Raw genomic sequence first — 55,323 nt, forward strand, 5'->3', positions numbered from 1 at the left:
GGCCCCGGCCGCCGCCGACCGGCGTACCCGGCAGCTGGCGGATGGTGCACCGGCCGAGCAACTGCCGCAGCGCCAGCGGCAGTTCCGCCGCGTCCAGGGCGGTGCGGGCGGCCAGCCCCAGCACCCGGGTCGGCGCGTCCACCAGGTCGTGGGCGTCGGCCCGCTCGATCCAGGTGTCGGCACCGCCCGCCTGCGAGACCACCCGGGTGAGCTCGGAGGCCATGAGCTCACCCGGAGCCCGCAGCAGGAACTCGTCCACCGTGCCCTCGGCCAGCGGATGCGTCTGTAGGCTCAGGATGTCGACCCGCCGCCCGGCGAGCGCCGTGCACAGCGCGGCCAGCGACCCCGGTTCGTCCCTCACCGTCGTCCGCATCCGCCACAGCGCGCTCACGGCGGGCACGCCCTCCGGAGCCGACGACGACTCGGACGGCCCGGCCTGCTGCCCGTGCGGCAGTGGCCGGGCATCGGTATCACCGGCCGGCGGCGCATGACCGTGGCGGCGTGACCACCATGTCTGGAACACCGTGGCGACTCCGGCGAGGTTCTTCCGCCACTGCTGCACGGGACGGCCGTGCGCCTCTCGCGTCACATCAGACATTTCTCGACTCATGCAGCCACTGTGAAGGAAAGGTGTTGCGTGATCACGAACGCTTTGTGACTGATCGGTAAAGCGTGCTTATGCTCCTTTTGTTGATTTTTCTATTGCTGTGTCAGTGCGCTGTGCAGTCGACGGGCCTGTGTCACCAGGCGGGAGGAGCCGCGCCGGTCCGCCGTCTGCGCCAGATGGGGTATCTCGCCGCGCGCCCCGGACCGCTCGGCGCACTCCGCGGCCACCGCCAGCAACTCCCCGAGCCCGCGGGCCGACGCTCCCGTGCCGCCGGTCGCGAACTCCGCGAGCGGCACGGGCAGGGTGTGCCGCAGCATCTCCCAGATGGTGGCGTTGGCCCCCGTGGCCGCCGCGGTCCGCGCCGACTCCGCCAGCCGCGACGGCTTCACGGCCCCACGCCGGACCAACTGCCCGAGATCCGCGCCCAGGAGTGCCGAGTCGAGCTGCCCCCGCGCCGCCAGCGTCAGCAGCGCGTCCACGGCGGCGAGCCGGTCCTCCGGATGCCGGGCCCCGAGCCCGTACGCCACGCAGAGGTGCACGGCCTCGCCCGCCTCGCCGCCGGACTCGGCGAGGTGGGGAAGGACGGCGGCGGCGCCCCGGTCGTCGTCCACGGCGGTGGCGGACAGGTCCCACACGAGGCGGACGGCGACCAGCTCGCGCTGCTCGGGGAGCAGAGCCAGCCAGTGCTGTCGTATCTCGTCGCTCCAGTGGTAGCAGTACCGACGCTCGCCGAACACGCCGGACGGGCGGCCCAGCGGCCGGAACTCGGCGGGGAAGTCCTGCTGCAGATGCGGGAGTTCCCCGAACTCGACCAGGATGCGGGTCCCGGAGGTCCGCCGTTGGGACGTCGGCAGGGCCGGGGCCTCGGAGGTGAGCCACTGGGCCAGCCTTGTCGCTTCCGGGGTGCCGAGGGCCGTGGCACGCTCGGCGGCGGCCACGGCGGTGGCACGGTCACCGCGCCGTACCCGCAGCAGCGCCTGCGCGAAGTCGGTCGCCGCGATCCGTGCGCCCAGTTGCCGGTACGCGGTGAGGCGGTCCACCAGTTCGTCCGGCTCCAGGAGCCCTGTGCTCCAGGTGGGGGTCGACAGCAGGAACGGGAGCGGGTCCGTGCGCATCCGGTACGCCACTTCCCACACGCGGATGTCGAAGGCCCGGGCGAGGGCGCTGTGCAGACAGTCGCGGGCCGTGGTCCCGTGCTGGACATAGGCGTGGAGCGTCTCGGTGCGCACTCTGCCGCGCAGCGTCGCGAGGAGGAGGTCCAGGCCGTCCGCCGCGTTGAACACGCTGCGGTCGTACGGGCTGACCCCGAGGCGGTGCTCGGTGTCGACGCTGTCCCACCAGCGGATCGTCTGCACGGGCTCCAGGGCCTCCAGCAGAGCGTCGCGGTTGTGGTGGGCGTGGCGCACCAGGCCGTCCAGCGTCCGCTCGAACGCCGCCACACCGGGCTCGGAGGCGAGCGCCGCCCCCACCTCCTCGGCGACTTCGATCGCCGTTGCCGGCGCCGGGGCCAGGCGTGCCGGCCTGGGTGCGGGAGGCAGGACCTCCTGGTACGCGCCGGGCTCGGGGACGAGGGGCGCGGTGCCCAGCACCTCGGCCGCGCGTACCTGCAGCCCGGGGATCAACTGCTCTGCGGCGACAGCCAGTTCGGCCCGAGCCCCGGCATCGGTGAGCTTCTTGAGATGCCGCTCGACCAGCTTGAGCGCCCGCTCCTGCACCTCCGAGTCCTCGTGCCCGAAGGCCTGCGCCACCGCGGGCAGCAGCTCGTCGGCCGTGCTCGCATCCCGGGCGAGCACCTTGCCGAGCAGGACGAGCTGCGCGCGCACCAGCTTCTTCTCGGTGCGGAACAGCACCGCGGTCGACATGTCCTCCAGGTGGCGCGTCGTCAGTTCGCCGTCGAGGGCCAGGGCCGCCAGCACGGACTGGGCGTACGAGGCGACGGGGGAGACCGAGTCGGCGGCCAGGGCCAGCCAGTCGGGGATCCGCTCCCGCTGCTCGACCCTGGTGAGGTCGATCAGCTTCAACAGCCGTAGAAACACCCGGTTTTCCGTGGTGGTCCCACCCCGCAGCAGACGCGCCACACAGGCGTCGACCATCACCTTGCGTTCGAGGACGCCCTCGGAGGTGAGTCGGACCAGCGCCCCCGTCCAGCTGTCCGGTCCGTCGCCGTGGGGCCATTCGAGCAGGCTGCCGATGTCGTTGGTCTCGAAGAGCGCGGCCACCAGCTGCGGCAGATGCGGGTCCTGGCGCATACGGTCGAGCAGCGTGCCGCGCTGGTGGGTCCAGGTGATGTGCCCCACCCAGCCCCGCACATACGCGTCCGTGGCCGGCACCGGGCACCCCGACAGCCTGACCAGACCGGCCATCAGGTCGTACGGCACCCCGGACGTGGCCGGGCGCTGTGCGAGGCGGTCCGTCAGGTCGGCGAGCCACTCCGGGGCACGGTCGCCGAGGAGGCGCAGCAGGAGCGCGGGCGAGGTCTGCGACCAGCGCATGTCGGCCGCGGCGATCCAGGCGGCGACGGCCGCCGCGCCGGTCTGGCAGGCGACCCCGGCCACGAACAGGGGGGAGTAGGCGCGGCGCGCGTCCGCCTCCCAGGGAGCCGCCCGCAGCTCCTTGCGGAGTGCCTTCAACTCGGGGAACACAGAACGCCGTTCGGTGTCCGTCATCTCGTCGAGCAGGCCGACCACCTCGGGCGTCCGCCCCGCCCGTACCGCATCCATCAGCACGCTCATCGCACATCCCCGCCGACTCGAACCGTCTCCCGCTCCATCACGGCGCCCCGCCGCACCATCCGCACCGCCAGCGCGTGCTTGCACGGCCCGCGTCCGCCCCGGTACCTCGCCCACCAGAGGCAACTGCAACTGAGGACCCCCGCCTCGTCCCGCACCCGGTGCACATGACCGTCCTCGGCCGTCACCGTCCCGATCGCGCCGTCCAGGGCGACGGCGCCCGCGGCCACCAGGGCCCGGGCCGAGCGCAGCCTGGGGTTGTGGCGCTCCACACGCTCGGCGTCGTAGGGCAGTTCGCGGTGGAAGTAGGCCGCCTCCGCGGTGTCATACCCGACGCGCCCCGAGGTGCCCAGGCGGACCAGGGCCGCCCGGACCCGCTCCGCCGTGAGCCCGGAAGAGGCGGCGAGGTCGGCGATGTCGACGCGGGGCTCCCAGGCGAGGAGCACCGAGACGAGCTCCGCGTCCTCGGCGGCCTCGTCCGTGGCCAGCGCGTCGAGGACGCCTCCCTCACCGGAGAAGCCGCGCGAGGCGTCGGGCGAGAGGGTGAGCGTGAGCCGCATGCCCGGCAGGACGGCCTCCCAGGCGCTCGCCGTGGAGTCGGCGCCGGTGACCGCGGGGCCGTAGACCCGTAGGGCCGTGGCGTGACGCAGCACTCGCTGAAGGGAGATCAGCCGCTCCGGGCCGGGCAGGCACACCGCGCCCGGCACCGCCCGCGTGGTCGGGCGCAGGCCACGGCCCGCCGGCACCACCCACCGCGGACCGGGCTGCGCGCCCCGCCCACCCCCGCGGGGCAGGGCGCGCAGGAACCGTACGGCCTCGGCGGCGGGCAGTTCGGCCCGCAGGTCGAAGTCCGCCGCGATGACCTGGGACTCCGCGAACCCGCGCAGCCAGCGGTCGGGCAGTGGCACCTTCTTCTCCACGACCGGACCGTCGAGCGTGGTCACCGCCAACTCCTCCGGGCCGACCCGCAGATGGAGCGGGTCGTCCGAACCGATACGGGAGAGCGCCTCACGCAGCGGGTTGTTGACGTCGACGTTGGTCGTCCCGTGTCCCACCTCGTCGCCGTCCAGGCCCGCCGCCAGCACGTCCAGGCGGGCGTACACCCCGCCGCAGCCCGAGAAGGACTCGAAGCGCAGCCGGTCGCCGTTGCCCGTCACCACCGGGTCCAACGAGGCGCGCAGCTGGCGCTGGTAGTAGCGCGCGGCGGCCACGTCCGCCACCGCCAGCAGCCCTGCCGAGGCCACCTGAGGAGACGTCAGGAAGCCTGCGAAGAAACGGGGATGGTCCGCCACACCGGTGGGCGTCGCACCCCGCGAGGTCTCGAGTCCCAGGCGCCGCCCGCCCGCCGACGACTCCAGCACGGAGGGTCGGCGATAGGCCACGGCCTGCAAAGATCGCGTCATGGAAAAACCGTAGAGGCGACCACTGACAATCGGTCCTGACCTGTGAGAACACCGTACGGCCGGGCCGGTTCGGGGACACGGGACGGGGCCGCGCGCCGGGGGATGACGCCGGTGCGCGGCCCTGCTTCGAGGGTACGGGAGTTACTGGCCGACCCGGCCCGGCTGCAGTGTCCGCGTGAACAGCACCGTGCCGTCGTACTCGCGCAGACGGACGGTCAGCTCGCCGCTGTCGCCGTCGATGTCGACCTCGCCGAAGAACTGGTAGCCGTCGGCGGGCGACACGTTCGAGGCGGTCGGCGCCTTGACGAACACCCGGTCGGGGCCGAACGTGCCGTCGAGCGCGTTGGCGGGGAAGGCGCCGGCGTTGAGTGGGCCGGAGACGAACTCCCAGAACGGCTCGAAGTCCTTGAACGCGGCCCGCGACGGGTCGTAGTGCTGGGCCGAGGTGTGGTGGACGTCCGCCGTCAGCCACACCGTGCCGGTGATCCTCCGGTGCTTGATGAACCGGAGCAGCTCGGCGATCTGCAGCTCACGGCCGAGCGGCGCGCCCGGGTCGCCCTGGGCGACGGCCTCGAAGTCCGGCTTGCCCTCCACCGGGTCGGGCACGACCAGCCCGAGCGGCATGTCGTTGGCGATCACCTTCCACACCGCGCGGGACTTGGCGAGCTCACGCTTGAGCCACTCCAGCTGCTCGCGGCCGAGGATGCCCACCGGGTCCGTGGTCTGGTCGTCCGGGGAGTTGGGGTTGCGGTAGGTCCGCATGTCGAGCACGAACACGTCCAGCAGCGGACCGTGGTTGACGACGCGGTAGATCCGGCCGTCCGGGCGCCCGCTGATCGTGGAGATCGGGAAGTACTCCGAGAAGGCCTGCCGCGAGCGCACCGCCAGGTCGTCGAGCCTGGTGCCGGCCGGGTAGGGGGTGCCAGTACCGATGACCTCGCCCGGGTACCAGTTGTTGCGGACCTCGTGGTCGTCCCACTGGATGATGTTCGGTACCCGGGCGTTGAAGCGCCGCAGCGCCGCGTCGAGCAGGTTGTAGCGGAAGTTGCCCCGGTAGTCGTCGAGGGTGGTCGCGACGTGCGACTTCTCCTCGGTGGTGATGCTGCGGTAGACGCTGCCGTCGGGCAGCGTGGCGGTGGCGGAGATGGGGCCGTCGGCGTAGATGTTGTCGCCGCTGCACAGGAAGAAGTCGGGGTCGACCTTCGCCATGGCGTCGAAGATGCGGTAGCCGCCGATCGACTCGTTGATGCCCCAGCCCTGTCCCGCCAGGTCGCCGGACCACACGAACCTCACGTCCTTGCGCCGCTTCACGGGTGCGGTGCGGAAGGTGCCGCTCACCGGCTCGCCGGTACGACGAGGGTCGTCGGGATCGGCGAGCAGCACGCGGTAGTGGATCTGCTCGCCCGCGGGCAGCCCACGCAGCCGGGTCGTGCCGGTGAAGTCCGAGTCCGAGCCGAGCAGCGGACCGTGCCATCTGCGCGGGTTGCGGAACGACTCGGTCGCCGACGTCTCGACGATCATCCGGGCCGGACGGTCGGAACGCACCCACACCAGCCCGGAGTCGGGGGTCACGTCTCCCGCCTGCACACCCCAGCTCGCCTTGGGACGCCCGGAGAGAGCGAACGCCGGTGCGGCGCCGAGCGCGGTGGGCAGGGTCAGGGCCGCCGAAGCGGCGAGGGAGCCGCGCAGGACGCTGCGGCGGCCGGGGAACGGACGGTGTGACATCGATGCGCCTCCAGGGACGGGATCCGGCCAGTGTGCGATGCCACAACTACTGGTGCGCCGCAGCGCACACGGAAACCACAAGTGAACAACTGACCGCAGGGGCGGGGGGACCGGCGCGCGACACGGGCGACCCCGGAGGCGCACGGGATCAGCCATACGCCGATTCCCGTCCCCGACGCCCTGTGTTCACACGGCGGTTGCCTCGGCCATCAGCCGTACGCCGGACCTGATGCGCGTGGGCGACAGATGCGCGTACCCGAGGACCAGCCGCACCCCATCGCTCCCGACCTGCCCGGCGCGCGCGTGCGTGTACTCCGTCAGCGGGCGCACCGCCACACCGGCGGCGGCCACGCGCGCGAGGAAACGCTCCTCGGGACCGTAGAGGGGCGGGAGCTCGGCGATGACGTGCAGTCCCGCGGCGATCCCGGTCACCTCCGAACCGGGGAAGTGCACCTCCAGCGCCGCCACGAGCGTGTCCCGCCGCTCACGGTACGCGCGCTGGCAGCGGCGCAGTTGGCGGTCGTAGTCGCCGCGCTCCACGAAGCGGCCGAACAGTGCCTGGTCCAGGGCGGGATGGCCGAGATCCATGGTCCGTTTGCGCTCGACGACCTCCTCGGCCATCGACTCCGGCACAAGCAGCCAGCCGAGCCGGAGCCCCGGTGCGAGCGACTTGCTGACCGAGCCCGCATAGGCCACGTGTTCCGGGTCGAGCCCCTGGAGCGCGCCCACAGGAGCGCGGTCGTAGCGGAAGTCGCCGTCGTAGTCGTCCTCCAGGACGAGCCCGTCCACGGACCGCGCCCAGTCGAGCAGTTCGGCGCGACGGCGGGCCGAGTACGCGATGCCGGTGGGGAACTGATGGGACGGCGTGGTCACCACGGCCCGTACGCCCGACTGCCGCAGCGGGGCGAGGAGGAGTCCCTCGTCGTCCATGGGCACGGGCACCGTGGTGACGCCGGCCGAGGCGTACAAGGTGTCGTGCTGGGGGCTGCCGGGGTCCTCCACACCGATCGTGCGCACCCCGCGCGCGTGGAGCACGAATCCGAGCAGCGCCGTCGCCTGCGCCACCCCGGAGACGACGACGATCCGCTCCGGGTCCGCCACCACACCCCGCCGGCGCGTCAGCAGCTCCGCCAGCGCGGTACGCAGCCGGGGCAGTCCGCGCGGGTCGGGATAGCCGAGGTCCTGGTGGGGCAGCTCCGCCAGCACTCCGCGCTGTGCGGCGGCCCACGCGGTGCGCGGGAACAGCGACAGGTCCGGCGTCCCGGCCACGAAGTCGGCGGCGGTACCGGGGGAGCGCGGGGCGAGGTCACGCGCGCGGGGACGGGCGGCCCGCACGGAGCCGCCCACCCAGGTGCCGGCGCCCCGCCCGCTGCGCAGATACCCCTCCGCCGTCAACTGCTCGTACGCCTCGGTGATCAACCCTCGCGACACACCGAGGTCGGCCGCGAGATCCCGGCTCGACGGCAGCCTGGTGTCCGGTGCCAGCCGCCCCGACCGCACCGCCTCCCTCAGCGCCGCCTGCAACGAGCGACCACGCGTGCGTGCCGGCGCCGACACGGCGGGCAGGAGCAGCTCCCAGGCGGCGGAGGCCAGTTGCCGTTCCGGACGGGGCGGTGCCGACGCCCCGGCGGATCCTGCGGGCTCGTGGGGGCCGATCGCCGCGCCCGTCCCGGGCTCGTCGTCCGGGTGGCTCTCCGCCTCACCGGTCCGCACCCGCCCCTCCGGATTGGTCCCTGATGGCCTCATGGAAGTGGACCTTAAACCGGACCGGCCCACTGCCTAGCGTCGCCGCCATGAACGCCATCACTCGCGGAGCCCTTCTCGCCGCGCTCGCCGGTGTCCTCGTCGGAGGGTCCTTCACCGCGAACAGCGTGCTGGGCCATTACCCGTACGCCGGGGGCCAGTTCCTGCGCTACGGCCTCGCATGCCTTCTGCTTCTCCCGCTGGTCGGCACAGGAGCGGCGGCCCGGCTTCGGACGCTCGCGCCCCGTCAGTGGGCCCGCCTGGCCCTTCTCGCCGCCGTCGGCATGGTCGGCTTCAACCTGGCGGTGATCGCCGCCGAGCGCACCGCGGAACCAGCGGTGCCCGGCGTCTTCGTGGGCTGCGCGCCCGTGGTCGTGGCCGTCGTGGTCCCGCTGGTGGCGGGGCGCAGGCCCCGACGCACCGTCCTGTACGGGGCGTTCCTCGTCGCGGGCGGCGCCTTCACGGTCCAGGGATGGGGGCGTACGGACGGCACCGGGATCGCCTTCTCCGCATGCGCGCTGGTCGGCGAGGTCGGGTTCGCCGTGCTCGCCGTGCCCGTACTGCGCCCCCTGGGACCCCGGCTGCTGTCCGCCACGGTGTGCGGCATCGCGGCGGTCGAGTCGGCGGCCGCCGGTCCGCTCCTCGACGGCACGGCGTGGCTGCGGCGCCCCGACGGCACCGAGGCCGCCGCGCTGCTGTGGCAGGCGGCGGTCGTCACCGTCGTCGGATTCGTGTGCTGGTACATGGGCATGCAGCGGATCGGCGCCGAGCGCGCCACGCTCTTCTCCGGGCTCATCCCGGTCGCCGCCGCCTGCACCGCCCCGTTCGTCGGAACGGGCTCCTACGGGCCCGCGCAGGCCGTCGGAAGCGCCCTCGTGGGCGCCGGAGTCGCTCTCGGCTCCGGCGCGTTGAACCACGGGTCCGGTGCGTCAGCGGCTGCCGTCGAGGATGACGCGGGCGACCAGCGCCGGGTCGTCGTTCATCGGGCAGTGACCGCAGCCGGGCAGCCGCACCAGACGGGCCCGCGGGATGATCTGCTTGGCGCGCACTCCCTGGCGGCGCACGAGCAGCATGTCCCGGGTGCCCCAGGCCACCGTCACGGGGAGGCCGGGGATGTCGTCCCGGAACTGGACGGCGGCGCCCGCCCGGAGCGTCGCGTCGAACCCGGTGGCCTGCGCGAGGGCCAGCGTCTCGGCGACCACGGCGTCGGGTGAACGGCGGCCGGGGCGGGCGTAGATGGTGCTCGTCAGCATGGTGCGGCCGGCCGCCGAGCGCGAGAGCTGCTGCACCAGCGGCAGCGGGAGCCGCTGCGAGATCCGACGCATGGCGAGCAGGACGCCGAAGGCGTAGCGCCGCTCGGCCTCCGACCAGAACCCGGCCGGGGACAGGGCGGTGACGGACCGTACGAGCTTCTCCCGACCCAGCTCCAGGGCGAGCAGCCCGCCCAGGGAGTTGCCCGCCACATGCGGTCGGTCGAGCTCCAGTGCCTCGCAGAACGCCCCGAACACGGCCGTCGTCGTGGGCAGGTCGTACGCCAGTCCGTCGGGCAGCCCCGGGGACGCGCCGAAGCCGGGCAGGTCCACGGTGATCACGTCGCGCTCGGTCGCGAGGATGTCCACCACCGGGTCCCAGGCCTGCCGGTGGTGACCGATGCCGTGCAGCAGGAGCAGCGGCTCACCGCTGCCCACGCGCGCGTAGTCGACGGTCACGGGCTGTGGGCCGCGTGGAGAGGGGACCTTGAAGGAGACGGTGGCGGACATGGGGGTGCTCCTCGTTTGGGGCTCGCTGACGGACGCCGTGTAGACAGCTTGTCAGCAATTGCTACCGACGGGTAGCCCCTGTGTCCGGGACCTCGCGGCCGTACCGCTCTCAACGCGCCCTGCGCACCTCCAGGTTGAACTCCCCGTGCCCGAACTTCCGGAACAGGTCCAGCCATAGCGGCAGCGCCATCTCCACGCCGCGTGCCGAGCGGATGCCGCCCAGGTCGAGCACCCGGTGCGGCGGCCATCCGAACTCGCCGAGCAGGGCGGTGACCTGCTCCTTGGCCGCCGCGTCCTCCCCGCAGACGAAGATCTGGTGCTCGCCCGGCACCAGCGAGGGCTCCACCATCACCTTGCAGTTGACGGTGTTGAGGGACTTCACCACGCGCGCGTGCGGGAACGCCCGCTGGATCTGCTCGCCCACGCTGTCCGACTCGACGGGGTCGAGCCGCAGCTCCCCCTCCTCGAACGCGAGAGGGTTGGACACGTCGACGACGACCTTGCCGTCGAGATTCGCCGCCCCGGCCGCTTCCAGCGCGGCCAGCGCCACCCGCCCGCCCACGGCGACCACGACCACCTCGGCCGCTGCGGCCGCCTCCTCGAACGTGCCGGCCCGCGCGCCCGCTCCGGTGTCGCGCGCCCACTCCAGGGCGGCCGGATTGTCCTTGGTGCGGGAGCCCAGCGTCACCTCGTGGCCCAGTTCCGACAACTTCGTGCCGAGAGTGCGTCCGACGTCGCCCGTGCCCAGAACCGCGTACCGCATGGCCACCTCCGCCATTCCGCCCGCCGACCACCGGCGGTCCCCGGGTCATTCTGCTCTGGAACACGCGGATTTCTCCTAGACACGGCCGGACGTGTCGCGTGGGATGGGGCCGTGACGACCGACGCCCGGACCGATGTCTTCGAAGAGCACCGCCCCGTCCTGCTGGGCGTCGCCTACCGCATGCTCGGACGGGTGGCCGACGCGGAGGATGTGGTGCAGGAGGCCTGGCTGCGCTGGTCCGGCGCCGACCGCAGCGAGGTGCGCGAACCGCGCGGCTATCTGGTGCGCGTCACGACCCGCCTCGCCATCGACCGGTTGCGCCAGGTGAAGGCGCGCAACGAGGCCTACGTCGGCCCCTGGCTGCCCGAGCCGTACGCCACCGACTTCGGGGACGCCGTCCCGGACACCGCGGAGCGCGCCGTACTGGCCGACTCGGTCTCCCTGGCCGTCCTGGTCGTCCTGGAGTCGCTGTCACCGCTGGAGCGGGCCGTGTTCGTCCTCAGGGAGGCCTTCGGCTACCCCTACGCGGACATCGCCGCCATGCTCGACCGGGGCGAGCCGGCGGTACGGCAGCTCGCCGGGCGGGCCCGCAAGCACGTCGAGGAGCGGCGGCCGCGGTACGAGGTCGATCCGGGCCGGCGCCGTGAGCTGACCGAGCGCTTCCTCGCCGCCGCGGGGGAGGGCGACCTGGAGGGCCTGCTGGCGCTGCTGGCGCCGGACGTGCGGCTCGTGGGCGACAGCGGTGGCAAATCGCGGGCGCCGTTGCGGATACTCGAGAGCGCCGACAAGGTGGGCCGCTTTCTCGTCGGGGCCGCGCAGAAGGGCGTACCGGACCCGTCCTTCCGGTTCATGGAGCTCAACGGCGGCCCCGCCCTCGTCGTCCTGTCCGCCGGCAAGCCCGACAGCGTCTTCCAGCTGGACGTCTACGAGGGCCGTATCCAGGCGGTCTACATCATCCGCAACCCCGACAAGCTGCTGTCCCTGCCCGTCGCGTAGGACCTCTGTACGAACGCCCGGTCGAGGCGGTGCCGCAACCGCTCTCTGTCTTCCCTATGGGATCGCGGATTGGTCTTGACCAAGGGTTTGGGCCGCCCTATGGTCGCAGATAAGTGCAACAACCTTTAATAAACAAGGGCGCTAAAACGCCGCCGGACCACGGCGATTGCGGAGGACTAGGGTGGGGACCACGCAGCTGGAATCGGTGCCGGAACCGAAGTACTGGCACCTCAAGACCGTGCTCAGTGAGGCATTGGACTCCGAATTCTCCGTGGGCGAGATCCTGCCCAACGAGCGCGACCTCGCCGCACGCTTCGGCGTCGCCCGCGCCACGCTCCGCCAGGCGCTGGAGCAGCTCGAACTGGAAGGAAGGCTGCAGCGCCGCCGGGGCGTCGGTACGACCGTCGCGCCCCCGCGCGTGGGTGTCGCCGTCGGCGCCGAGCAGCACGCGTGGCCGGGGGCCGCCGACGACGTCTGGCAGGCCGTCGACTGCACGGTCGCCGTGCCGCCCGCGGCCGTCGCCGCAGCGCTGGAGTCCGGTCCGGACGAGGCCGTGTACACGGTGCGCCGTTCCCGGGTGTCCCACGGCCAGCCCGTCGCCGCCGAGCTGCTGTACATCTCGGCGTCGTCGGTGCCCGAGCTGTCCGCGATAGACGCCCCGTCGGGACCGGCACGCGCGCGTGCGGTGCTGCGCGAGCTGCAGCGGCTGGAGCTGGAGGGCCGGGAGAGCGCGGTCGAGCTGGGCTCGGCCCGTGCGGACGACGCCAAGGAACTGGACCGCCTGCCGGGCGCGCCCGTCCTCGTGGTCACCACCCGCTTCCTCGCCGAGGGCCGCATCGCGGCGCTGTCCGCCGCCACGTACCGCGCCGACACCTGCCGGCTGACCTTCGGCGATTCGGGTGGCGTGGAGATCCACGAGGACCCCGAGCGCCGGGCCTCCTGAGCCGTCACACCAGGACACACGGCCCGCGCCCCGGCACTCCTCCGGGGCGCGGGCCGTTGCACAGGCATGAGCTCAGGGGGTCAGCGCCGTGCCGTCATCGTGCCCTCCACGGCGAAGAGTTGCTCCTCCACATGGTCGAGGGCCAGGCGTAGGGCGCCCGTCGGCACCGCCGCCTCGCCCAGGAGGGAGAGGGCCACCTTCGGCGGGCGCAGGCAGTAGCGGGCCAGCTCGCGGCGCAAGGGATCCAGGACGCCGTCCAGGCCGGCCGCCCAGCCGCCGATGACGACGAGCTCCGGGTCGAGGGCCAGGACCAGGGCGGCGACGTCGTGGACCAGGCGCTGGATGAAGCGGTCGACGGCCGCGCGCGCCCGCTGGTCGCCCTCGCGGGCCTGCGCGAAGACCTCGGCTACGGCCTGCTCGTCGAGGGGGTGCAGCGGTTCGTCCGTGGTGGAGAGCAGGGTCTCGGGCGTCACCTCGCGGCCCAGCAGATGCAGGGCGCCGATCTCGCCGGCCGCGCCACCGTACCCGCGGTGCAGCTGCCCGCCGATCAGCGAACCGGCCCCGGGGCTCAGCCCGGCCAACACCATCACGACGTCGTCGGACTCGGTGGCCGCACCTTTCCAGTGCTCGGCGACCGCCGCCGCGTTCGCGTCGTTCTCGACCAGTACCGGGCACTTGAACGAACGGCTCAACCGCTCGCCGAGGCGCAGCCCCGTCCACTCCGGGAGCGCCGCACACAGCCGTACGGTGCCGTCGGCCTCGACGATCCCGGGCGAGGCCACGCCCACGGCGCGCAGCGAGTCGCGGGCGACGCCGGCCCGGCGCAGTAGTTCGGCCACCGCCGTGCGCAGCCGCTCCAGTCGCTCGTCCGCCGGGGCCGACTCGTCGACGTCCTTGGCGACCGCGCCGAGCACCCGGCCGTCGAGGTCGGCGAGGAGCGCGGCGACCCGATGGGATCCGATGTCCAGACCGAGCAGATGCCCGGCCTCGGCGCGGAACCTGAACCGCCGCGCGGGCCGCCCCTGCCGTCGTACGACACTCTCGTCGGCGGCCTTCTCGACGACGTAACCCGCCTCGATGAGTCCCTCGACGACGCCCTCGACGGTCGGCCGGGACAGCCCGGTCACCCGGGTGATCTCCGTCAGCGTCGCCGCGTCCGTGGCACGCAGCGCGTGCAGCACCACCGCGGAGTTGATCCGTCGCAGCAGCGAGGGGTCCCCGCCGGTCAGCCGCCCCAACGTCCGTCCTCCCAGCTCGTGCGCGTGTTGGGCGGATCGTACTCGGCGCGGCGGGCAGCGGCGAGTGCAGGGCCCGATCGGCCTACGGACCGGTCCACCGGTGACCGGTCAGCCCGGCGCCACGAACCCCGACTCGTAGGCGGCGATCACGGCCTGGGTGCGATCCCGCGCCCCCAACTTCGCGAGCACGGCGCTGACGTGCGACTTCACGGTCTCCGTACCGACGACCAGCCGCTCGGCGATCTCGGCGTTCGACAGCCCCCGCGCCATCAGCCGCAGCACCTCCGCCTCCCGCTCGGTCAGCCGCGCCCGCTCCATCGCGTCCCGAGCCGCCCGGTTCCCCTCGACCTCCCCGTACTCGGCGGCCAGCCGGCGCACGGACGCCGGGAACAGCAGCGACTCGCCCTCGGCGACCAGCCGCACCGCGTGCACGATCTCGGCCGGCCGGGCCCTCTTCAGCAGGAACCCGTCGGCCCCGGCCCGTAGCGCCTCGTAGACGTACTCGTCGTTCTCGAACGTCGTCACCACGAGGATCTTGGGCGGCTGGTCGACCGTGCGCAGCACCGCGCGTGTGGCCTCGATGCCGTCCAGCAGCGGCATCCGTACGTCCATGGCGACCACGTCGGGCCGCAGCCGCCGCACCAGGGGGATCACCGCCGCCCCGTCGGCGGCCTCCCCGACCACCTCGATGTCGGGTTGCGCCTCCAGCACGGCACGCAGTCCGGCGCGTACGAGGGGCTCGTCGTCGACGAGGAGAACGGTCACCGGCATCCGGCCAGCGTAGATCAACTCACCGGCAGTTCCACCCGCACCTGCCACTCGCCCTCGTCGGGCCCCGTGTGCGCCCGGCCGCCCAGCAGGGCCGCCCGCTCACGTATCCCGCGCAGCCCGCTGCCCCGGCCGGGCTCCGGTATGCCGACGGTCAGCGGATTGCGCACCTCCAGCGTGAGCGCGCCCTTCAACACGGCGATGCGCACGCGCACCGGGACGGCTCCCGCATGCCGCAGCACATTGGTCAGGGCCTCCTGGAGGATGCGATAGCCCTCGCGGGAGACCGGACCGGGGACCGACTCCAGCGGACCGGAGACATCCGAGTCGACCTTCGCCCCCGACGCGCGGGCGGACTCCAGCAGACGGTCGGCGTCGGCGAGGGTCGGACGACTGCTCATGGGGCGCTCCGACTCGCGCAGGATGCCGAGCACCCGCTCCAGGTCCTCCAGGGCGGCCCGGCCTGTCTCCTCGATGGCGGCCAGGGCCCGGTCGGTGAAGGCGGCGTCGCCGATCACGCGGGCGGCGCCCGCCTGTACCACGGCCACGGTCAGGGCGTGTCCGATGGAGTCGTGCAGTTCGCGGGCGATGCGCGTGCGCTCCAGGAGTTGCTCCGTGCGCTCCTCCAGAGCGGCCAGGCGGTCGGCGGGGGAGGGGCCGAGGAGACGGTGGGCGCACCGGTCGATCAGCCCGCCCGAGCCGACCACGACCGCGGCCAGCAGGATCAACGGCAGCGGCGCGAGGGCCCAGTACCACCAGTGGTGGCCCGGAACCGGGATCCACGAGCCGTCGCCCTGCTCACCGCCCCGGGACATCGTGACCAAGTCGAGGGCCGTGATGGGCAGTTGGGCGCTGAGTATCGCGACCGGATAGCCGAGAAACAGACGAGCTTGCAGCCACAGGACGGTCCGGCCCCGGTCGGACCAGGTCGCCGAGGGAGCGGTGACGATCTCCGAGCCGTCGCCGTCCCCCCGTTCGTCCACGAGCAGCAGCCTGGCCTGCAGCCCCTCCACGGTCCGCATCGCCGGCAGCAGCCCGGCGCAGGCCAGCACCACGGCCGCAGTCGCCTGCGTCCACCACGCCTCGTCGATGAAGATCCACAGGGTCGGCCACACCACGGCGATGCACAGATGCAGCCACCGTGTGTACGTCACCGCCCGTCCCAACAGGCGCAGCATCCCGACCATTTCGTCATCGTGCCAGCTGCCACCGACAACGGGCCTCCCCCGCACGGGGGAGCCGATCTCCACCCGCGGGGGAGGCCCCCGCCCGCCGGCACCGGTCACGCTGCTGCCATGACCAGCATCGACGTCCACAACCTCACCAAGGAGTACGGCGGTCGGCGAGCCGTGGACCACCTCGGCTTCAGCGTCCGCCCCGGCCGCGTCACCGGCTTCCTCGGCCCCAACGGCGCCGGAAAGTCCACCACCATGCGGCTCGTGCTCGGCCTCGACCGACCCACCTCCGGCTCTGCCACCATCGGCGGCCGCTCGTACGCCGGCCTCCGCGAACCCCTGCGCCACGTCGGCGCCCTGCTCGACACCCATACCGCGCACGGCTCCCGCACCGGACGCGACCACCTGCGCGCGCTCGCGCTGAGCAACCGCATCCCCGAACGCCGGGTGGACGAGGTCCTGGAGGAGACCGGGATCGCCGCGGCCGCCCGGCGCCGGGTGAAGACGTACTCCCTCGGTATGCGCCAACGACTGGGCATCGCCGCCGCCCTGCTCGGCGACCCCGAGGTGGTCATGCTCGACGAGCCCTCCAACGGCCTCGACCCCGAAGGCATCATCTGGATCCGCGCGTTGCTGCGCCGACTCGCAGGCGAGGGGCGCACGGTGCTGGTCTCCAGCCACCTCATGAACGAGACCGCCTCCTTCGCCGACCACCTCGTCGTCCTCGGCCGCGGACGGCTGCTGGCCGACACCCCGATGCGGGAGTTCATCGACACGCGGGTGCGGCCACGCGTGCGCGTACGGACGACCGACGCGACGGCGCTCAAGGAGCTGCTCGCGCGGCACGGTCACGACCCCGTGCAGCACGACGAGGGGCACTGGACGGTGGACCACGCGCGCGTGGACGACCTCGGACGCCTCCTCTCCGCCGCCGGTATCCCGATCCTCGAACTCGCCTTGGAGGAGGGCACGTTGGAGCAGGCCTACCTCGATCTCACCGGCTCGGAAGCCGAGTTCACCGCACCGCATCAGGAGGTCTGACCATGGAATTCACGCCCGTACTGCGCTCGGAGTGGCTCAAGGTCCGTACCCTGCGGTCGCTTGTCGGGGGCCTGGTCGCCGTGCTGCTCGCGACCACCCTGTTCTCCGCGCTGGCCGGCGCCGACAGCGACGGCGCCGACTTCGATCCGCTGTTCTCCGCCTTCTTCGGCGTGAGCTTCGGGCAGATCGCGGCGATCGCCTTCGGTACGACGGCCGTGTCGGCCGAGTTCCGGGGCGGCGCCCTGCGCGCGACGCTGGCCGCGGTGCCGTGGAGGGGGCGATGGTTCGCGGCCAAGGCGGTTGCCGTCGCGGCACCTGTGCTGGTCGTGGGGCTGGTGACGGGAGGTGTGAGCCTGGCGGTGGGAAAGGCGGTTCTGGGTGCGAAGGCGGACGGGCTGACCTGGGGCGAGCAGCTGCGGGGGGTCGTCGGCTGCGGGATCTATCTGACGCTGATGGCCCTGCTGGCCGCCGGACTGACCGCCGTGCTGCGCAGCGGAGTCGCCACGCTCGGCATCCTCATCCCCTTCCTGCTCATCGTCTCCTTCGTCATCGGCGACATGTCGAACACCGCCGCGGACGTCCTGCCGGACCGGGCGGGCCAGGTGGTGTTCCACGAGACGTGGGAGGGGGCGTTGGGACCGTGGACGGGGCTCGCGGTGACGGCGCTGTGGGCGGGGGTCGCGCTGGTGGCGGGGGCGTGGAGCGTGCGGCGGCGGGACGCGTGACACCTCACCCATTGTCAGTGGCAGCCGCTTTACTGGACCACATGGACATCGCACAGCACATCGCCCTCATCGACGAGCTGTGCCTCCGCCCCTTTCCGGCGGAGCACGGTCACCACCTCGCGGTGTTAGAGAGCAGCCACGGCCTTCGAGGCGGCGACAGCGCGGAGCGAGCGGTGGCGGTGGACCAGTACAGGAACGTGCGGGACGCCATCTTCGAGTCCTTGGCACCGCGCTGGGGAGAGACGGACCCCTGGACCTGCAGACGGTCCTGCTGCGCACGGAACGGGAGGAGATACCCGAGCCGTGGGCTTCCCTCAGCGCCCGCGCCGACCTGGCCTACCTCTGGGAGGTCGTCGGGACGGGCCGCTGGGTCGCCGTGGCCGTCGCCGACCGGGACGAGACGGACGAGGTCCAACTCGTCGCCGTCGTCACCGAGACGGACCCGCCCTGACGGGCTAGACCCCCTCCGCCGTCACCCTCAACCGCCCGAACTCCTCCGCCATCGTCTGCGCCGTCCAATGCGCGTTCAGTCCGCTCGGATTCGGCAGCACCCACACGCGCGTCTCCCCGATCACCCGCTCCTGCGGCCCCACCTGGGCCTTGCGGTCGTCGAAGGCCGCCCGATAAGCGGTGACCCCCACCACGGCCAGCCACCGAGGCTTCCGTCGCGTCACCTTCAGCGCCAACCGCCGCCCGCCCTCCCGGTACTCCTCCGCGCTCAGCTCGTCGGCCCGAGCCGTCGCCCGTGCCACGACGTTCGTGATGCCGAGCCCGTACGACAGCAAGTCCTCCTGCTCCGACGGCTGCATGAGGCGTGGCGTGAATCCGGACAGGTGGAGCACCGGCCAGAAGCGGTTGCCGGGGCGGGCGAAGTGATGGCCCGTCGCAGCCGTCATCAGGCCGGGATTGATGCCGCAGAACAGAACGGAAAGGCTGTCCGCGACCACGTCGGGGACGAGGCGGTCGCGGGCGGCCTCGAGTTCCGCCTGGGTGAAGCGGGTCAGAGGATCGCCCCCGGCGTGTAACCCGCGGCCTCCGGGTGCTGCTTGACGATCTCCTCGATGCGGCCGACGACCAGGGCGACCTGGTCGGACGCGGCGCCGGTGAAGGAGAGCTTGTCGGCCATGAGGGCGTCCAGCCGGGCCCGGTCGAGCGGGATGCGCTCGTCGGCGGCCAGCTTGTCCAGGAGCTCGTTGCGCTCGGCGCCCTGCTCGCGCATCGCCAGCGCCGAGGCGACGGCGTTCTCCTTGATGGCCTCGTGCGCCACCTCACGGCCGACACCGGCGCGCACCGCGCCCATCAGCACCTTGGTCGTGGCGAGGAAGGGCAGGTAGCGGTCGAGTTCGCGGGCCACGACGGCCGGGAACGCGCCGAACTCGTCCAGCACCGTCAGGAAGGTCTCCAGCAGACCGTCCAGCGCGAAGAACGCGTCCGGCAGCGCGACCCGGCGCACCACCGAGCAGGACACGTCGCCCTCGTTCCACTGATCGCCGGCCAGCTCGCCGGTCATCGAGGCGTAGCCGCGCAGGATGACCATCAGGCCGTTGACGCGCTCGCAGGACCGCGTGTTCATCTTGTGCGGCATCGCGGAGGAGCCGACCTGGCCCGGCTTGAAGCCCTCGGTCACCAGCTCGTGCCCGGCCATCAGACGGATCGTCTTGGCCACGGAGGAGGGGGCGGCGGCCAGTTGGACGAGGGCGGTGACGACCTCGTAGTCCAGCGAGCGCGGGTACACCTGGCCGACCGAGGTGAAGGCCTGCGCGAAACCGAGGTGCCGGGCGATCCGGTTCTCCAGGTCGGCGAGCTTCGCCGCGTCACCGCCCAGCAGGTCCAGCATGTCCTGCGCCGTGCCCACCGGACCCTTGATGCCCCGCAGCGGGTAGCGGGTGAGGAGCTCCTCGACCCGGCCGTACGCCACGAGCAGTTCGTCGGCCGCGGTCGCGAAACGCTTGCCCAGCGTCGTGGCCTGCGCGGCGACGTTGTGCGAGCGGCCGGCCATGACCAGCTCGCCGTACTCGCCCGCCAGCTTGCCCAGCCGTGCCAGGACCGCCACCGTGCGGTCGCGCATCAGCTCCAGGGAGAGCCGGATCTGCAGCTGTTCGACGTTCTCGGTGAGGTCGCGCGAGGTCATGCCCTTGTGCACGTGCTCATGGCCGGCGAGGTCGTTGAACTCCTCGATCCGCGCTTTCACGTCGTGGCGCGTGACCTTCTCGCGCTCGGCGATGGAGGCCAGGTCGACGGTGTCGAGGACACGCTCGTAGTCGGCGATCGCCGCGTCCGGCACCTCGATCCCGAGGTCCTTCTGGGCCCGCAGCACGGCGAGCCAGAGCCGGCGCTCCAGCTTCACCTTCTGCTCGGGCGACCAGAGCGTGGCGAGCTCGGCGGAGGCGTAGCGTCCGGCGAGGACGTTCGGGATGCGGGGCTTGGCGGGCGCAGAAGTCACGTAACCAGATTCTACTGGCGATTCGTGCAGGCCAGCGCCACAGGTATCTTCGGCGGAACCTACGAGACCTGCGTCACGCCGGGGTTCGGCCGGGAGGGTTTCGCCCCGCCGCCCTTACCCGTCCCGTCCTCCAGGGGCGCTGCCCCCTTCGGCGACCGGACCCCCGCTTCTCAAACGCCGGAGGGGCTGTCTTCGGCCTGTCCGACGTACGGCAGGAGTTCGGGGCGCTTCGGCGGCAGTCCGTCGCCCGACGAGCGGCCGGTCAGGCGGCGGCCGATCCACGGGAGGAGGTGCTGCCGGGCGAAGCGGGCGTCCGCGACCCGACGGGCGGCCCAGCCGGGCGGCGGGGTGGCCGGCACCGGCGTACGCCACTCCGTGTCCTCGGGGTCGTAGCCGAGCGTCTGCCAGACCGCCTCCGCGACCCTGCGGTGGCCCTCGGCCGTGAGGTGCAGCCGGTCCACGTCCCACAGGCGCGGGTCGGAGAGGGACGGGGCGCCGTACAGGTCGACGACCACCGCGCCGTGCCGTGCCGCGAGGTCGTCGACCGTGGCGAACAGTTCCTCCATGCGCGGGCGGAACCGCTCCAGGACCGGACCCTGGCGGCCCGGGCTGCGCATCAGCACCAGCTGCTTGCAGGACGGGGCCAGGCGCTCCACGGCCTCGGTCAGCAGGTCCCGGACCCTGACCATGTCGCACTTGGGGCGCAGGGTGTCGTTGAGGCCGCCCACGAGGGTGATGACGTCGGGCTCCATGGCCGCGGCCACGTCCACCTGCTCGTCGACGATCTGACCGATCAGCTTGCCGCGCACCGCGAGGTTGGCGTACCGGAACCCGGGGGTGACGGCGGCCATCCGGCCGGCGAGGAGGTCGGCCCAACCGCGGTAGGAGCCGTCGGGCAGCAGGTCCGACATGCCCTCGGTGAAGGAGTCGCCGACCGCGACCAGGCTGGTGTGATTGGGATTCGTCTGCATGGCGACGGAAATCGTAACCCGGCTCCATACCCGTCGGTCGGTCGGCCTCCCCTCCCGGGACGCCGGGTCACGCCCGCTGCCCGAACAGCTCCCTCAGCACGTCCTCCATGGTCACCAGCCCCTCCAGCCGCCCGTCGTCGCCGAGCACGGCGGCGAGGTGGGTGCGGCTGCCGCGCATCGCGGTGAGGACGTCGTCCAGTGGGGTGCTCGCCCGCACGCGCGCGATGGGGCGCATGTCCCGCACCCGGAACGGCACATTTCGTGGCGAGGCGTCCAGCGCGTCCTTAACATGCAGGTAGCCGACGATCCGGCGGTTCTCCTCCACCACGGGGAAGCGGGAGAAGCCGGACTCGGCCGACAGGCCCTCCAGCTCCTCCGGCGTGACGCCCACGCGCGCGTGGACGACACGTTCCAGGGGAAGGACGACATCGCGCACGGGCCGGCGGCCCAGCTCCAGCGCGTCCCGCAGCCGCTCCTGCGCCCGGTCGTCGATCAGGCCCGCGGCGCCGGAGTCCCGCACGATCCGGGCGAGCTCGGCGTCCGAGAAGGTCGCCGCCACCTCGTCCCTGGTCTCCACACGCAGCAGCTTCAGCAGGGCGTTGGCGAAGGCGTTGATCGTGAAGATCACCGGGCGGAGCGCCCGGGCGAGGGCGACCAGCGGCGGGCCCAGCAGCAAGGCACTGCGCACCGGCTCGGCGAGCGCGATGTTCTTCGGCACCATCTCGCCGAGCAGCATGTGCAGATACGTCGCCAGGGACAGCGCGATCACGAACGACACCACGCGGCCCGCGCTCTCCGGTACGCCCACGGCGTGGAACACCGGCTCCAGCAGATGCGCGATCGCGGGCTCGGCGACGACACCCAGGACCAGCGTGCACAGCGTGATGCCGAGCTGGGCGGCCGCGAGCAGCGCGGACACGTGCTCCAGGCCCCACAGCACGCTCTTGGCCCGCCGGTCGCCCTCCTCGGCGTACGGCTCGATCTGCGAGCGCCGCACGGAGATCAGGGCGAACTCGGCGCCGACGAAGAAGGCGTTGACGACCAGGGTCGCGAAACCGATCAGCAGCTGTACGGCCGTCACTTCGCTCCCTCCTCGTCCGTCGTCGCGTCCGCGAACGGCGCGTGCATCAGCACCCGCGCGGCCCGGCGCCCGGAGGCGTCCACCACGTCCAGCCGCCATCCGACGACGTCCACGGTGTCGCCGACGGCCGGAATCCGGCCGAGTTCGGTCGCGACCAGACCGGCCAGCGTCTCGTACGGCCCCTCGGGCGCCCGCAGACCCACGCGCGCGAGCTGGTCGACGCGGGCCGAGCCGTCGGCCGAGTACAGGGCGCGGCCCTCGTCGTCGCTGCCTGCCGCGGCCAGGTCGGGAGTCTCGTGCGGGTCGTGCTCGTCCCGCACCTCGCCGACGACCTCCTCGACGATGTCCTCCACGGTGGCCACGCCCGCGGTGCCGCCGTACTCGTCGATGACGACGGCCATGGTGCGCCTGCCGGACAGCCGGTCCAGGAGCCGGTCGACGGTGAGCGTCTCCGGGACCAGGAGCGGGTCGCGCATCACCTCGGAGACGGGCACGCGCGTGCGCCGCTCTGCGGGTATCGCCAGCACGTCCTTGATGTGGGCGGTGCCCACGACCGAGTCGAGGCCGCCGCGGTAGACCGGGAAGCGGGACAGCCCGGTGGCACGCGTCGCGTTGGCCACGTCCTCGCAGGTCGCCTGGGCCTCCAGGGCGATGACCTGGACGCGCGGGGTCATCACGTTCTCCGCGGTCAGGTCGGCGAGGTTCAGGGTCCGCACGAACAACTCGGCGGTGTCCGCCTCCAGCGCCCCCTCCTTGGCCGAGTGCCGGGCCAACGCCGCCAGTTCCTTGGGGCTGCGCGCCGAGGCCAGCTCCTCGGCCGGCTCCAGGCCCATGCGGCGCACCGCGTGGTTGGCGGTGTTGTTGAGGTGGGTGATGAAGGGGCGGAAGGCCGAGCTGAACCAGCGCTGGGCGTTGCCCACCCGCTTGGCCATGGCCAGTGGCGAGGAGATCGCCCAGTTCTTGGGCACCAACTCGCCGACGACCATCAGGAAGACGGTCGACAGGGCCGTACCGAGCACCAGGGCGAGCGAGGACGCCGTCGACCGGGACAGACCGAGCGCCTCGATGGGGCCCGCGATCAGCTTGGCGATCGACGGCTCGGCGAGCATGCCGACGACCAGGTTGGTGACCGTGATGCCGAGCTGGGCGCCGGAGAGCTGGAACGTCAGATTCCGTACGGCCTTCAAGGCGCCCGCGGCACCCCGCTCACCGCGCTCCGCGGCCCGCTCCAGCTCGCCCCGCTCGACGGTGGTCAGCGAGAACTCGGCCGCGACGAAGGCACCACAGGCGAGCGAGAGCAGGATCGCCACCAGCAGGAGGAGCACTTCGGTCATCGGGTCACCTCCGTCCCATCGTCGGACAGGGCAGGGAGGAACGCGCGATGTCGGCTACGGCTTGTACTACTGGGAGGCTCGCCCATGGGCGGACGCTCACACCTTTCATGCGGGACCGGGTGGTCCGCCATGGGAGGACCGATGATCCTCCCATGGTAAAGGATGGGCAAAGTGGTCCGGTTGCTCAGTCGGTGAGCGGCTTCACCCAGCGTCGCCAGTGCTCCTCGGGCGTGTAGCCCGCCGCGCGCCACGCGTGCTGCCCGGTCTCGTTGCGCACCAGCACCATCGCGTCCCCGCGCCGCCCGCCCAGCTGTACGAACCGTTCCTCGGCCGCCGCCAGCAGCGCCGAGCCGATGCCCTGACGGCGCCGCTGCGGGTGGACGGCGAGCCGGTACAGATGGCAGCGCCAGCCGTCGAAGCCCGCGATCACCGTGCCGACGAGCTCGCCGCCCCGCTCGGCGAGGATCAGAGCCTCGGGGTCCCGGGTGACGAGCCGCTCCACGCCGTCGCGGTCGTCGCTGATGCTCGTGCCTTCGGCGGCCGTCTTCCAGAAGGCCAGGACGGTGTCGAGGTCGGCGGGGCCGGCGGCTCGTATCCGCAGATCAGTCATGGGGCGATCCCATCAGCCACGGCCGTCCCCGACACGGAATTCCACCATCCGGACTGTCACTGGCCCCGCAACCGGGCCACGACCGGAGCGAAGGCCTCCATGTACGGCTCCAGGACGGTCAGGTAGGAGAAGCCGTACCGCTCGCGCCGGGCCAGCACCTGTTCCACGATCTGCTCCAGGGTGCCGATCAGGAGAATGGGCAGTTCAAGGGCCTGTTCCAGACTGATTTCCGGCACCGAGCCGCGGAGGGGCCGGAGCGCGCCCTCGCGTTCCTCGGTGACGGCCACCCTCTGCAGGAGAAGGTTCAGCTCGGCGGGTTCCTCGCGGTCCGCCTCGAACTCCCGGTACCGCGCCACCCGTTCCCCGAGCTGCTCCGCCGTGACCGGGACGAGCCGGCCGGTGCTGCTGTGCGGGTCCACGTACGCGCCCGTGAACGCGGCGATGTCGGCGTGCTCGGCGGTCAGCCGCAGCACCCGGTCGCCGTTGCCGCCGATCAGCAGCGGAACCCGTGGCTTCCGAACGGGTTGCGGCTGCCGCTCCTCATCGGTCAGGAGCCGCTCCAACTCCTCGACCGTGCGGCGCAGATGGTCCACGCGCTCACCCGGCGAACCCCACGGCAGGCCCGCCGTGTCGTGCTCCGCCCGCACGTACCCGGTGCCGAGCCCGAGTTCGAGGCGTCCGCCGGTCAGGGCGTCCGTCGTCGCCGCCTCGCGGGCGAGCAACGTGGGGTTCCAGAAGCCCGCGTTGAGTACGAACGTGCCCAACGTCGGCCGTTCGGTCGCCTCGGCCGCCGCGACCAGGGCCGGGAAGGGCGCCGGCATGCCGAGGTGGTCGGGGACCAGGATGACGTCGTAGCCGAGCTCCTCGGCCCGTCGGCACTTGGCGCGCCACTCCTCGGCGGGTGCGGGGGTCACCAGGTTGACTCCGAAACGGAACGGGCGCGGCATGAACTCTCCTCACCATCAAGCGACTTGAGTACCTGCCGCCATCCCATCACTCGTGCGCGATGGCCGCCAGCACATTCATGCGGGATGCACGCAACGCGGGCAGCAGCGCCGCCACGATGCCCACCACCGCCGAGCCGATCACCACCGCGACGATCGTGCCCCACGGGACCGCCAGCGCCTTCATTCCCTGCAGGGCCAGGACCTGTTGGGTGCACACGCCCCAGACCAGGCCGAGCGCGAGCCCGAGCACCGCACCGAACACCGCGATGACCACCGACTCCAGCCGGATCATCCGGCGCAGCTGGCGCCGGGCGAGTCCGATGGCGCGCAGCAGCCCGATCTCGCGGGTGCGCTCGACGACCGACAGGGCAAGGGTGTTGACCACACCGAGCACCGCGATGATGATCGCGAGCCCGAGCAGTGCGTAGACGAGGTAGAGCAGTACGGCGATCTGGTCGTGGACCAGCTTCTTGTAGTCGGCCTCGTCGCGGACCTGCACCTGCGGGTACGGGGCGAGTGTCTTCTTGAGGTGTGCGCGCAGCTGGTCGGCGCTCGTGCCGGAGCTCGCGTTGACGTACAGCGAAGAGTCCTGGCCGCCGGGGACGTACTTCTCGACCGTCGCGATGCCGAAGAACAGGCCGCCCTGCATGCCGAAACCGCCGGAGCCCGCCTGGTCGGTGAGGGCGGCGACCTTCAGATGGGTCTTCTGGCCGGCGGGGAACTCGACCGGGATCGTGCTGCCGACCCGCACGTGGTGGTCCTTCGCGAAGGTGACGTCCATGCCGAGGCTGCCAGGGGCGAGGGCCGCCGCCGAGTTCCCGGAGGAGTACGTCACGTGTGCGACGTCGTCGACTCCGTCGTCGTATCCCGCCGCGGTCGTCTTGACCCGCTTGCCGTCCGGCAGGGTCACGGCCACGGGTGTGAACCGCTGCCGTACGACGAGACCGACGCCCTCCGTGCCGCGCACCTTGTCGGTGACCTCCTTCGAGAAGGGCACGAAGTTGCTGTTCTGGATCACGAAGTCGGCGCCCAGGGTCTTGTCGATCTGCTGGTCGAAGGACTTCGACATGGAGGCGCTGGCCACCGACATGCCGCCGACCAGGGCCAGGCCGACCATGAGGGCGGCGGCGGTGGCGCCCGTACGGCGGGGGTTGCGCAGGGCGTTGCGCTGGCTCATGCGGCCGATCGAGCCGAAGAGGGCCGGGAAGGCCGCGCCGAGAACCCGGATGACCGGGCGGACGAGGAGCGGGCCCGCGATGACCATCGCGATCAGGGTGAGGACCACGCCCAGGCCGAGCAGGGAGGCCGACGAGGCGGTCTTCGTCGCCGTGGCACATCCGGCCAGCGCCGCCGCGCCGAGCACGCCGACCACCGAGCCCACGATCGCGCGGGTCCTCAACGGCCGCCCGACGTCCGCCATCTCGGCGTCCGCGAGCGCGGCCATCGGCGAGACGGTCGCCGCACGACGGGCCGGTAGGTAGGCCGCCACGAAGGTGACGCCGACGCCGACGACGTAGGCCGCCACGGGAGTTCCCCAGTTGATCACCATCTCGGCGGTCTTGAGGTTCATGCCGAACGTGCCCATGAGCCTGATCAGCCCGGCCGCGAGGCCGATGCCGAGGGCCAGACCGAGGGTCGAGCCGACCAGTCCCAGCAGGATCGCCTCGGTGAGCACGGACCGCCGTACCTGCCGTCGGTCCGCGCCGAGGGCCCTGAGCAGGCCCAACTCCCTTGTCCGCTGGGCGATCAGCATGGAGAAGGTGTTGACGATGAGGAAGATGCCGACCAGGACGGCGATCCCGGCGAAGCCGAGCATCACGTACTTGATGACGTCGAGGAACCCGCCGAGGTCGGAGGCGGCCGACTTGGCCTGTTCGTCGGCGGTCTTGATGTCATAGGTGCCGGTGCCGATCTCGGCGACGACCCGGCTCTTGAGCTGGGCGTCGCTCACCCCCTTCGCCGCGTCGACCGAGATGGACGTCGCCTTGTCGGCCGAGCCGAGCAGCTGGGTCGCCGCGGTCCTCGGGTCGAGGAAGACCAGGGCCGCGCCGGGGTTGGTGGTGGTGAAGGTGGCGATGCCGACGATCCGGACCTTGAAGGTGCCGGGCTGGGCGAGCACGGTCAGCGTGTCGCCGATCCTCAGGTGCTTCTTGTCGGCGGTGTCGGCGTCGAGCAGCCCCTCGGAGCCGCTCCGCGGGGCGTGGCCCGAGGTCAGCTTCACGGGGCTGCGGGCGGTGAGGTACCAGTCGGTGGCGATGGTGGGCGCGCCCGTGGTCGGGCCGACCGACTTGTTCCTGCTGTCGACCACGGTGATGTTCTGGACGCTGACGTCCGCATGGGTCGACTTGACCCCGTCGACCTTGGCCACCCGCTGGGCGAGCGAGGCCGGCACGGTCTCGACCGCTCCCGTCGGGACCTGGGACTTGAGGTCCTGTTTCGGCTCCACGGTCACATCGGCGGACGTGGAGTGGAAGAGGCGGTCGAAGGTGTGGGTGACGGTGTCGGAGAAGATCAGGCTGCCCGCGACGAACGCCACCGACAGGACGATCGCCAGGGCGGAGAGCAGCAACCGCCCCTTGTGGGCGAGAAAGCTGCGGAGGGTCGCCTTCAGCACCGGTTCACGCCTCCTCGTCGGCCTCGAACTGGGTGCGGATCACGTCGAAACGCTTCATGCGCTCCAGCACCGCCTCGGCCGTCGGATGCTCCATCTCGTCGACGATCCGTCCGTCCCCGAGGAAGAGCACGAGGTCGGAGTGGGCCGCGGCCCCCGGGTCGTGGGTGACCATGACGACCGTCTGCTCCAGCTCGTCGACCGCCTGGCGCAGAAACGCGAGCACCTCCAGGCCGGCCCGTGAGTCCAGGTTGCCCGTCGGCTCGTCCGCGAAGATCAGCTCGGGCCGGGAGACGAGCGCCCGCGCGCAGGCGACGCGCTGCTGCTGGCCGCCGGAGAGCTGGGACGGCCGATGCCTCAGCCGGTCCCGCAGCCCCAGCGTGTCGATGATCTGGTCCAGCCACTTCTCGTCGGGCTTCTTGCCCGCGATGTCCATGGGCAGGGTGATGTTCTCGGCCGCGTTCAGTGTCGGGATCAGGTTGAAGGACTGGAACATGAAGCCGATCCGGTCACGCCGCAGCCGGGTCAGTTCGCGGTCCTTCAGCCCCGTGATCTCGGTGTCGCCCAGCCACACCTGACCGGCCGAGACCGTGTCGAGACCGGCGAGGCAGTGCATCAGCGTGGACTTCCCGGAGCCCGACGGCCCCATCACCGCGGTGAAGCGGCCGCGCGCGATGTCCACGTCCACCGAGTCGAGGGCGAGCACGGTCGTCTCGCCCGAGCCGTACGCCTTGGTCAGACCGCGGGCGCGGGCCGCGTCCCGCGCTGCAGATGTGGACAACGCTGCCTCCTCCGTGGCCGGCCACTCGTGGATGCCCACGCTAGTGTGACTGAGCGCACACCCGATATCCCCCGTGGGGCCGAGGCGGTCTCCACCGCAGGTCGTGCCCCTGATATCGGTGTAAGGGGCATGCTCCACCTGGGGGAGGACCTGCCGCCCATGGAGGCCCCCTTGCGGCGCTAGCACTTCGGCGCTAGCTTCGAAGTATGGCGAAGACCCAGCTGAACGTGAGAGTGGACGAGGGCACGGCCCGTGCCGCTCGGGAGCGTGCCCTGGCCCGGGGCATGAGCGTCAACCGGTACATAGAGGAACTCGTGAGACAGGACACCGGAGAGGTCGGCCAGACCTTCGTCGAGGCCGCCGCCGACTTCATGAAGCAGTACGAATCCGTGTTCGCGGACGAGTTCGGCACCGAGAACGAGAGCCCGCGCGAAGGTCGCCGCTGATCCCTTGAACAACCTCAGCATCGATCTCGCCTGGCTGCTCATGCTCGCCGAACAGAGGACGCCCGGTGACCCCCAGGTCATCGACTGGGGCGCCCTCGTCGCGGCCGTCGCACGGCACGAGGCCGAGATATTCGACGTCCCGGTCTACGACAACCCGCACGCACGCGCGGCGGCCCTGCTCCAACTCCTCATCCACGTCCCGGCGTTGGAGCGCTCCAACGCCCTGTTCGCCTCGGCCGTCGCCTACGCCTACCTCGTCGCCAGCGGCCTCAGGGTCACCACCTCGCCGGTTCAGGTCCGCGACCTGGCGCGCATGGTCAAGAAGGGCAACGCCACGGTGTACGACATCGCGGCGGAGCTGCGCGGCTGGACGATGTGAATCAGCCGGCCGTCTCGGTGGGCTGCGGTCGCCATGCGGTGCCCAGCACGCAGTACGAGGTGGGCAGCCTCGGCCCCCTCTCCGGCATCAACAGCCGCCGGTAGGGGCCGAGTTCGAAGCCGGCGGCGCGCAGGGCGGCGACCGGGTCGCGGGCCAGGTGGCAGCCGCCGTTCAGCGGCGGCCACAGGGTGCGGTCCAGGGCGCGCTGGGTGAAGGTCATCGCCGGTCCGCCGCCCCGGCCGTGCTCGAAGAACCGCACGACACCACCGGGCCGCAGCACCCGCCGTACCTCCGCGAGCGCCCGCGACACGTCCCGCACACTGCACAGCACCAGCGAGAGCACCGCCGCGTCGAAGGCCTCGCTCTTGACGGGCAGCGCCTCCGCCGCGCCCGGTGCGACATCCACCGGGACCTCGGCGCGCAGGGCGTTCTCGACGGCCAGCTGCCGCAGCAGACGCTCCGGTTCGATCGCGACCACCTCCGAGACCGTGCTCGGATAGTGCGCGAAGTTCAGTCCGTTGCCCGCACCGATCTCGATCACCCGCCCGGCCAGTCCGGACAGCAGACGGTCGCGGACTGTGCCCATCCCCATCCGGGTCTCGGCGGAGACGCTGATCCTGGCGTAGTAGCGGGCGAACAGCGGATGGTGCACGGGATCCCGGGCCACCTGGGCGGAGCCGGGGGAGCGTAGCGGCATGGGGACCTCCATCACAGGACGGGCCTTACGGCGATTCTCCCCCGTAAGGCCCCCGCGCACCCCCGCAGCAGGTCAGGCGATGAAGTCCCGCACCTGCTCGTAGACGCCGTGGTCGTTGTTCATGTCGGTGTGCGAGATGCAGCCGGCGTCGACGTTGGTGGCGCCGGTCAGCAGGGCCGAGCTGTTCGGTACGACGGCCTCGTCGCAGTCCGACCAGTAGCTCGCGTACGACACGCTGCCGGGCGTCTCGTCACCGGAGTTGAGGGCGGTCAGATACGAACTGCCGATCTGCATCTCCTTGCAGGACGTGTACAGCCACGCGCACCACGAGGCGACGGACGTGCCGTGGTTGACGCCGGCGACCGAGACGAAGTCGTCGACGTACGACGTCCCGCCGAGGTTCTTGAGGTAGTAGCGGGAGGAGAGCGCGCCCATGGAGTGGACGACCAGGTCCACCTTCGAGGCGCCCGTCTTCGCGAGCACGCTCTTGATCTCGGCGGCCAGTTGCGAGGCCGTGGTGGCGTTCGACTGCGACCAGTCGTACGACCACGCGTACAACTCGGAGGACGTGTAGCCGTCCGCCTCGAAGTCCGAGATCCAGTCGTCCCAGCTGCTCGCGTCGCTGCTGAGGCCGTGGACGAAGACGACGGGGTTGTGGGTCGCCGCGTGAGCGGGCGCGGCGGCGAAGGAGAGGGACAGAAGGAGCGATGCGGCCACGGCCGAGAGTGCCGTGGCGATACGACGCTTGATGCGCTGCATGATGCCTCCTGACACGGGTGGGTTCGCCAGGAGTGTCAACTCGGGTCTACGCGCGCCGCATCGGCGAAATCGCCGGTCTTTACGGTTCAATTAACCCGCCAGTAACATCAGTTGTGTGGTGACTCCGGTGAACCCGCAACCGCTCGACCGCACTTCGCCACCGAGACGCACGGCGTCCGACCTCCCCGAGGGCGTCCGCGTACGGGTCCTGCACGCCGTCTACGGCGATCCGCGCGCCGCCGCCGAGCTGGCGGGGCTCCTCACCGACCGCGAGTCGGCCGGCCTCGACCCGCTGCCGACCCAACCCGCCGAACTGGCCCCGGAGTTGCTGCGGTCCCAGCGCGCCGAGATCCGCGCCCTCCCGGACGACACCCGCCTCCTGCTGCTCCTCGCCGCCGCCGACCAGTACCCGGTCGCCACCCACGCCTTCCTGCGCGCGGTCGCCGCCGCCCGCCTCGACACCCGCCCCCTGGAGGCCGCCGAGACCGCCGGCACCGCGCACGCCGGGGCGGGCGGGGTCGTCTTCCGTGACGCCTGGACGAGGATCGCCGCGTACGAGTCGGGATCGCCGTCGGACCGGCGCGAGGTCCACCGGCTGCTGGCCCGCGTCCTGAACGGCCAGGGCGAGGCACCGCGCCGCTCCTGGCATCGGGGCGCGGGGGCCCTCGGCCCCAGCGGGCGGCTCGTGGCGGAGCTGGTCGCGGCCGCGGGACAGGCCAGGACGACCGGCCAGCTCACCCTCGCCCGCGCCTTGTCGGAACACGCCGCGACCCTCTGCCCCGACCTGCCCGCACGGTCCCGCCTGCTCACCCGCGCCGCCACCGACGCCTGGCAGGCGGGCGACGCCGACCGCGCCCGCCGACTGGCCGCGAGGGGATCTGCCGACGACGCGCTCACGGGCCTGTTCGCCCTGCGCGCGGAGAACGCGACGGAGGCCTTCGACGCGCTGCTGGGGGCGGTGCCCCGGAGGGAACGGGCGGTACGGCGAAGAGACGACGACGTGCGGAGAGGGAACGGTTCTGCGGAGTCGTACGCAGACACCGACGCGACCCTCCTGCTCGCCCGTGCCACCGAAGCCGCCATCTACACCGGTGACCTGCGGCGATGCCGTGACGCTGCCCGGGCCGCCGACCGGATGGGCGTCGTACCGCCCGGCACGCTGGGTGGGCTCGCGGCGGCCTTCGAGGGGCGGTACGAGCAGGCGCGGGACCTGCTGGAGGCCGCGGCCGGGCGATGTGCTCCGGGGGACGAGCCGACCCTGCTCGTGCACGCGGGCATCGCCGCGCTCATGCTCGGCGACCACACCCGTGCCGCCACCGCCACCCAGCGGGCGGCCGCGTCCGCCCGCACGCGGGGCGTGACCGCGACCGCCGTACAGGCGCTGGAGTTCCATGCGTACGCCGACTTCTGGGCCGGCCGCCCGCACGCCGGCGCGGCCACCGCGACGGACGCCCTCAGACAGGCCTATGCCACCGGTCAGGACAACGGCGCCTGCCATCTGCAGGCCGCCCTCGCCATGTTCGCGGCGGTCACCGGCGACGCGGACACCTGCCGTGAACGCGCGGCGGCGGCACGGTCGTACGCCCTCGGCCGGGGCCTCGGTCTGCCCGCCGCGCTGGCCCAGTGGGCGCTCGCCTTCCTCGACCTCGCGGACGGCCGTTTCGCCGGCGCCACCGCCCGGCTGCGCGCGCTCGCCGGGTTCGGCCCGGGGCACGGCCACCGCGCCATCCGCCACCTGGCGACCCCGCACTACGTCGAGGCCGCCGTCCGCACCGGCGACACCCGCGTCGCCCGCGCCGCGCACGCCGACTACGACCGCTGGGCACGCGCCGTGCGCAGCCCCGACGACCTGGCCCTCAGCGCCCGTTGCCGCGCCCTGCTCGCCCCCGGCGCCGAGGCGTTCGACCACTACCGTGAGGCCCTCGACCTGCACGCCCACGGCACCCGGGACTACGAACGCGCCCGCACCGAGCTGCTGTTCGGCGCCGCGCTGCGCCGACTGCGCCGCCGTACGGAGGCCCGCGACCGCCTCTACAGCGCGCTGGAGGCCTTCGAATGCTTCGGCGCCCCGCACTGCGCCGCCCAGGCCCGCGCCGAACTCCGCGCCCTCGGCGCCCCCGCCACCCCCGTCCAGCCCCACGATCCCGCCGGCCGCCTCACGGCCCAGCAACTGGTCATCGCCCGTATGGCCGCCGACGGCGCCACCAACCGCGAGATCGCCGCCCGCCTGGCCCTGAGTCCACGCACCATCGACCACCATCTGCGGGGTGTGTTCTCCCGGTTGGACATCCGGTCACGGATCGAGCTGGTACGACTGCTCGGAGAGGGCGGTGGCTCCTGACCCGTCGGCCCCCGAACCGCCTTCGGTGTCGCCCAGCGCCAGTGGTAGGTCGGCGGTGACCGTGGCGCCCTGCGGGGTGGTGCGGATGGTGAGGCGGCCGCCGATCTGCTCGACGCGCCCGTGCAGGGACTGGATGCCCACTCCGCGACGGCCGTGAAGCAGGTCCACGTCCAGGAGCTGCAGGACAGCGGCCTTCCGCGCGACGTTCGTTCGTGGGCTCGGTGGCGGTGTTGTTCCAGCGACTGTGATGCCGCTACGGCGCCTCCCGCACCCGGAACTCCTCCGCGTCCCACGTGCCGTCCAGCCGCGAGGCGAGCCACCTCGGGGCCGCCGTACGGAAGTCGGCGGGGGCGAGTGCCCCCACCCCCATGGGCAGGGCGCCCAACAGGGGCGCCCCGGCCACCTCGGGCAGGTCCGTGATGTTGCAACGCATCGCCAGGTCGGGGGAGTTCGGCCAGCCGCCAATGACGACACCCAGCAACTCCACGCCTCGCGAGCGCAGTTCACGGGCCGTCAGTTCCGTGGTGTTCAGGGTGCCCAGCCCCGCCGACGCCACCACCAGCACCGGTGCCCGCAGCAGTTCCGCCGCGTCCGCCAGGGTGCCGCCCGTCTCGTCGAAGTGGACGAGCAGGCCGCCCGCCCCCTCCACCAGCACCAGGTCGTGCTCGATGGCCAGCTTGGTGGCGGCCTCGGCGACGTCCTGCGGGTGCACCGGTGTCATCCCGGCCCGGCGCGCGGCCGTCGCCGGAGCCAACGGCTCGGGATAGCGGGCGAGTTCGGTCGCCGTGACGGCACCCGCGAGGTGCGCGACCTCGTCGGCGTCCCCGCGCTCGTCCGGTCGTACGCCCGTCTGCGCGGCCTTGAGGACGGCCACCGAACGGCCTGCCGCCGACGCCGTCGCGGCGACGGCGGCGGTCGTGATCGTCTTGCCGACCTCCGTGCCCGTTCCCGTGATCACCAGGATCGGCATGCTCATCCTTCCCGTGCCGCGGCGCACACCGCACGCGCGATCCGTGCCACGTCCCCGTCACCGGTGACGTACGGCGGCATCGCGTAGATCAGGTCGCGGAACGGCCGCAACCACACGCCCTCGCGCACGGCCGCCTCCGTGGCCGCCTTCATGTCGACGGCATGGTCCAGTTGGACGACTCCGATGGCGCCCAGGACACGCACGTCCTGCACACCCGGGATGTCGAGAGCCGGTGTCAACCCGTCCCGCAGCCCCGCCTCGATCCGCTTGACCTCGGCGAGCCAGTCCTGCCCGAGCAGCAGCTCGATCGACGCGCAGGCGACGGACGCGGCCAGGGGGTTGCCCATGAAGGTCGGGCCGTGGGCGAGCACCGGGACCTCGCCCTGCGAGATGCCGTCGGCCACGCGCGCCGTGCACAGCGTCGCCGCCATCGTCATATAGCCGCCGGTCAGCGCCTTGCCCACGCACATCACGTCCGGCGTCACCGCCGCGTGCTCCGCGGCGAAGAGCGCGCCCGTGCGGCCGAAGCCCGTCGCGATCTCGTCGAACACCAGCAGCACGTCGTGCGCGTCACACGCCTCGCGCAGCACCCGCAGATACGCGGGGGAGTGGAACCGCATCCCGCCCGCACCCTGCACCACCGGCTCCACGATCACCGCGGCCAGCTCGTCGGCGTGCCGAGCGATCGCCGAGCGCAGTTGTTCGGCGTACGACTCCTCGTACTCGGCCGGTGGCGCGTCCACGAACACCTGGCGGGGCAGGACCCCGGTCCACAGCTCGTGCATCCCGCCCTCGGGGTCGCAGACCGACATCGGCTGCCAGGTGTCCCCGTGATAGCCGCCGCGCCAGGTCAGCAGGCGTTGCTTCGAAGGGCGGCCCAGAGAACGCCAGTACTGCAGGCACATCTTCACCGCGACCTCGACCGACACCGAGCCGGAGTCGGCGAGGAAGACATGCTCCAGGCCGTCAGGAGACATGTCGACAAGGAGCTTCGCCAGCCGTACGGCGGGCTCATGGGTGAGCCCGCCGAACATGACGTGGCTCATCCGGCCGAGCTGGTCGCGCGCGGCCTCGTTGAGCACCGGGTGGTTGTAGCCGTGGATCGCCGACCACCAGGACGCCATCCCGTCGACCAGCTCGCCCGAGCCGTCCGCCATCCGCAGCCGCACCCCGCTCGCCGACTCCACGACGAGCGGTTCGACCCGGCCTGGCATCGGCCCGTACGGATGCCACACGTGCCGCCGGTCGAGCTCCAGCAGCTCGGGGACGGGCAGGTCAGGCATTGGGTGCGAGGTCCGTTCCGGCACCGCGACGGCGGACCGCGACCAGGTCGGTGCGCGGCTCGTTCACCGCGGACGCGGCGGCGACGGCCGTACCGCAGACACCGCCACCCTCGTGCGACCCGCACCCGGCGTCCTCGTGCGACCCACAGCCGCCACCGGAGGGCGAACCACAGCCGTCACCGGCGTGCGACCCGCAGCCCCCGCCCGCGTTCACCCGGTGCTCGGGCAGCGTCACCTGGTCGGCACCCTCGACCTCGAAGCCGGCGTCGGCGATCATCTCCAGGTCGGCCTTGCCGGCCTGGCCCTCGGTGGTGAGGTAGTCGCCCAGGAAGATCGAGTTGGCCAGGTTGAGGGCTACGGGCTGCATCGAGCGCAGATGGACCTCGCGGCCGCCCGCGATGCGCACCTCGATGTCGGGGCAGACGAAGCGGACCATCGCCAGGATGCGCAGACAGCGCTGCGGGGTGAGGTTCCACTCCTTGGCCAGCGGGGTGCCCTCGACCGGGATCAGGAAGTTGACCGGCACCGAGTCCGGGTCGAGTGCGCGCAGCGAGAAGACGACGTCCACCAGGTCCTCGTCACTCTCGCCCATGCCGGCGATCAGACCCGAGCAGGCCGACAGTCCGGCCGCGTGCGCCTTGTTCACCGTGTCGACGCGGTCGGCGTAGGTGTGGGTGGTCGTGATCTCCCCGTACGTCGACTCGGACGTGTTGAGGTTGTGGTTGTAGGCGTCCGCGCCCGCCTCGCGCAGCCGCTCGGCCTGGCCGTCGGAGAGCAGACCGAGACAGGCGCAGACCTCGACGCCCTCGTTCTGCTCCTTGATCGCTTTGATGGTGCCCGCGACCCGGTCCACGTCACGGTCGGTCGGACCGCGCCCGGACGCCACCAGACAGACCCGCTTGGCGCCGCCGGCCAGCCCCGCGGCGGCGGCCTGCGAGGCCTGCTCGGGCTTGAGCCAGGTGTACTTCAGGATGCCGGTGGAGGAGCCGAGCCGCTGGGAGCAGTAGGAGCAGTCCTCGGGACACAGCCCGGACTTCAGGTTGACGAGGTAGTTGAGTTTCACCCGTCGCCCGAACCAGTGCCGGCGCACCTTCCCGGCCGCGGCCACCACATCGAGCACGTCGTCGTCGGAAGTGGCGAGGACGGCCAGAGCTTCCTCGCGGGTCGGCAGCTCGCGCCGAAGCCCCTTGTCCACCAGCGTGTTCAGCAGGTCCATGAGAGCCGATCCTGTCTTACCGACCCGCTCGGGGCCAAGGAGAGAATGAACAAGACGTGCCCTTCACCGTGTGTGTATTGCCACATCATGGGGTGCGCCTCCTGCGGCTAGTGTCTGTCCACTGCCTACAAAAGCCCCGGAGGAGCCATGGCGTTCGGCTGGATCGACGAGCAGGCGGAGCTGCGCCGCCGCGCCGGCCTCGTACGGACCCTGCGGCCGCGGCCGGCCGACTCCCCGCTCCTCGATCTCGCGAGCAACGACTACCTGGGCCTGACCCACCACCCCGAGGTCGCCGAGGGCGCGGCCGAGGCCGCGCGGACCTGGGGCGGCGGCTCGACCGGATCGCGGCTCGTGACCGGTACGACCGAGCTGCACACCGAGCTGGAGCGCGAACTGGCCGCCTTCTGCGGCTTCGAGGCGGCGCTGGTCTTCTCCTCCGGCTACGCGGCCAACCTCGCCGCGGTCACCGCGCTGGCCCCGCACGGCTCGCTGATCGTCTCCGACGCCGGCAACCACGCCTCGCTGATCGACGGCTGCCGGCTGGCCCGGGGCGGCACACAGGTCGTGCCGCACTCCGACCCGGAGGCGGTGCGCAAGGCGCTGGGGACACACGAGGGCACCGCGGTCGTCGTCTCCGACACGGTCTTCTCGGTCGACGGGGACGCGGCCCCGCTGGCCGAGTTCGCCGAGGCGTGCCGCGAGCGGGGTGCGGGGCTGCTGGTCGACGACGCGCACGGGCTGGGTGTGCTGGGCGACGGGGGCCGGGGCGCGCCGTACGCGGCGGGGCTCGCGGGTGCCGACGACGTGGTCGTGACGGTCACGCTGTCCAAGTCGCTCGGCAGCCAGGGCGGAGCCGTACTGGGACCGGCCAAGGTGATCGACCACCTCGTCAACGCCGCCCGGACCTTCATCTTCGACACAGGGCTGGCCCCCGCCGCGGCGGGCTCGGCCCTCGCGGCCCTGCGGCTGCTGCGCCGCGAGCCGGAGCGGGCGGCACGCGCGCGTACGGTGGCCGCCGAACTGCACGCACGGCTGACGGCCGCGGGGCACGAGGCGGTACGCCCGGACGCCGCGGTCGTCTCGGTGCGCGCGCCGTCCCCGGAGGGGGCCGTGCGATGGGCGGCCGACTGCCGTACGGCAGGCCTCGCCGTGGGCTGTTTCCGTCCTCCTTCCGTGCCCGACGGCATCTCCAGGCTCAGGCTGACCGCCCGCGCGGACCTCTCCGAGGCTCAGATCACACGCGCTGTACGGGTGATCGGCGAGACGCGACCATGAGTCGGCGTGACACGGCCGGGTGCCGCACGATCACGGACTGATCAGGACTTGAACGCCGCCGTGAAGCCCGCCCAGCTCTCGGGGGAGAAGAGCAGCGCGGGTCCGGCGGTGTCCTTGGAGTCGCGCACCGCGAGCAGCCCGGCCCAGGGGCCGGAACGGGGCAGTGCCGTCTCGACGCAGTTGTTGGCTCCCGTGCTGTAACTGCTGCGCAGCCACCGCACGTCGTGCAGATCGGTACGGGAAGGTACGTTCCGAGGCAGTGCGGACATGGTGCCTCCTTACTCGCCGTCAGCTAACCCGGCGATGTAATCCAACGATTCCTCGGGTGAAAGGGCGTGGATCCGAAGGGCGTCGAAGGCCTCCGTATAGGCCCGGAGGTCTTCTTTCCGCTCGAGGTAGAGGCTACTCGTCAAGTGGTCGAGAACAACCACATCCAGATCAGAAGTGCTCGAAAATGAGAAGATTACGAAAGGTCCCGTGACGCCGACATGTGCCCCGGCAGTGAACGGCAGCACCTGAAGCCGCACTTGGGGCAGGAGCGCCGCCTCCAGGAGCCGCTCCCGCTGACGGGCCATGACATCCGGGCCGCCGATCTCCCGGTGCAGCACCGCCTCGTCCAGGACCGCGCTCAACTCCAGCGGCGGATCGGAGCGCAGGACGTCCTGGCGGGCCAGCCGCACCTCCACCAGCGCGTCCAGCCGCTCGTCGTCCAGGCCGTCCACCGCGGCCCGGGTGACCGCCCGCGCGTACTCCGGTGTCTGCAGCAGACCGGGCACCACGGACGTCTCCAGCGTGCGCATCGCGCTCGCCTGGGACTCCAGACTGATGAAGTCCCGGTAGGTGGGCGGAAGGATCCCGCGATAGGCGTGCCACCAGTGATGCCGGCCGCCGTCCTCGTCGGACCCCGCCAACACCAGGAGCAACTCCCGCAGTGGGGAGTCGGCGACGCCGTAGGCATCGAGGAGTGACCGCACATCGGCCGGTTTCACACCGCTGGCGCCGGTCTCGATCCGGCTTACCTTGGACTGGTGCCAGCCCACCAGCCGGGCCGCCTCGCCACTGGTGAGCGCCGCGCTCGTGCGCAGCGCGCGCAGTTCGGCGCCCAGTTTCCGGCGGCGCACCGCGGGACCGTTCTGCATGCGCTACTCCTTTACTCCTTCCGGGCCGCCCCAATACGGTCTCCCGTCGTAGAGTTCACCGCTTCGAGCGACAGATATATGCATATCTTGGTGGATCGCCACCCGTCACCGGCCCGGTAATGGCAGTCTGGCGAAGAAGCACCAGTCCGGGACCGTACTCGAACCACCGGCTCCGTGCCGGACTCCGGTCCCGTGGGAAAGGGACGACGTCGTCATGGCAGACCACCTGGAAGCATCCGTCACTCTGCCGAGCGAGCCGCTGTCGGTCTCCGCGGCCCGCGGCTACGTCCTCACGACCCTGGCGGAGTGGGGGCTGCCCGCCGACACGGAGGTCGCCGAGACCATCCGTCTCATCGTCTCGGAACTCGCCACCAACGTCGTACAGCACACCTTCGGGCAGTCACCCACCTTCACGGTGGACCTGCGACTCGACCGTGACGAACAACTGCGCATCGGCGTCACCGACAGTCATCCGCGCTTTCCCAAACGACTGCCCGCCGCCGTCCAACAGGACAACGGGCGGGGCATGGTGATCATCCGTTGGCTGGCCGCCGAGTCCGGCGGCAAGCTGCATGTGCGGCCCACCAGAGGGGGCGGCAAGACGGTCTCCATCGAGCTCCCGTGGACTGTGCCCGCCCAGCCCGTCAGGGCGGGGCAGCAGGAGCCGTAGGAAGGCGTCAGAGGCCTTTGGGAAGCGAAGGAGCTGCCGCGCCCTGGCTCGGGTGCGCGCAGCTCCTGAAGCGGCAGCCCGCGGGGCGACGGGCGGTCAGGTCGCCGTCGCCCCGCGGGAGTGTCAGCTGACCCGGCCGTACCAGACGCTCTTGGTCCAGATCTTCTGCAGCCTCACCACGTCCCCGGTCCTGGGGGCGTGCCAGATCTTCCCCTTCCCGGCGTAGATACCGACGTGGTAGACGTTCGACCCCGAGTGGAAGAACACGAGGTCTCCGGCCTTGCGGCTCTTCGCGGAGATGTGGTGGGTCTTGTTGTACTGCTGGGCTGCCGTACGAGGGAGCTTCTTGCCCGCCTTCTTGTACGAGTAGAGCGTGAGCCCCGAGCAGTCGAAGCGGCCGGGTCCGGTGGCGCCCCACTTGTACGGGGAGCCCTTTTTGGAGGCCGCTACCTGAAGTGCCTTCGTCGCGGGCGTCGCGGCCGCGGCGTCGGAGGCGACACCCGGTATCACGACGGAGCCGCCCACAGCGGCGATGGTGAGGGCCGAGGCCGTACCGGCTCGGACCATCAGCGACGGGACACGATTGAGCGCAGTCATGCGCAACCCTTCGTCAGCCGCCTGTGAAGGATGACCTGTCGGATTCGGGCTGGCGAAGTTGCCCGGCCGCTGACGCGGCTTCACCCCAAGGGCTGCGCGGCCCGGTCATGGCGTGACCGTCCCGGCGACCCGTCGTGCTTGGGTCCTCCACTCCTGCCGATCCACTCCTGTCGACTCGGTCATCCGGGCGGCGGCAGGACTCGGCGTCCACCCGGACCGCCCCGCCGCTGTGGCGGGGGCTTGTCGTCAGACAGGGATCTTGACTCAAAGATGTCCGAAAATCCCAATGGAACCGGGGGTTTGTGTTGTTACTCACCACTCGCCTGTTCGGGTGGACACCTCGTTGTTCGAAGAGGCGTCGGGGACTCGTTGAGCCCCGGACCAGCGACGGAATGTCCCATTCCGTCCTCCGGCCACGCGCGTTGCGCAACTTTGACGGTCGCGAAAAAGGACCCGGGAGTCCTCCAAATGGGGGTACGCCGTTTGGTCCGTTTCAACCCCGGTCCGGACGCTCCGAAGCATTGACGGATCGTCCGGACCGCTCGTACGGCCGTCAACTGTCGGAGTGCGGCGGCACGGTGACCCGGGCCGTGCGCCGCTCGCCGTCGAGGACCCTCAGAGCCCGCCCCAGAGTGGGGGCGTGCAGTTCGGTCTCACCCCGCTGGTGCATCAGCGCCAGCGCGTCGCGCAGTTCGGCGGCCTTCGACACCAGCGCCTGGGCAGCGCGCAGTCCCCGGTACGTGTCCCCGTGGTGCGCCGGGTTGATACGGCCGAGCAGGTCCACCACCTCGAGGTAACGGTCGATCAACTCGCCCTCGGCGCGGGTGAGGGCGGGCAGCGGCGGGAGTTCGGGTGGGAGCACCGGTCGCTCACCGCCCGGTCGGCGGCGCGAGCGTGGACCTGCGGCTCGGGATGATCCGGTCGATCAGTCCGTACTCCACGGCCGCCTCGGCATCCAGGATCTTGTCCCGCTCGATGTCCACGGTCACCTGCTCCGGGCTGCGCCCGGTGTGCCGTACGAGCATCTCCTCCAGCCGGGCCCGCACCCGCACCAACTCGTCGGCCTGGATGGCCAGATCGCTGGCCTGTCCCTGCAGGGGCTCGGCCACCTCCGGCTGGTGGATCACCGCGCGGGCCCCCGGCAGCATGAACCGCTTGCCCGGCGTGCCGGCGGCCAGCAGCACGGCCGCCGACGACCCCGCCTGCCCCAGGCAGGTCGTCTCCACATCGCAGGCGACGTACTGCATCGTGTCGTAGATCGCCGTCATGGCGCTGAAGGAGCCGCCCGGTGAGTTGATGTACAGCGCGATGTCCCGGTCGGGGTCCTTGTGCTCCAGGTACATGAACTGCGCCATCACGTCGTTCGCCGACGTGTCGTCGATCTGGGTCCCGAGAAAGACGATCCGCTCCTCCAGCAGCTTCGAGTACGGATCCATCGACTTGTGTCCGTAGCTCGTGCGCTCGGTGAACTCGGGCAGGACATAGCGGGCGGACGGTCGGGTCATGGCGTACCCCTCCTTCGACGTCTGTAAGAAATGTACAGGACGTACGTGACGCGTGGGGGGCGACCTGTGTCGTGCTGGAGGAAGGTGGCCAGGGGCCCCGAGGTGCTCGGACAGCCCGCACGACGGTGAATCACGGCCGGTGGTCCCCTGGAAGGGACCGACCGGCCCGCCCCGAGTCACCGCTCCGTGTCCGACGATGAAGGTGCGGAACGCGGTGAGGGGAGGTGCGTCGTGAACTGCTACGACTGCGCACTCGTGGACACGGCGGTGCCGGCGGTCGCGGTGTGCGACCGCTGCGGGTGCGGGGTGTGCGTGCAGCATGCCCACGTCTCCGGACTGCTGGTGGAGCGCATGGCCGGCACGGGGCGGGGTTACGGGCGGAATCTCGCGCGGCGTGTGACGTGCGGGGCGTGCCGTGAGGCCGAGGTGTTCGACCACGTGCGGTGCGCCGGGTGAATGTGAGGGAAAGCCGTACCGGGGAAGGCAAGGAGTCCGGTGAAGGAGACACTGCCTCTGGGGCGGATCGCCGGCGTCCGCGTCGGCCTGCACTGGAGTGTGCTGGTCATCGTCGGCCTGGTGGCCGTCATGCTGGCGGGCGGCCGTTTCCCCCAAGCCCATCCCGGCCATCCGGGCTGGGTCTACTGGGGGCTTGCGCTGCTGGCGGCCGTCGTGTTCATGGCCTCGCTGCTGGCGCACGAACTGGCGCATGCGATCGTCGCCCGGCACAACGGCGTCCAGGTCGACGGCATCACGTTGTGGATGCTCGGCGGTGTCGCACGCCTGCACAGCGAAGCCCCCACACCGGGTGCGGAACTGCGCATCGCCGCGGTGGGGCCGCTCACCAGTGCGGCGGCCGGCGGGCTGTTCACCGGCCTGGCGCTGTGGCTGGACGCGCTGCACACATCGGGGGTCGTGGTCGAGGCCGTCGCCTGGCTGGCCGCGATCAACGTCATGCTCGCCGTCTTCAACGCCATACCCGCCGCACCCCTGGACGGCGGGCGGCTGCTGCGGGCGTTCATCTGGCACCGCACCGGCGACCGGCTCCGGGCCACCCGGGGCGCGACAGCCGCGGGTCGCCTGCTGGGCTGGTTCATGGTCGTGACCGGATTCGCGGCCGTGCTGTTCGCCGACGATCTGTCCGGGCTGTGGCCGGCCTTGATCGGCTGGTTCCTGATCGCCACCGCGACCTCAGAGGAACGGCAGGCACAGATGCGCGGCGTACTGGACGGCATCCCCGTCAGCCGTGTGATGACCCGTGACCCGGTCACCGTCCCCACCACAGCGACCGTTTCCCACTTCCTGGCAGAAGGTCCGTTCGGCCACTACCGTCACTCCGCCTTCCCCGTGCTCGCTCCGGACGGCACGGCAGCCGGACTGATCACCGTCGTACTCGTCAACCAGCTTCCGCTTCGGGCCCGCAGCACCACCACGATCGGTGACGTGATGCGTCCGATCTCCGACGTTGTGACGGCCGCCCCGGACGACCTGGTCGTGGACCTGCTGCCCCGCCTGGAGACGAGCAGGGACCGCCGGGCCCTGATCATCGACGACGGACGGTTGGTCGGCATCGTCACGCTCGCCGACGTCAGCCGTGCCCTGGCCTGGCTGACGACGGCCACCCGGCCCCGCTCCTGAGATGAGCGACCCGCCCGTGCACCACGGCCGAGAGCACCCGAAGCAGGTGCGGTCGCGGAACAGTCCTACGCGGTCTTCGTACGGAACCACGAACTCACCGTCGACCAGCCCGTCGAGGCCGGCGGCGCCAACGAACACCGCAGTTCTGGCAGCTGTTCGCTGTCCTGCTGGTCGCGGCCATGGGGGTGACGTTCGCCCTCACCGCTGTCCTCGACGTGCTCGCCGTCCGTATGAGTTCCAGGCCGCTGGGTGATGGCCCGCCGTCACCCGCGAGCCAGCTCGTCGGCGATCCCGGACGCCCAGCGGTCGACGGCGTCCCAGTCGCGGTAGTCACCGAACCGACCGCCCACCAGGTGGAACAGGATGCGTCCGGTTCGGGGCAGATGGTCTCGTGCGATGACACCGGAGAACAACCGGTGGTCCCGGAACGTCAGGTCCCGGGGCAGCCTCTCGACGATCACCGGCTTCTCCTTGGGCGCCAGGCGCTTCCAGGGGCCGCGCAGCGCGCCCGGCATCCCGACGCTGAAGATCCACACAGGGCGGGAGCCCAGTACGTCGAGGTTGTCGCGCACGAAGTCGTGGGCCGCATCCAGCCAGGTCTGCCCGTGCACCGCGCTGCCCAGGACGAACGCCCGGTACGCGTCGGCGTCGTCCACCGTCTCCAGGCTCCTCGCTTCGGCCTTCAGCCCCGCCTCGCCCAGCTGGGCGGCCAGCCGCTCGGCGACGCCGCGTGTCGAGCCGTGAGCGGTCGCGTATCCCACCAGAACGTCCATGACGTCACCTCGATGTTCCTCGATCTCTTCGGGCGTGCCTTGGCGGTGGACGCCCGACGATCAGCGTGTGGCCGCACCCCTGTTGCGGAATTCCATGGAGTCTGCCGTCTGTTGTGCGGTTCAGCTTCCGGCCGTGGAGGGCGCCCCGGCGGCGACGAGCGCCGACGCGGGCCTCCGCGGGGCGGGAACCGCGACCACGGGACCGTCGCCTGGCGCAGGCAAGCGCGGGCTACTTGACCCGTCGCGGTCCGGTCGTACTGGTCGTGGGGCGTGCGCCCGAGCGCGAGCGGCCCCTCCGTCACGACCGCGCGTACGAGACTGTCGCTGCGCGCCCCGAAGACGTCGCGGAGCGTCGGGGCGAGCAGTTGTGCCCCCCTCGCTTGCCGCTCGGCGAACGGCGGACGCGCCGTGACGGGGCCGCAGGGGGCGAACCGTGGGCAGGCCGGCTCCCAGACGTGCACGGAGACGACGTCCGTGTGCGGCGCGTGAGCCTGCCGGGTCGTCCGGCGCAGTGCCTCCCCGGGCGCCTCCGACCCGTCTACGCCCACCACGATGCCGTGGCCGGCGGCGAGTTCCGTCATGGCAACCTCCCCGGATGGCCTGCTGCTCCCACCGTGCCCCGGACCGGGCGGGCGAGGCGTGGGCCGACCGGCTCCGAGCGGGTGCCGAACGGGCCGCTCCTGCGGCGGCCGCGAGGGGACCTGCGGTTCCTCACCGCCTGGTCGAGTCGGAGGGGCGCGTGCATGTCGGTGGCCGGAGGGTGCGCGGCACCTCTTGCTGTGCATGACTACCGGTGCGCTGCCGTACCGGTGGCGGTCAGGAGCGGTGGCGGTGGTCCTCGCCGCCACGCTGGGCGTCGAGCCGAGGAGGGGCCGTCCGGTTCTCCGGGCCGCCGCGGGGCCGATGTGCTGCGGGCGCCGCTGCGTGACCACTGGATCCTCACTCCCGCCTCGCCGGTCCCCCAGACGGCTTGACGTCGGCAGCGAGACCCCTTGGGGCCCCGAATCGCCGTGCCGGCCGTCGGAACGGGGACCGGGCACGGCGCGTGGTGCAGCGTCGCGTGCGGGACCGGCCGTCGCCCCGGGTGTATCAGTCGTGCGGGACGACGGCGACCGGGCACGGCGCGTGGTGCAGCGCCGCGTGCGCGACCGGCCCGAGCTTCCAGGTCAGGTGCGACGGATGCCGTCGGCGGCCCACGACCACCAGTCCACTGTGCGCCGTGGCGTACAACAGCACCGCCGCGGCTGGACCGGTCGAGACCTGTTCGACGACGGGGATGTCGGGAAACTTCTCCCGCCAGGGCGCGAGCGCGGCCGCTAGCCGTATGCGTTCCTCCGCCTCGTAGCGGCTGTCGGCGCGCCCGGCGGCCAGCGTGTGCGGGTAGGGCACCAGGCTGGACAGTGGGAGGGCCCGCACGGCACGCACCCGCATCCCATGCGACCCGGCGGTGGCGAACGCGAAGTCCAGCAGGGGGTCGACGGCCGGTCCCGGCTCCTCCACGCCGACCACGACCTCATCGCGGTCCGCCGCAGCGGGGTGCCCCCAGCCGTCCTCGACGGCGGGGTCGCCGGCCCGGACGGCGACGGCCGGACACTGTGCGCGCCCCAGGACGTGCAGGCTGATGGAACCGAGCAGGAAGCTCGCCGTCGATCCGTGTCCGCGGGAGCCGAGCACCAGCAGCGCCGCGGTCCCGCTGAGGTCCAGCAGTGCCTCCGCGGCGGGGGACGAGGCCAGTTCCGTGGTCAGGGTCAGACCGGGGCACCGGCGGCGCAGTTCGGTCTCCGCCCGTTGAAGTGCCCGTCCCCCGTACTGCTGCTTGCCCAGGGCGTCATGGGCGGCAGGCACGTCGAGCGGCTGGGTGGTCCAGGAGTGGAAGAGAAGGAGGGGCAGTCGCCTGTCCACGGCTTCGCGGGCCGCCCACCATGCGGCCGCCATGCCGGCTGGGGAGCCGTCGAGTCCGACGACGACAGGACCGGTCATACGGCACCTCCGGTGTCGGCGCGGCACACGGGGATCGCTGCGCCGCGCGCACTCCCCCACTTCGGTCACTTCCAGGGTCGTCGCCGGACGGGCGTCGGGGCGAGGGTCGGACGGTTCGCTCCCGGGGGCCGTCAGGCCCTGAAGCGGATCGGCCGGCCGGGAGGGGCTGAACCATTGAGAGTCGCGGCGAGCCGTACCCCGTACTCGAGACCGCCGGTCCGTCGCCCGTGGTCATGGCCTCGGCCTGGTCGGAGGGCGGTTCGTCCATCAGGAACACCTGGGGTTCGCGGGCGCCGGCGCGTCCCATGGTGACGCGCTGGCGCCGGCCTCCTGAACCCGCTGCTGCACACGGGGGTTTGGGCACCTGCGATCTTGGCGGCGAAGCCCATGTTGTCGGCCGTCGTCATGTGCGGGTACAGGGCGTGGTTCTGGAACACCATCGCGATGTCGCGGTTCTTGGCCGGCTGGGGCCTCAGGCCCTTCAGGCACTGAGGGAGGGTCACGTCCCTCTCGCCGATGCGGATCGAGCCGGAGGGCCGCACCAGGAATCTCCCCCTCCCGGGAATCTCCCTACAGCCCGGCCCTGGAACGGCTGTTGGCGCAGCCGCAGTGGCCGACCGGCCCCTTCCCGGGCCGGTCGGCCCCTTCGTCCTCCGCGAGCGCGTTCCTGTACCTCGTCGCCTGGCCGTTGATCCTCGTGGCCGTCGTGCTGGCCGGCTGGACGGAGGACCGGGCGGCGAAACGCCCGATACGCCTCTGGCCACGACCGGTTCGGCAGACCGAAGGAGCGTGAGGGGCTCACATCGGAGGGCTTGTGTGATGAGCAGCTCAGGACCGCGCGGCCCGGTACGCGGCATCGAGCCAGTCGGCGCCGCGCGTCGCCCGTACCCAGTCGACGAGGCGGGCCTGCGAGTCGACGATCACATTGGTGCGGCGTGGTGGCCCCTTCGGAGCCTCGAAGGTCGAGGGTGGCGCTGCGGGGGATGAGCAGGGCCGGACGATGTCGATCTCAGCCGTCAGCGTCTCGACGACGTCGCGCGCGCCGTCGTGGAGGTGGAACGCTTCCAACGGTCAGAAGGTGCGCTCCGCGGTGAAGGGGATCACCCAAGAGACCGAAGGCCCAACTCGTGGCCCTCCTCATACGGCGATGAGGTGGTCCACCACCGCGACCACATCCGCGATCTCTTCCACCGCCGACTTCAGCCGCGGGATCAGTGCGGCGTCAAGTGAACCCCTGAGCATGACCATGCCGTTCAGGACCTGCACCTGCACACGTGCCGGATCAATGCCCAATTCGCCTTCGATGACGCCGCTGACGACCTCCGCCCGGATGGCCGCGTCGTCCCTGACCAGAGCCTGCAGCAGCTCACTGCGGCTGATGACACCCACCAGATGTCCCTTGTGGTCGGTCACGAACAGCTGCCTGATCCGGGAACGGGCGGCCGTGCGCGCCGCATCGATCACCGGGGTCCAGGGCTGGACCGTGAGCGCCGGCGCGGTCATCAGGGTGGCCGCCGTCTCTCCCGCGTCCGCGGCGTGCGGTCGCAGTATCCGGGCGAAAGCGCCGGGACGATCGCCCGCGGCGAGGGATGCCGCCCGGGCGAGGAGGTCGGACTCCGCGATCACACCGATCACCCGTTGGGCGGCGTCCACCACGGGAACGGCACCTGTCTGCCGGCGGGCCAACATCCGGGCGACGTCCAGGAACGGCGTGTCGCCGGGAATTCCGGCCACGGACCGCCTCATGACGTCGCGTACCTGAAGCTCCGCGATCGTGTCCGCCTTCTCACCACGGCGCCGGGTCGTGCCCACTCCGGTCTTCGCGGCGGGGAGCGGCGTCCCGACGGCGGCGTCCGCCGAGTGCGAGTGGGAGGCCATGGCCTGCAGATAGCGCACCATCATGTCCCGGTGGAACTCTTCGGCCGGTGACGGGGCGAACAGCGGCACGCGATGCCGTGCCTCCGCCGACGCGGCGGCGTGTTCTTGTGCCTCTCGGTCCTGCATGGCTACCTCCCACCGTGCGTGGAGACCACGACCCCTGTGTTCTCAACGTCTCGCCGCAGCATCGGCCATGACAGGGCCGAGCGGCCCCTTCCGCAGGGCGAACAGCCCTAGAGAGGCTTTCGTGACCTTCGTACTGTGGAAAGTGGGCCATGGCCAGCGCCGACGTCGGGCCCGGAGGTGCTCATGCTCGGGTTCCGGGAGTTGCGCATACGTCTTCGCCCGGCCGGTTCACCCGGCCCGGCCGCCCCGGGGGGTGTCCCCGCCGACCGGTCCGCCGAGCTCACGGCCGAACTGGGACCCCCGCTCTCGCAACTGGACGACGCGGCGGCCGAGGCCGACCGGATCCGTGCCGCCGCCGCCCGAGAGGCGGAAGCGCGACGCCGTGCCGCAGCCCGACGGGCCGAGGACACGGTGCTGGCGGCGCGGGAGCGGGCCCTGGAGGTCAGAAGCGAGACCGCGGCGCGCATCCGGGAAGAGACCGCCGCCGAGGTCGAACGGACGGACGCCTCGTCGCGGCGGATGGTGGAGGCGCTGCGCGAGAGGGCGCACGAGCGCACTCCCGCCTTCGCGGCGCGCATAGTCGCTCGGGTGGCGGGCGAACTGACTGTGGGCCGAGGCATCGAGCAGGGCGGACCGGGCTCGGGCTAGGAGGTTTGCGATGGGCGCGGGCTGGGTCGCGGGAGTGACACGGGCCAGGTCCATGGCCGTGGGACGCCTCGGCCCGGACCGGGCACGGGAACTGGCTGATGCGGCCACCCTGTCCGATGCCCTGCACGCACTGGCCGGCACCTCGTACCGGCGCGCCCTCGATACGGAGACCGAGTCCGCCGAGGCCGGACGGGCGGTCCTCGGCGCCCTGCTGTGGCAGCTGAGGGTGCTCGCCGGATGGCAGCCCCGCCTGGGTGCCGCCGCCGTACGCCAGCTCGCCGCCGGCTTCGAGATCGCGAACACCTGCGACCATGTGCGCAGCCTGTCCGGCGAACCGCGGCCCGCGCCGTACCGGCTGGGAGCGCTGTCGACCGCCTGGCCCCGGCTGGCCCGGACCGTGTCTCCGGGCGAGGTGCGGGCCGTGCTGACCGCCTCCCCGTGGGGAGACCCCGGGGGCGAGTCGGCGGCGGTCGTGGCCACCGGGATGCGGCTGTCGGCGGACGCCCGCCTCGTGGCCGACCTCCCGCCCGCGGCCCGGTGGGCGGCCGGCGACGCCGCGCTGCTGGTGGCGCGCGAGACCTTCCTGCGGGGCCGTGGCCCGACCGGACGGGCCACGGCGTACGCCGAGCGGATCCTGGGCCGGTCCGCCGTGCGGGCTTCGTCCTACGACGACTTCCGCGTCCGGCTGCCATCGGCGGCCCGCTGGGCGCTGGAGGGCACCGAGCGGCCCGCGGACCTGTGGCGGGCCGAGGCCCGCTGGTGGTCCGAGGTCGAGAGGGACGGCCTGCGGATGCTGCACAGGGCGCGGTTCGACGTGTCACCGGTCGTGGGCGCGACCGCGATCCTGAGCGTCGACGCGTGGCGGGTGCGTGCCGCACTGGTGGCGGCCGCATACGAGGGCCGGGCGCAGGAGGACTTCGATGACCTCCTGGAGTGACTCCCTGACACCGGCGGCACCCGTCCGCATGCAGCGCGTGGCGGTCGTCGCCCCCCGTGCCGCGCTGCGGGACGTGCTGGTGCGAGTGGCGGACGCGGGCTGCGTGGAACTGGACCGCGCCGACGACGCGGCCCGGGGCACGGGACCGGCGGCACGGCGGCTTCAGGCGCTGCGTGCCGAACCCGCCACACCCCTGATCTCCCGCACGGCACCTGATCTCGACGCCCTCCGCGCGGCGGGCCGGGCCGACCTCCTGGCGGGCGAGGCACAGCTCGAGGCATACGGCGAGGCCGCGGTGCGCCGTACCGCGGTGGCCGCCCTGGCCGGCTGGTGCCCTGTGACGGAGGTGCCTCGGCTCGGCAGGCGACTGGCCGATGCGGGAGGCGCCGTCGTACCCCTGCGCGCGCCGCGCGGCATGGACCCGCCGACCCAACTGCCTGCCACGGGCCCGATACGGCGCTCCCTCGTGCCTCTGGTGCGCACCTACGGCACGGTCCCGTACGCCGACGTCGACCCCACGCTGCCCGCGGGGATCGCCTACGTCGTCATGTTCGGGATGATGTTCGGCGATGCGGGCCACGGCGCCCTGCTGCTCCTCGGCGCGTTGCTGCTGCGGCTCGGACGCCCCCGCCGACTGGCGTCACTGCGTCCCGTATGGCCCTTCGTCGCCGGGGCGGGGCTGGCGAGCACCCTGGCGGGATTCGCCTACGGGGAGTTCTTCGGCCCTACGGGCGTGCTGCCGGTGCTGTGGCTGAACCCGCTCGACGAACCGGTGCGCCTGCTGGCGAGTGCCGTCGGATTCGGCGTGCTCCTGCTCGCCCTGGCCTACGCCGCGGGCATCGTCAACCGCTGGCGGGAGAGCGGACCGGGCGGAGCCCTGTACGCGCCGTCCGGCATCGCCGGCGCCGCCGTGCTCCTGGGGTTCACACTGGTCGCCGGGGGCGTCGCCCTGCATCTGCCGGTGCTCACGGTGAGCGGCTCGGTGGTCGCCCTGGCGGGGCTGCTGCTGGCCGGCGCGGGGCTCTTCGCGGCGTCGGGAGGTGGCGCCGCCGGCGGCCTGCAGACCGGCATCCAGCTCTTCGACGTGGTGGTCCGGATCGGGTCGAACACCATCTCCTTCGCGCGGCTCGCGGCGTTCGGGCTGACCCACGCCGCGCTCGGCGACATCGTCTGGCAGGGCACCACGGGCCTGGCCGGGGCCGGGCCCGCGATGCTCGTCGCCGCGCTCCTCGTTTTCGTCCTCGGCAACGCGCTCGCCTTCGCGCTCGAGGCGCTGGTCGCGGGTGTGCAGGCCCTGCGCCTGGAGTTCTACGAGCTGTTCTCCCGGGTCTTCGACGCCGAGGGCCGCCCGTTCCGGCCCTGGCACGTGCCGACACAACCCGAACACGTGCCCACCCCACTCGAAACGGAGGCGATGACATGATCGCCTGGCTGGTCGCGCTGCCCGTGCTCGTCGCGGCGTTCGCCGTCACCCGTCGGCTGCTGCGCCGCCGTAGTCCGAAGGTGCTGCGGTCGATCCTCGCGGCGGACGCGGCACTGTTCACCGGAGCCCTCGTGCTCCTGCTGGTCGCGCTGAGCGACGGTTCGGCACAGGCCCACACGGCCACCGCAGCCGCGCAGAGCTCCGGCTCCCATTCCGCGGCGCTCATCGGCGCCGCCATCGCGGTCGCCGGCGCCTCCATCGGCGCGGCGATCGCCGTCGCCTACACCGGGGCCGCCGCGCTGGCGGTGATGAGCGAGCGCCCCGAACTCTTCGGCCGGGCCATGGTCATCGTCGGTCTCGCCGAGGGCATCGCCATCTACGGCCTGGTCGTCGCCATCATCCTGCTCGGAAAGACCTGACCATGGCTCACATCGCGGCGATCGGAGAGCGGTTGCGCATTCTCGGACTGGCGTCCGCGGGTGTCATCCTGCGCCCCGCGGAGGAACCAGAGGCCGTGCACGCGGCCTGGCACGGGCTCCCGCCGGACGTGGAACTGGTCATCGTCACACCGGCGGCGGCCGAGACACTCGGCGAAGGGCCGATGGACGGCCGTAGCCCGCTCATCGCGGTGATGCCGCCATGAGGACCCCGCTCCCGGCCGAGGCCGGCACCGCGCTCGATCCGGTGCGGGCACAGCTGCTGCGGGCCGCCCGGACCGAGGCCGACGCCCAGCTTTCCGCGGCCGACGACGACGCCGCGGCCGTACTCGCCGACGCCGAGGCCCGGTCCGCGGCGATTCTCGCCGAGGCCCGCAGGCTGGGCGAGGCCGACGCCGCGGCCGCCCGCGACGCCGCGCGTGCCCGCAGCCGCAGGGCCGCCCGTGCCCGCGAGCTCGCCGCCCGCCGCGCGTGCTGGGAGGAGCTGGGCCGACTGGTCGTGCGGGGCGTCGGGGACCTGCGCAGGGCAGATTCCTATCCGGTCCTGCGCGCCCGGTTGACCGCGTACGTCCGCGACGCGCTGGGCCCCGACGCCCGGATCACCGAGGCCCCCGGCGGAGGCATGGTCGGCGAGGCTGCGGGCCGCAGGCTCGACTGCAGCCTGGCCGCGTTCGCGCGCCGGGCACTGGAGAGGACCGGCACGGAGGCGGAGGAGCTGTGGGCGCCATGACACTCGAATCGCACGGCCTCGGCCGCATCGTGCGGGTCACCGGGCCGCTCGTCGAGGCCGAGGACATCGGCGGCACCGCGATGAGCGACCTGGTCGCGCTCGGCGAGGCCGGGCTGCCCGGGGAGGTCGTCGCGATCCGCGACCGCGTCGTCACCGTCCAGGCGTACGAGTACACGGGTGGCCTGGCACCGGGCGCACCGGTACATCCGCTCGGCAGGCCGCTGTCGGCGCCGCTCGGACCGGGGCTCCTGGGCGGCATCTTCGACGGGCTGCTGCGCCCGCTGGCGGCGGCGGGCGCGTGGCTGGAGCCCGGAGGCGTCGGCCGGGCGAACGGGCAGCGGCCCGAGTGGGCGTTCCTGCCGCAGGTCGCAGCAGGGGACTCCGTCGAGCAGGGAGCGGTCCTCGGTGAGATCCACGGCGCGACGCCGGTTCCGCTGCGGGTTCTGGTGCCGCCCGGCTGCGCCGGCCCGGTGGACCACATCGCGCGCGCGGGACGCCACCCCGAGGACGCGGTCGTCGCGTCGGTGGCCGGCACCCCGGTCCGGATGACGACGGACTGGCCCGTGCGCCGGCCCCGCCCCGTGCGGGAACGCCTGGAGTCGGGCCGGGCGCTGGGCACCGGACAACGGGCCATCGACCTGCTCTTCCCGGTCGCCCTGGGCAGCACCGTCGCCGTCCCCGGCGGCTTCGGCACCGGCAAGACCGTCCTGCTGCAGCAGATCGCCAAGTGGTGCGACGCGGACGTCATCGTCTACGTCGGCTGCGGCGAGCGCGGCAACGAAATGGCCGACGTCATCGACGAGTTCACCGCGCTCACCGACCCGCGCACCGGCGGCCGCCTCGCCGACCGGACCGTGATCATCGCCAACACCTCCAACATGCCGATGATGGCCCGGGAGGCGAGCATCTACACCGGGGTCACGGTCGCCGAGTACTTCCGCGACATGGGCCTGGACGTGGTCGTCATCGCGGACTCCACCTCCCGGTGGGCCGAGGCGTTGCGGGAGTTCGCCTCCCGCACCGGCGCCCTGCCCGCCGAGGAGGGCTATCCGGCGAGTCTGGCCTCGGCGATCGCGGCGTTCTACGAACGGGCGGGAGCGGTGACCACCCTGGGCGGCCGCCACGGCTCCGTGACGGTGATCGGCGCGGTGTCCCCGCCCGGCGGCGACATGGCGGAGCCGGTCACCGCCCACACCCAGCGTTTCGTGCGCTGCCTGTGGACCCTGGACCGCGAACTCGCCTACGCCCGCCACTACCCGGCCGTCTCCTGGGCCGAGTCGTTCTCCCGAGACGCCGAGGCGCTCGGCGCCCACCACGCGGCGACGGACGATCCGGGCTGGCCCGCGCGACGGGCGCGGGTGGCGGGCCTGCTCGCCGAGGCCGACCGGCTCGCCGACCTCGTCGACCTGGTCGGCATCACCGCACTGCCCGCGCAGGAGCGGATCAGCGTCCTGGGCGGACGGCTCGTGCGCGAAGGCGTGCTGCAGCAGAGCGCGCTGTCCGAACGGGACGCCTACAGCGGCGCGGAGAAGACCGCCGCGCTGGCCGAGGCGGTGCTGGCCGTCGTCGACCGGTGCCGCGAACTGGCCGACTCCGGAGTACTGGCGGCGCGCATCGAGACCGTCGACTTCTCTCCCGTGCTGCGCGCCCGCGAGGAGGCCGGCCCGCGCGACGCGGCGACCGTGGAGGGGCTGGGCAGGACCATGCTCGACCGGCTCGGGGAGCTGTCATGACCAACGCCGAGGACTGGGGCCGCATCGAGTACACCTCGGTGCGCGAACTGCGCGGGCCCCTCGCGGTCGTCGACAAGGTCGAGGGGGTCGGCTGGGACGAGTTCGTGCTGTTCACTCTCGACTCGGGCGAGCAGCGGCACGGGCTCGTGCTGGAGGTCGACCGTGGCACGGCCGTGGTGCAGGTGCTGGAGGACACCGCGGGCATCGACCCGGCACGGATCCGGGCCGCGTTCACCGGGGCGCCGCTGCGCATCCCGGTGGGACCCGGCTGGCTGGGCCGGGTGTGCAACGGCCGCGGTGAGCCGCTCGACGGAGGCCCGCCGGTCTTCGGCGCCGCGGCCTCGGCGGTGGGCGGCCGACCCATCAATCCGGTACGCCGGGAACCGCCGGCCGAGCCGGTGCTGACCGGGGTCAGCGCCGTCGACGCCCTGACCACCCTCGTACGAGGGCAGAAGCTTCCCGTGTTCTCGGCGGCGGGTCTTCCGCACCTGGAACTGGCCGCGCAGATCGCGGCCCAGTCGACGGCCGGCGGAGAGCCGTTCTGCGTGGTCTTCGCCGCCATGGGGGTGACCCACACGGACGCCGACTTCGTGCGCGACGCGCTGGAAGAGCGCTCCGCCGCAGGCGAGTTGGTGCTGCTGCTCAACACCGCCGACGACCCCGTGATCGAACGCATCCTCACCCCGCGCATCGCGCTCACCGTCGCCGAGCAGCTGGCCTTCGACGAGGGCCGGCACGTGCTGGTGGTCATGACGGACATGACGAGCTACGCCGAGGCGCTGCGCGAAGTCTCCGCGGCCCGCGGTGAGATCCCCGCCCGCCGGGCCTACCCCGGCTATCTCTACAGCGACCTCGCGTCCCTGTACGAGCGGTGCGGACGCATCCGCGGGCTACCGGGATCCGTCACCGTGCTGCCGCTGCTCACGATGCCCGCGGGCGACATCACGCATCCGGTACCGGACCTCACCGGGTACATCACGGAGGGGCAGATCGTGCTCTCCCGCGAGATGCACGCCAAGGGCGTCTATCCGCCGGTGGACGCGCTGTCCTCGCTGTCCCGGCTGATGCGCAAGGGCGCGGGTCCCGGCCGCACCCGCGACGACCATCTCGACGTGGCCGCACAACTGCTCGCCGCCCTGGCCCGGGCCCGGCAGATCAAGGAACTGGCCGACCTCGTCGGGCAGGCGGCTCTCAGCCCCACCGACCTCCGCTACCTCGACTTCGACGAGGCGTTCGCCCACGCCTTCGTCGACCAGCGGCGAGACGAACTGCGCACGCTGGAGCTGACATTGGAGCGCGCCTGGCGGGTGCTGCTCACCCTGCCCCGCAGTCAACTGGCCATGCTGCCCGCC

Annotated in this window: 54 protein-coding genes and 4 pseudogenes (2 of these 58 only partly in view); 22 read left to right on the forward strand and 36 right to left on the reverse strand. The window is 72.2% G+C overall.

The window, feature by feature from the left end; translation table 11 throughout:
* From ACWC09_RS04740 to pdxR, 5 genes are all read right to left on the reverse strand, one after another.
* Positions 1-598, reverse strand: the 5' end (the start) of a protein-coding gene (locus ACWC09_RS04740; RefSeq protein ID WP_450848491.1) for a GNAT family N-acetyltransferase. It extends 710 nt beyond the left edge of the window; only the first 598 of its 1,308 coding nucleotides appear in the window; it begins with the start codon at positions 596-598; the stop codon falls past the left edge of the window.
* 101 nt (positions 599-699) lie between these two features.
* Positions 700-3,339, reverse strand: a complete 2,640-nt coding sequence (locus ACWC09_RS04745) for a DUF7824 domain-containing protein (RefSeq protein ID WP_450848493.1) — start codon at positions 3,337-3,339, stop codon at positions 700-702.
* A complete protein-coding gene (locus ACWC09_RS04750; protein WP_450848494.1) occupies positions 3,336-4,739 on the reverse strand; it encodes an SWIM zinc finger family protein in 1,404 nt (467 codons plus the stop codon). Before ACWC09_RS04750 ends, ACWC09_RS04745 begins: the two co-directional genes overlap by 4 nt.
* Positions 4,740-4,880: 141 nt before the next feature.
* The gene (locus tag ACWC09_RS04755) at positions 4,881-6,464 is read right to left on the reverse strand and encodes an alkaline phosphatase D family protein (RefSeq protein ID WP_450848496.1); all 1,584 of its coding nucleotides are present in this window, start codon (positions 6,462-6,464) and stop codon (positions 4,881-4,883) included.
* Positions 6,465-6,650: 186 nt separating this feature from the next.
* Positions 6,651-8,210, reverse strand: a complete 1,560-nt coding sequence (gene pdxR, locus ACWC09_RS04760; protein ID WP_450848498.1) for a MocR-like pyridoxine biosynthesis transcription factor PdxR — start codon at positions 8,208-8,210, stop codon at positions 6,651-6,653.
* Between the two features lie 47 nt (positions 8,211-8,257).
* Here pdxR and ACWC09_RS04765 point away from each other — a divergent pair.
* A pseudogene (locus ACWC09_RS04765) lies at positions 8,258-9,043 on the forward strand (EamA family transporter); the annotation flags it as partial.
* A gap of 93 nt (positions 9,044-9,136) precedes the next feature.
* On the opposite strand, the gene ACWC09_RS04770 reads toward ACWC09_RS04765, so the two are convergent.
* Both ACWC09_RS04770 and ACWC09_RS04775 read right to left on the reverse strand, forming a co-directional pair.
* Positions 9,137-9,967: an alpha/beta fold hydrolase gene (locus tag ACWC09_RS04770; protein WP_450848499.1), complete on the reverse strand. Its 831-nt coding sequence runs from the start codon at positions 9,965-9,967 to the stop codon at positions 9,137-9,139.
* A 109-nt stretch (positions 9,968-10,076) separates the two neighbouring features.
* Complete coding sequence (locus ACWC09_RS04775; RefSeq protein ID WP_450848501.1) at positions 10,077-10,730, reverse strand: NADPH-dependent F420 reductase; 654 nt, start codon at positions 10,728-10,730, stop codon at positions 10,077-10,079.
* Positions 10,731-10,841: 111 nt separating this feature from the next.
* On the opposite strand from ACWC09_RS04775, the gene ACWC09_RS04780 reads away from it, so the two are divergent.
* Together ACWC09_RS04780 and ACWC09_RS04785 are read left to right on the forward strand one after the other, a co-directional pair.
* A complete protein-coding gene (locus tag ACWC09_RS04780) occupies positions 10,842-11,726 on the forward strand; it encodes an RNA polymerase sigma-70 factor (protein WP_450848503.1) in 885 nt (294 codons plus the stop codon).
* A gap of 181 nt (positions 11,727-11,907) precedes the next feature.
* A complete protein-coding gene (locus ACWC09_RS04785) occupies positions 11,908-12,669 on the forward strand; it encodes a GntR family transcriptional regulator (protein ID WP_450848505.1) in 762 nt (253 codons plus the stop codon).
* A gap of 80 nt (positions 12,670-12,749) precedes the next feature.
* On the opposite strand, the gene ACWC09_RS04790 is transcribed toward ACWC09_RS04785, so the two are convergent.
* The 3 genes from ACWC09_RS04790 to ACWC09_RS04800 form a co-directional block, all read right to left on the reverse strand.
* On the reverse strand, positions 12,750-13,907 hold the full coding sequence (locus ACWC09_RS04790; protein WP_450848507.1) for an ROK family transcriptional regulator: 1,158 nt from the start codon (positions 13,905-13,907) through the stop codon (positions 12,750-12,752).
* Between the two features lie 108 nt (positions 13,908-14,015).
* Positions 14,016-14,678, reverse strand: a complete 663-nt coding sequence (locus tag ACWC09_RS04795) for a response regulator transcription factor (RefSeq protein WP_450848509.1) — start codon at positions 14,676-14,678, stop codon at positions 14,016-14,018.
* A gap of 14 nt (positions 14,679-14,692) precedes the next feature.
* Positions 14,693-15,862: a sensor histidine kinase gene (locus ACWC09_RS04800; protein ID WP_450848511.1), complete on the reverse strand. Its 1,170-nt coding sequence runs from the start codon at positions 15,860-15,862 to the stop codon at positions 14,693-14,695.
* Between the two features lie 108 nt (positions 15,863-15,970).
* Here ACWC09_RS04800 and ACWC09_RS04805 point away from each other — a divergent pair, with 108 nt between their 5' ends.
* The 3 genes and pseudogenes from ACWC09_RS04805 (at position 15,971) to ACWC09_RS04815 (ending at position 18,067) form a co-directional block, all read left to right on the forward strand.
* The gene (locus ACWC09_RS04805) at positions 15,971-16,891 is read left to right on the forward strand and encodes an ATP-binding cassette domain-containing protein (RefSeq protein WP_450848513.1); all 921 of its coding nucleotides are present in this window, start codon (positions 15,971-15,973) and stop codon (positions 16,889-16,891) included.
* A 2-nt stretch (positions 16,892-16,893) separates the two neighbouring features.
* Positions 16,894-17,616 carry an ABC transporter permease gene (locus ACWC09_RS04810; protein WP_450848515.1) on the forward strand — a complete coding sequence of 241 codons (723 nt, stop codon included), beginning with the start codon at positions 16,894-16,896 and terminating at the stop codon, positions 17,614-17,616.
* A 41-nt stretch (positions 17,617-17,657) separates the two neighbouring features.
* A pseudogene (locus ACWC09_RS04815) lies at positions 17,658-18,067 on the forward strand (hypothetical protein).
* 4 nt (positions 18,068-18,071) lie between these two features.
* Here ACWC09_RS04815 and mug read toward each other — a convergent pair.
* The 9 genes from mug to ACWC09_RS04860 all read right to left on the reverse strand — a co-directional run bounded on the left by mug (position 18,072) and on the right by ACWC09_RS04860 (position 28,394).
* Positions 18,072-18,620, reverse strand: a complete 549-nt coding sequence (gene mug / locus ACWC09_RS04820) for a G/U mismatch-specific DNA glycosylase (protein WP_450848726.1) — start codon at positions 18,618-18,620, stop codon at positions 18,072-18,074.
* Positions 18,617-20,059, reverse strand: a complete 1,443-nt coding sequence (purB, locus tag ACWC09_RS04825; protein ID WP_450848517.1) for an adenylosuccinate lyase — start codon at positions 20,057-20,059, stop codon at positions 18,617-18,619. Before purB ends, mug begins: the two co-directional genes overlap by 4 nt.
* 170 nt (positions 20,060-20,229) lie before the next feature.
* Positions 20,230-21,030: an SGNH/GDSL hydrolase family protein gene (locus tag ACWC09_RS04830; protein ID WP_450848518.1), complete on the reverse strand. Its 801-nt coding sequence runs from the start codon at positions 21,028-21,030 to the stop codon at positions 20,230-20,232.
* 67 nt (positions 21,031-21,097) lie between these two features.
* Positions 21,098-22,111, reverse strand: a complete 1,014-nt coding sequence (locus ACWC09_RS04835) for a hemolysin family protein (RefSeq protein ID WP_450848519.1) — start codon at positions 22,109-22,111, stop codon at positions 21,098-21,100.
* Positions 22,108-23,445 carry a hemolysin family protein gene (locus ACWC09_RS04840; protein ID WP_450848521.1) on the reverse strand — a complete coding sequence of 446 codons (1,338 nt, stop codon included), beginning with the start codon at positions 23,443-23,445 and terminating at the stop codon, positions 22,108-22,110. The genes ACWC09_RS04835 and ACWC09_RS04840 overlap by 4 nt, the downstream gene beginning before the upstream one ends.
* Positions 23,446-23,629: 184 nt before the next feature.
* Positions 23,630-24,055, reverse strand: a complete 426-nt coding sequence (locus ACWC09_RS04845; RefSeq protein ID WP_450848523.1) for a GNAT family N-acetyltransferase — start codon at positions 24,053-24,055, stop codon at positions 23,630-23,632.
* 56 nt (positions 24,056-24,111) lie between these two features.
* Positions 24,112-25,002, reverse strand: coding sequence for an LLM class F420-dependent oxidoreductase (locus ACWC09_RS04850; protein ID WP_450848524.1), 891 nt, complete (start codon positions 25,000-25,002; stop codon positions 24,112-24,114).
* 46 nt (positions 25,003-25,048) lie between these two features.
* Positions 25,049-27,616, reverse strand: coding sequence for an ABC transporter permease (locus ACWC09_RS04855; RefSeq protein WP_450848526.1), 2,568 nt, complete (start codon positions 27,614-27,616; stop codon positions 25,049-25,051).
* Positions 27,617-27,620: 4 nt separating this feature from the next.
* Complete coding sequence (locus ACWC09_RS04860; RefSeq protein ID WP_450848528.1) at positions 27,621-28,394, reverse strand: ABC transporter ATP-binding protein; 774 nt, start codon at positions 28,392-28,394, stop codon at positions 27,621-27,623.
* A gap of 206 nt (positions 28,395-28,600) precedes the next feature.
* On the opposite strand from ACWC09_RS04860, the gene ACWC09_RS04865 reads away from it, so the two are divergent.
* Positions 28,601-28,840 carry a toxin-antitoxin system HicB family antitoxin gene (locus tag ACWC09_RS04865; protein ID WP_450848530.1) on the forward strand — a complete coding sequence of 80 codons (240 nt, stop codon included), beginning with the start codon at positions 28,601-28,603 and terminating at the stop codon, positions 28,838-28,840.
* 4 nt (positions 28,841-28,844) lie between these two features.
* Positions 28,845-29,219, forward strand: coding sequence for a fic family toxin-antitoxin system, toxin component (locus ACWC09_RS04870; protein ID WP_450848531.1), 375 nt, complete (start codon positions 28,845-28,847; stop codon positions 29,217-29,219).
* 1 nt (position 29,220) lies between these two features.
* Here ACWC09_RS04870 and ACWC09_RS04875 read toward each other — a convergent pair whose 3' ends face one another.
* Complete coding sequence (locus ACWC09_RS04875) at positions 29,221-29,916, reverse strand: class I SAM-dependent methyltransferase (RefSeq protein WP_450848533.1); 696 nt, start codon at positions 29,914-29,916, stop codon at positions 29,221-29,223.
* Positions 29,917-29,988: 72 nt separating this feature from the next.
* Positions 29,989-30,675: an esterase/lipase family protein gene (locus ACWC09_RS04880; protein WP_450848535.1), complete on the reverse strand. Its 687-nt coding sequence runs from the start codon at positions 30,673-30,675 to the stop codon at positions 29,989-29,991.
* A gap of 115 nt (positions 30,676-30,790) precedes the next feature.
* On the opposite strand from ACWC09_RS04880, the gene ACWC09_RS04885 reads away from it, so the two are divergent.
* On the forward strand, positions 30,791-33,016 hold the full coding sequence (locus ACWC09_RS04885) for a LuxR C-terminal-related transcriptional regulator (protein ID WP_450848536.1): 2,226 nt from the start codon (positions 30,791-30,793) through the stop codon (positions 33,014-33,016).
* Here the strand turns inward: ACWC09_RS04885 and ACWC09_RS04890 are convergent.
* The 4 genes from ACWC09_RS04890 to bioB all read right to left on the reverse strand — a co-directional run bounded on the left by ACWC09_RS04890 (position 32,969) and on the right by bioB (position 36,485).
* Entirely contained in the window at positions 32,969-33,184 is a 216-nt protein-coding gene (locus tag ACWC09_RS04890; RefSeq protein ID WP_450848538.1) for a hypothetical protein, read from the reverse strand. The genes ACWC09_RS04885 and ACWC09_RS04890 overlap by 48 nt on opposite strands.
* A gap of 85 nt (positions 33,185-33,269) precedes the next feature.
* Complete coding sequence (gene bioD / locus ACWC09_RS04895) at positions 33,270-33,986, reverse strand: dethiobiotin synthase (protein ID WP_450848540.1); 717 nt, start codon at positions 33,984-33,986, stop codon at positions 33,270-33,272.
* A 2-nt stretch (positions 33,987-33,988) separates the two neighbouring features.
* Positions 33,989-35,269 carry an adenosylmethionine--8-amino-7-oxononanoate transaminase gene (locus tag ACWC09_RS04900; RefSeq protein WP_450848542.1) on the reverse strand — a complete coding sequence of 427 codons (1,281 nt, stop codon included), beginning with the start codon at positions 35,267-35,269 and terminating at the stop codon, positions 33,989-33,991.
* Positions 35,262-36,485 carry a biotin synthase BioB gene (bioB, locus tag ACWC09_RS04905; protein WP_450848544.1) on the reverse strand — a complete coding sequence of 408 codons (1,224 nt, stop codon included), beginning with the start codon at positions 36,483-36,485 and terminating at the stop codon, positions 35,262-35,264. Before bioB ends, ACWC09_RS04900 begins: the two co-directional genes overlap by 8 nt.
* Positions 36,486-36,632: 147 nt before the next feature.
* On the opposite strand from bioB, the gene ACWC09_RS04910 reads away from it, so the two are divergent.
* Positions 36,633-37,760 carry an 8-amino-7-oxononanoate synthase gene (locus tag ACWC09_RS04910; RefSeq protein WP_450848546.1) on the forward strand — a complete coding sequence of 376 codons (1,128 nt, stop codon included), beginning with the start codon at positions 36,633-36,635 and terminating at the stop codon, positions 37,758-37,760.
* 41 nt (positions 37,761-37,801) lie between these two features.
* Here ACWC09_RS04910 and ACWC09_RS04915 read toward each other — a convergent pair whose 3' ends face one another.
* Positions 37,802-38,029: a DUF397 domain-containing protein gene (locus ACWC09_RS04915; protein WP_450848548.1), complete on the reverse strand. Its 228-nt coding sequence runs from the start codon at positions 38,027-38,029 to the stop codon at positions 37,802-37,804.
* Positions 38,030-38,038: 9 nt separating this feature from the next.
* Positions 38,039-38,899, reverse strand: a complete 861-nt coding sequence (locus ACWC09_RS04920) for a helix-turn-helix domain-containing protein (RefSeq protein ID WP_450848549.1) — start codon at positions 38,897-38,899, stop codon at positions 38,039-38,041.
* Between the two features lie 214 nt (positions 38,900-39,113).
* Here ACWC09_RS04920 and ACWC09_RS04925 point away from each other — a divergent pair, with 214 nt between their 5' ends.
* Positions 39,114-39,569 carry an ATP-binding protein gene (locus tag ACWC09_RS04925; RefSeq protein WP_450848551.1) on the forward strand — a complete coding sequence of 152 codons (456 nt, stop codon included), beginning with the start codon at positions 39,114-39,116 and terminating at the stop codon, positions 39,567-39,569.
* A gap of 123 nt (positions 39,570-39,692) precedes the next feature.
* Here ACWC09_RS04925 and ACWC09_RS04930 read toward each other — a convergent pair whose 3' ends face one another.
* The 3 genes from ACWC09_RS04930 to ACWC09_RS04940 all read right to left on the reverse strand — a co-directional run bounded on the left by ACWC09_RS04930 (position 39,693) and on the right by ACWC09_RS04940 (position 41,671).
* Positions 39,693-40,166 carry a C40 family peptidase gene (locus ACWC09_RS04930; RefSeq protein WP_450848553.1) on the reverse strand — a complete coding sequence of 158 codons (474 nt, stop codon included), beginning with the start codon at positions 40,164-40,166 and terminating at the stop codon, positions 39,693-39,695.
* A gap of 553 nt (positions 40,167-40,719) precedes the next feature.
* The gene (locus tag ACWC09_RS04935; RefSeq protein ID WP_450848555.1) at positions 40,720-41,028 is read right to left on the reverse strand and encodes a hypothetical protein; all 309 of its coding nucleotides are present in this window, start codon (positions 41,026-41,028) and stop codon (positions 40,720-40,722) included.
* Between the two features lie 7 nt (positions 41,029-41,035).
* On the reverse strand, positions 41,036-41,671 hold the full coding sequence (locus ACWC09_RS04940) for an ATP-dependent Clp protease proteolytic subunit (protein ID WP_450848557.1): 636 nt from the start codon (positions 41,669-41,671) through the stop codon (positions 41,036-41,038).
* Between the two features lie 231 nt (positions 41,672-41,902).
* Between ACWC09_RS04940 and ACWC09_RS04945 the strand changes: the two genes are divergently transcribed.
* Both ACWC09_RS04945 and ACWC09_RS04950 read left to right on the forward strand, forming a co-directional pair.
* Positions 41,903-42,127 (forward strand): DUF2180 family protein, encoded by a 225-nt coding sequence (locus ACWC09_RS04945; protein WP_450848558.1) that lies wholly within the window; start codon positions 41,903-41,905, stop codon positions 42,125-42,127.
* Positions 42,128-42,166: 39 nt separating this feature from the next.
* A complete protein-coding gene (locus ACWC09_RS04950; RefSeq protein WP_450848560.1) occupies positions 42,167-43,306 on the forward strand; it encodes a site-2 protease family protein in 1,140 nt (379 codons plus the stop codon).
* 263 nt (positions 43,307-43,569) lie between these two features.
* On the opposite strand, the gene ACWC09_RS04955 is transcribed toward ACWC09_RS04950, so the two are convergent.
* The 4 genes and pseudogenes from ACWC09_RS04955 to ACWC09_RS04970 all read right to left on the reverse strand — a co-directional run.
* Positions 43,570-44,079, reverse strand: coding sequence for a flavodoxin domain-containing protein (locus tag ACWC09_RS04955; RefSeq protein ID WP_450848561.1), 510 nt, complete (start codon positions 44,077-44,079; stop codon positions 43,570-43,572).
* On the reverse strand, positions 43,989-44,864 hold the full coding sequence (locus ACWC09_RS04960; RefSeq protein ID WP_450848728.1) for a universal stress protein: 876 nt from the start codon (positions 44,862-44,864) through the stop codon (positions 43,989-43,991). Before ACWC09_RS04960 ends, ACWC09_RS04955 begins: the two co-directional genes overlap by 91 nt.
* Positions 44,865-45,168: 304 nt before the next feature.
* The gene (locus ACWC09_RS04965) at positions 45,169-46,059 is read right to left on the reverse strand and encodes a universal stress protein (RefSeq protein ID WP_450848563.1); all 891 of its coding nucleotides are present in this window, start codon (positions 46,057-46,059) and stop codon (positions 45,169-45,171) included.
* A gap of 196 nt (positions 46,060-46,255) precedes the next feature.
* Positions 46,256-46,703: pseudogene (locus ACWC09_RS04970) on the reverse strand (ATP-binding cassette domain-containing protein); the annotation flags it as partial.
* Between ACWC09_RS04970 and ACWC09_RS04975 the strand changes: the two are divergent.
* Positions 46,655-46,852, forward strand: a complete 198-nt coding sequence (locus ACWC09_RS04975) for a hypothetical protein (protein WP_450848737.1) — start codon at positions 46,655-46,657, stop codon at positions 46,850-46,852. The pseudogene ACWC09_RS04970 and the gene ACWC09_RS04975 sit on opposite strands and share 49 nt — an antisense overlap.
* Before the next feature lie 197 nt (positions 46,853-47,049).
* On the opposite strand, the pseudogene ACWC09_RS04980 reads toward ACWC09_RS04975, so the two are convergent.
* Positions 47,050-47,163 (reverse strand): annotated as a pseudogene (locus tag ACWC09_RS04980) (transcriptional regulator); the annotation flags it as partial.
* Positions 47,164-47,196: 33 nt separating this feature from the next.
* A complete protein-coding gene (locus ACWC09_RS04985) occupies positions 47,197-48,063 on the reverse strand; it encodes a CBS domain-containing protein (protein ID WP_450848565.1) in 867 nt (288 codons plus the stop codon).
* Between the two features lie 183 nt (positions 48,064-48,246).
* Between ACWC09_RS04985 and ACWC09_RS04990 the strand changes: the two genes are divergently transcribed.
* The 8 genes in view from ACWC09_RS04990 to ACWC09_RS05025 are tightly spaced (at most 10 nt apart) and all read left to right on the forward strand, a layout consistent with a single transcriptional unit that may run on beyond the window.
* Positions 48,247-48,711 carry a hypothetical protein gene (locus ACWC09_RS04990; protein WP_450848567.1) on the forward strand — a complete coding sequence of 155 codons (465 nt, stop codon included), beginning with the start codon at positions 48,247-48,249 and terminating at the stop codon, positions 48,709-48,711.
* A gap of 10 nt (positions 48,712-48,721) precedes the next feature.
* Complete coding sequence (locus tag ACWC09_RS04995) at positions 48,722-49,648, forward strand: hypothetical protein (RefSeq protein WP_450848569.1); 927 nt, start codon at positions 48,722-48,724, stop codon at positions 49,646-49,648.
* Positions 49,632-51,071, forward strand: coding sequence for a V-type ATPase 116kDa subunit family protein (locus tag ACWC09_RS05000; protein WP_450848571.1), 1,440 nt, complete (start codon positions 49,632-49,634; stop codon positions 51,069-51,071). Before ACWC09_RS04995 ends, ACWC09_RS05000 begins: the two co-directional genes overlap by 17 nt.
* Positions 51,068-51,490: an ATP synthase subunit C gene (locus ACWC09_RS05005; protein WP_450848573.1), complete on the forward strand. Its 423-nt coding sequence runs from the start codon at positions 51,068-51,070 to the stop codon at positions 51,488-51,490. Before ACWC09_RS05000 ends, ACWC09_RS05005 begins: the two co-directional genes overlap by 4 nt.
* Before the next feature lie 2 nt (positions 51,491-51,492).
* The gene (locus tag ACWC09_RS05010; RefSeq protein ID WP_450848574.1) at positions 51,493-51,714 is read left to right on the forward strand and encodes a hypothetical protein; all 222 of its coding nucleotides are present in this window, start codon (positions 51,493-51,495) and stop codon (positions 51,712-51,714) included.
* Complete coding sequence (locus ACWC09_RS05015; protein WP_450848576.1) at positions 51,711-52,238, forward strand: hypothetical protein; 528 nt, start codon at positions 51,711-51,713, stop codon at positions 52,236-52,238. Before ACWC09_RS05010 ends, ACWC09_RS05015 begins: the two co-directional genes overlap by 4 nt.
* The gene (locus tag ACWC09_RS05020; protein ID WP_450848578.1) at positions 52,235-53,971 is read left to right on the forward strand and encodes a V-type ATP synthase subunit A; all 1,737 of its coding nucleotides are present in this window, start codon (positions 52,235-52,237) and stop codon (positions 53,969-53,971) included. Before ACWC09_RS05015 ends, ACWC09_RS05020 begins: the two co-directional genes overlap by 4 nt.
* Positions 53,968-55,323, forward strand: the 5' portion of a protein-coding gene (locus ACWC09_RS05025; RefSeq protein ID WP_450848579.1) for a V-type ATP synthase subunit B. It continues 39 nt past the right edge of the window; 1,356 of the gene's 1,395 nt are visible here — the first part of the coding sequence; its start codon is at positions 53,968-53,970; the stop codon falls past the right edge of the window. Before ACWC09_RS05020 ends, ACWC09_RS05025 begins: the two co-directional genes overlap by 4 nt.

It is taken from the genome of Streptomyces sp. NPDC001617 (assembly GCF_053596855.1).

Coding starts and splice junctions, on each gene's coding strand:
- ACWC09_RS04745 (WP_450848493.1), bottom strand. CDS start 3,339: ATGAGCGTGCTGATGGATGCGGTACGGGCGGGGCGGACGCCCGAGGTG.
- ACWC09_RS04750 (WP_450848494.1), bottom strand. CDS start 4,739: ATGACGCGATCTTTGCAGGCCGTGGCCTATCGCCGACCCTCCGTGCTG.
- ACWC09_RS04755 (WP_450848496.1), bottom strand. CDS start 6,464: ATGTCACACCGTCCGTTCCCCGGCCGCCGCAGCGTCCTGCGCGGCTCC.
- pdxR (WP_450848498.1), bottom strand. CDS start 8,210: ATGAGGCCATCAGGGACCAATCCGGAGGGGCGGGTGCGGACCGGTGAG.
- ACWC09_RS04770 (WP_450848499.1), bottom strand. CDS start 9,967: ATGTCCGCCACCGTCTCCTTCAAGGTCCCCTCTCCACGCGGCCCACAG.
- ACWC09_RS04775 (WP_450848501.1), bottom strand. CDS start 10,730: ATGCGGTACGCGGTTCTGGGCACGGGCGACGTCGGACGCACTCTCGGC.
- ACWC09_RS04795 (WP_450848509.1), bottom strand. CDS start 14,678: ATGCCGGTGACCGTTCTCCTCGTCGACGACGAGCCCCTCGTACGCGCC.
- ACWC09_RS04800 (WP_450848511.1), bottom strand. CDS start 15,862: ATGGTCGGGATGCTGCGCCTGTTGGGACGGGCGGTGACGTACACACGG.
- ACWC09_RS04805 (WP_450848513.1), top strand. CDS start 15,971: ATGACCAGCATCGACGTCCACAACCTCACCAAGGAGTACGGCGGTCGG.
- ACWC09_RS04810 (WP_450848515.1), top strand. CDS start 16,894: ATGGAATTCACGCCCGTACTGCGCTCGGAGTGGCTCAAGGTCCGTACC.
- ACWC09_RS04830 (WP_450848518.1), bottom strand. CDS start 21,030: ATGCAGACGAATCCCAATCACACCAGCCTGGTCGCGGTCGGCGACTCC.
- ACWC09_RS04840 (WP_450848521.1), bottom strand. CDS start 23,445: ATGACCGAAGTGCTCCTCCTGCTGGTGGCGATCCTGCTCTCGCTCGCC.
- ACWC09_RS04845 (WP_450848523.1), bottom strand. CDS start 24,055: ATGACTGATCTGCGGATACGAGCCGCCGGCCCCGCCGACCTCGACACC.
- ACWC09_RS04850 (WP_450848524.1), bottom strand. CDS start 25,002: ATGCCGCGCCCGTTCCGTTTCGGAGTCAACCTGGTGACCCCCGCACCC.
- ACWC09_RS04865 (WP_450848530.1), top strand. CDS start 28,601: ATGGCGAAGACCCAGCTGAACGTGAGAGTGGACGAGGGCACGGCCCGT.
- ACWC09_RS04875 (WP_450848533.1), bottom strand. CDS start 29,916: ATGCCGCTACGCTCCCCCGGCTCCGCCCAGGTGGCCCGGGATCCCGTG.
- ACWC09_RS04880 (WP_450848535.1), bottom strand. CDS start 30,675: ATGCAGCGCATCAAGCGTCGTATCGCCACGGCACTCTCGGCCGTGGCC.
- bioD (WP_450848540.1), bottom strand. CDS start 33,986: ATGCCGATCCTGGTGATCACGGGAACGGGCACGGAGGTCGGCAAGACG.
- ACWC09_RS04900 (WP_450848542.1), bottom strand. CDS start 35,269: ATGCCTGACCTGCCCGTCCCCGAGCTGCTGGAGCTCGACCGGCGGCAC.
- bioB (WP_450848544.1), bottom strand. CDS start 36,485: ATGGACCTGCTGAACACGCTGGTGGACAAGGGGCTTCGGCGCGAGCTG.
- ACWC09_RS04910 (WP_450848546.1), top strand. CDS start 36,633: ATGGCGTTCGGCTGGATCGACGAGCAGGCGGAGCTGCGCCGCCGCGCC.
- ACWC09_RS04915 (WP_450848548.1), bottom strand. CDS start 38,029: ATGTCCGCACTGCCTCGGAACGTACCTTCCCGTACCGATCTGCACGAC.
- ACWC09_RS04920 (WP_450848549.1), bottom strand. CDS start 38,899: ATGCAGAACGGTCCCGCGGTGCGCCGCCGGAAACTGGGCGCCGAACTG.
- ACWC09_RS04925 (WP_450848551.1), top strand. CDS start 39,114: ATGGCAGACCACCTGGAAGCATCCGTCACTCTGCCGAGCGAGCCGCTG.
- ACWC09_RS04930 (WP_450848553.1), bottom strand. CDS start 40,166: ATGACTGCGCTCAATCGTGTCCCGTCGCTGATGGTCCGAGCCGGTACG.
- ACWC09_RS04940 (WP_450848557.1), bottom strand. CDS start 41,671: ATGACCCGACCGTCCGCCCGCTATGTCCTGCCCGAGTTCACCGAGCGC.
- ACWC09_RS04955 (WP_450848561.1), bottom strand. CDS start 44,079: ATGGACGTTCTGGTGGGATACGCGACCGCTCACGGCTCGACACGCGGC.
- ACWC09_RS04960 (WP_450848728.1), bottom strand. CDS start 44,864: ATGCACAGCAAGAGGTGCCGCGCACCCTCCGGCCACCGACATGCACGC.
- ACWC09_RS04965 (WP_450848563.1), bottom strand. CDS start 46,059: ATGACCGGTCCTGTCGTCGTCGGACTCGACGGCTCCCCAGCCGGCATG.
- ACWC09_RS04985 (WP_450848565.1), bottom strand. CDS start 48,063: ATGCAGGACCGAGAGGCACAAGAACACGCCGCCGCGTCGGCGGAGGCA.
- ACWC09_RS04990 (WP_450848567.1), top strand. CDS start 48,247: ATGCTCGGGTTCCGGGAGTTGCGCATACGTCTTCGCCCGGCCGGTTCA.
- ACWC09_RS04995 (WP_450848569.1), top strand. CDS start 48,722: ATGGGCGCGGGCTGGGTCGCGGGAGTGACACGGGCCAGGTCCATGGCC.
- ACWC09_RS05000 (WP_450848571.1), top strand. CDS start 49,632: ATGACCTCCTGGAGTGACTCCCTGACACCGGCGGCACCCGTCCGCATG.
- ACWC09_RS05005 (WP_450848573.1), top strand. CDS start 51,068: ATGATCGCCTGGCTGGTCGCGCTGCCCGTGCTCGTCGCGGCGTTCGCC.
- ACWC09_RS05010 (WP_450848574.1), top strand. CDS start 51,493: ATGGCTCACATCGCGGCGATCGGAGAGCGGTTGCGCATTCTCGGACTG.
- ACWC09_RS05015 (WP_450848576.1), top strand. CDS start 51,711: ATGAGGACCCCGCTCCCGGCCGAGGCCGGCACCGCGCTCGATCCGGTG.
- ACWC09_RS05020 (WP_450848578.1), top strand. CDS start 52,235: ATGACACTCGAATCGCACGGCCTCGGCCGCATCGTGCGGGTCACCGGG.